The 57671-nt window shown below is 35.2% G+C and carries 59 protein-coding genes and 3 riboswitches (1 of these 62 running past the window's edge); of the genes, 24 read left to right on the forward strand and 35 right to left on the reverse strand.

All coding sequences use genetic code 11. The features are described 5' to 3' along the window. Nucleotides 1-59 precede the first annotated feature (59 nt). Nucleotides 60-167 (reverse strand): DUF3948 family protein, encoded by a 108-nt coding sequence (locus ACUXEY_RS23175; RefSeq protein WP_000664237.1) that lies wholly within the window; start codon nt 165-167, stop codon nt 60-62. A gap of 449 nt (nt 168-616) precedes the next feature. On the opposite strand from ACUXEY_RS23175, the gene ACUXEY_RS23180 reads away from it, so the two are divergent. Continuing rightward, nucleotides 617-1489: a Cof-type HAD-IIB family hydrolase gene (locus ACUXEY_RS23180; protein WP_429602894.1), complete on the forward strand. Its 873-nt coding sequence runs from the start codon at nt 617-619 to the stop codon at nt 1487-1489. A gap of 39 nt (nt 1490-1528) precedes the next feature. Here the strand turns inward: ACUXEY_RS23180 and ACUXEY_RS23185 are convergent, their stop codons facing one another. The 6 genes from ACUXEY_RS23185 to ACUXEY_RS23210 form a co-directional block, all read right to left on the reverse strand. After that, nucleotides 1529-2494 (reverse strand): ABC transporter ATP-binding protein, encoded by a 966-nt coding sequence (locus ACUXEY_RS23185; RefSeq protein WP_461301700.1) that lies wholly within the window; start codon nt 2492-2494, stop codon nt 1529-1531. After that, on the reverse strand, nt 2491-3471 hold the full coding sequence (locus ACUXEY_RS23190; protein WP_166705230.1) for an ABC transporter ATP-binding protein: 981 nt from the start codon (nt 3469-3471) through the stop codon (nt 2491-2493). Before ACUXEY_RS23190 ends, ACUXEY_RS23185 begins: the two co-directional genes overlap by 4 nt. A gap of 10 nt (nt 3472-3481) precedes the next feature. Next, nucleotides 3482-4405 (reverse strand): oligopeptide ABC transporter permease, encoded by a 924-nt coding sequence (gene opp4C / locus ACUXEY_RS23195; RefSeq protein WP_166705229.1) that lies wholly within the window; start codon nt 4403-4405, stop codon nt 3482-3484. A gap of 11 nt (nt 4406-4416) precedes the next feature. Then, nucleotides 4417-5373, reverse strand: coding sequence for an ABC transporter permease (locus ACUXEY_RS23200; protein WP_000860691.1), 957 nt, complete (start codon nt 5371-5373; stop codon nt 4417-4419). Nucleotides 5374-5481: 108 nt separating this feature from the next. Then, entirely contained in the window at nt 5482-7209 is a 1728-nt protein-coding gene (locus ACUXEY_RS23205) for an ABC transporter substrate-binding protein (RefSeq protein ID WP_000730676.1), read from the reverse strand. Between the two features lie 239 nt (nt 7210-7448). After that, nucleotides 7449-9152, reverse strand: coding sequence for an ABC transporter substrate-binding protein (locus ACUXEY_RS23210; protein ID WP_461301701.1), 1704 nt, complete (start codon nt 9150-9152; stop codon nt 7449-7451). Nucleotides 9153-9389: 237 nt separating this feature from the next. Between ACUXEY_RS23210 and ACUXEY_RS23215 the strand changes: the two genes are divergently transcribed. Next, nucleotides 9390-9587 (forward strand): hypothetical protein, encoded by a 198-nt coding sequence (locus ACUXEY_RS23215; RefSeq protein ID WP_000369249.1) that lies wholly within the window; start codon nt 9390-9392, stop codon nt 9585-9587. Between the two features lie 244 nt (nt 9588-9831). Here ACUXEY_RS23215 and abc-f read toward each other — a convergent pair whose 3' ends face one another. Next, entirely contained in the window at nt 9832-11712 is a 1881-nt protein-coding gene (gene abc-f / locus ACUXEY_RS23220; protein ID WP_461301702.1) for a ribosomal protection-like ABC-F family protein, read from the reverse strand. A gap of 124 nt (nt 11713-11836) precedes the next feature. Then, nucleotides 11837-11971: an RAxF-45 family protein gene (locus tag ACUXEY_RS23225; RefSeq protein ID WP_046956655.1), complete on the reverse strand. Its 135-nt coding sequence runs from the start codon at nt 11969-11971 to the stop codon at nt 11837-11839. Nucleotides 11972-12397: 426 nt separating this feature from the next. Here ACUXEY_RS23225 and ACUXEY_RS23230 point away from each other — a divergent pair, with 426 nt between their 5' ends. Both ACUXEY_RS23230 and ACUXEY_RS23235 read left to right on the forward strand, forming a co-directional pair. Then, a complete protein-coding gene (locus ACUXEY_RS23230) occupies nt 12398-12520 on the forward strand; it encodes a spore coat protein B (protein ID WP_166705225.1) in 123 nt (40 codons plus the stop codon). Between the two features lie 135 nt (nt 12521-12655). Then, nucleotides 12656-13450, forward strand: coding sequence for a DUF4931 domain-containing protein (locus ACUXEY_RS23235; RefSeq protein ID WP_461301703.1), 795 nt, complete (start codon nt 12656-12658; stop codon nt 13448-13450). An 11-nt stretch (nt 13451-13461) separates the two neighbouring features. Here the strand turns inward: ACUXEY_RS23235 and ACUXEY_RS23240 are convergent, their stop codons facing one another. Next, nucleotides 13462-13995 carry a transglycosylase SLT domain-containing protein gene (locus ACUXEY_RS23240; RefSeq protein ID WP_166705234.1) on the reverse strand — a complete coding sequence of 178 codons (534 nt, stop codon included), beginning with the start codon at nt 13993-13995 and terminating at the stop codon, nt 13462-13464. A 254-nt stretch (nt 13996-14249) separates the two neighbouring features. Between ACUXEY_RS23240 and ACUXEY_RS23245 the strand changes: the two genes are divergently transcribed. Continuing rightward, complete coding sequence (locus tag ACUXEY_RS23245; protein ID WP_461301704.1) at nt 14250-15899, forward strand: DUF2334 domain-containing protein; 1650 nt, start codon at nt 14250-14252, stop codon at nt 15897-15899. 140 nt (nt 15900-16039) lie between these two features. Here ACUXEY_RS23245 and ACUXEY_RS23250 read toward each other — a convergent pair whose 3' ends face one another. The 5 genes from ACUXEY_RS23250 to ACUXEY_RS23270 all read right to left on the reverse strand — a co-directional run bounded on the left by ACUXEY_RS23250 (nt 16040) and on the right by ACUXEY_RS23270 (nt 20453). Continuing rightward, nucleotides 16040-16804, reverse strand: a complete 765-nt coding sequence (locus ACUXEY_RS23250; RefSeq protein WP_461301705.1) for a TatD family hydrolase — start codon at nt 16802-16804, stop codon at nt 16040-16042. Nucleotides 16805-17549: 745 nt separating this feature from the next. Next, nucleotides 17550-17906 (reverse strand): YxeA family protein, encoded by a 357-nt coding sequence (locus tag ACUXEY_RS23255; RefSeq protein ID WP_429602886.1) that lies wholly within the window; start codon nt 17904-17906, stop codon nt 17550-17552. 138 nt (nt 17907-18044) lie between these two features. After that, nucleotides 18045-18881 (reverse strand): YitT family protein, encoded by an 837-nt coding sequence (locus ACUXEY_RS23260; protein ID WP_166705221.1) that lies wholly within the window; start codon nt 18879-18881, stop codon nt 18045-18047. Between the two features lie 117 nt (nt 18882-18998). Then, the gene (locus tag ACUXEY_RS23265; RefSeq protein ID WP_461301706.1) at nt 18999-19328 is read right to left on the reverse strand and encodes a PH domain-containing protein; all 330 of its coding nucleotides are present in this window, start codon (nt 19326-19328) and stop codon (nt 18999-19001) included. Nucleotides 19329-19475: 147 nt separating this feature from the next. Further along, on the reverse strand, nt 19476-20453 hold the full coding sequence (locus ACUXEY_RS23270; protein ID WP_144616133.1) for a LacI family DNA-binding transcriptional regulator: 978 nt from the start codon (nt 20451-20453) through the stop codon (nt 19476-19478). A gap of 305 nt (nt 20454-20758) precedes the next feature. On the opposite strand from ACUXEY_RS23270, the gene ACUXEY_RS23275 reads away from it, so the two are divergent. Next, nucleotides 20759-20854 (forward strand): DUF3948 family protein, encoded by a 96-nt coding sequence (locus ACUXEY_RS23275; RefSeq protein ID WP_461301707.1) that lies wholly within the window; start codon nt 20759-20761, stop codon nt 20852-20854. A 73-nt stretch (nt 20855-20927) separates the two neighbouring features. Here ACUXEY_RS23275 and ACUXEY_RS23280 read toward each other — a convergent pair whose 3' ends face one another. Then, the gene (locus ACUXEY_RS23280; RefSeq protein WP_144616131.1) at nt 20928-21533 is read right to left on the reverse strand and encodes a lysophospholipid acyltransferase family protein; all 606 of its coding nucleotides are present in this window, start codon (nt 21531-21533) and stop codon (nt 20928-20930) included. Nucleotides 21534-21869: 336 nt separating this feature from the next. Between ACUXEY_RS23280 and ACUXEY_RS23285 the strand changes: the two genes are divergently transcribed. Next, a complete protein-coding gene (locus ACUXEY_RS23285) occupies nt 21870-21965 on the forward strand; it encodes a DUF3948 family protein (protein WP_001059999.1) in 96 nt (31 codons plus the stop codon). A 60-nt stretch (nt 21966-22025) separates the two neighbouring features. Here ACUXEY_RS23285 and ACUXEY_RS23290 read toward each other — a convergent pair whose 3' ends face one another. Together ACUXEY_RS23290 and ACUXEY_RS23295 are read right to left on the reverse strand one after the other, a co-directional pair. Next, the gene (locus tag ACUXEY_RS23290; RefSeq protein ID WP_000894069.1) at nt 22026-22166 is read right to left on the reverse strand and encodes a YrzO family protein; all 141 of its coding nucleotides are present in this window, start codon (nt 22164-22166) and stop codon (nt 22026-22028) included. 21 nt (nt 22167-22187) lie between these two features. Next, on the reverse strand, nt 22188-23156 hold the full coding sequence (locus ACUXEY_RS23295; RefSeq protein WP_166705218.1) for a DMT family transporter: 969 nt from the start codon (nt 23154-23156) through the stop codon (nt 22188-22190). Nucleotides 23157-23283: 127 nt separating this feature from the next. On the opposite strand from ACUXEY_RS23295, the gene ACUXEY_RS23300 reads away from it, so the two are divergent. Together ACUXEY_RS23300 and ACUXEY_RS23305 are read left to right on the forward strand one after the other, a co-directional pair. After that, nucleotides 23284-24150 carry a LysR family transcriptional regulator gene (locus ACUXEY_RS23300; protein WP_163254643.1) on the forward strand — a complete coding sequence of 289 codons (867 nt, stop codon included), beginning with the start codon at nt 23284-23286 and terminating at the stop codon, nt 24148-24150. Nucleotides 24151-24405: 255 nt separating this feature from the next. Beyond that, nucleotides 24406-24507, forward strand: coding sequence for a DUF3948 family protein (locus ACUXEY_RS23305; RefSeq protein WP_001060017.1), 102 nt, complete (start codon nt 24406-24408; stop codon nt 24505-24507). 65 nt (nt 24508-24572) lie between these two features. Here the strand turns inward: ACUXEY_RS23305 and ACUXEY_RS23310 are convergent, their stop codons facing one another. After that, nucleotides 24573-25520 (reverse strand): substrate-binding domain-containing protein, encoded by a 948-nt coding sequence (locus tag ACUXEY_RS23310; RefSeq protein ID WP_461301708.1) that lies wholly within the window; start codon nt 25518-25520, stop codon nt 24573-24575. Nucleotides 25521-25654: 134 nt separating this feature from the next. On the opposite strand from ACUXEY_RS23310, the gene modA reads away from it, so the two are divergent. The 7 genes from modA to ACUXEY_RS23345 all read left to right on the forward strand — a co-directional run bounded on the left by modA (nt 25655) and on the right by ACUXEY_RS23345 (nt 34201). Continuing rightward, nucleotides 25655-26461: a molybdate ABC transporter substrate-binding protein gene (gene modA / locus ACUXEY_RS23315; RefSeq protein ID WP_461301709.1), complete on the forward strand. Its 807-nt coding sequence runs from the start codon at nt 25655-25657 to the stop codon at nt 26459-26461. Nucleotides 26462-26466: 5 nt separating this feature from the next. After that, the gene (modB, locus tag ACUXEY_RS23320) at nt 26467-27141 is read left to right on the forward strand and encodes a molybdate ABC transporter permease subunit (RefSeq protein ID WP_144616122.1); all 675 of its coding nucleotides are present in this window, start codon (nt 26467-26469) and stop codon (nt 27139-27141) included. Between the two features lie 300 nt (nt 27142-27441). After that, nucleotides 27442-28293 (forward strand): GRP family sugar transporter, encoded by an 852-nt coding sequence (locus ACUXEY_RS23325; RefSeq protein ID WP_000353549.1) that lies wholly within the window; start codon nt 27442-27444, stop codon nt 28291-28293. Nucleotides 28294-28505: 212 nt separating this feature from the next. After that, the gene (gene proC / locus ACUXEY_RS23330) at nt 28506-29309 is read left to right on the forward strand and encodes a pyrroline-5-carboxylate reductase (protein ID WP_461301710.1); all 804 of its coding nucleotides are present in this window, start codon (nt 28506-28508) and stop codon (nt 29307-29309) included. Nucleotide 29310: 1 nt separating this feature from the next. After that, nucleotides 29311-30144 carry an aldo/keto reductase gene (locus ACUXEY_RS23335; protein WP_461301711.1) on the forward strand — a complete coding sequence of 278 codons (834 nt, stop codon included), beginning with the start codon at nt 29311-29313 and terminating at the stop codon, nt 30142-30144. Nucleotides 30145-30296: 152 nt separating this feature from the next. Next, nucleotides 30297-30401, forward strand: a riboswitch (SAM riboswitch). Between the two features lie 132 nt (nt 30402-30533). Next, nucleotides 30534-32174 (forward strand): peptide ABC transporter substrate-binding protein, encoded by a 1641-nt coding sequence (locus tag ACUXEY_RS23340; protein ID WP_327957706.1) that lies wholly within the window; start codon nt 30534-30536, stop codon nt 32172-32174. Nucleotides 32175-32560: 386 nt separating this feature from the next. Further along, nucleotides 32561-34201 carry a peptide ABC transporter substrate-binding protein gene (locus ACUXEY_RS23345; protein WP_461301712.1) on the forward strand — a complete coding sequence of 547 codons (1641 nt, stop codon included), beginning with the start codon at nt 32561-32563 and terminating at the stop codon, nt 34199-34201. Between the two features lie 40 nt (nt 34202-34241). Here ACUXEY_RS23345 and ACUXEY_RS23350 read toward each other — a convergent pair whose 3' ends face one another. The 4 genes from ACUXEY_RS23350 to ACUXEY_RS23365 form a co-directional block, all read right to left on the reverse strand. Beyond that, on the reverse strand, nt 34242-35381 hold the full coding sequence (locus ACUXEY_RS23350; protein ID WP_461301713.1) for a YhgE/Pip domain-containing protein: 1140 nt from the start codon (nt 35379-35381) through the stop codon (nt 34242-34244). A gap of 59 nt (nt 35382-35440) precedes the next feature. Next, nucleotides 35441-36022, reverse strand: coding sequence for a TetR/AcrR family transcriptional regulator (locus ACUXEY_RS23355; RefSeq protein ID WP_429601085.1), 582 nt, complete (start codon nt 36020-36022; stop codon nt 35441-35443). Between the two features lie 66 nt (nt 36023-36088). Then, nucleotides 36089-36280: a hypothetical protein gene (locus tag ACUXEY_RS23360; RefSeq protein WP_166705211.1), complete on the reverse strand. Its 192-nt coding sequence runs from the start codon at nt 36278-36280 to the stop codon at nt 36089-36091. A gap of 11 nt (nt 36281-36291) precedes the next feature. Then, a complete protein-coding gene (locus ACUXEY_RS23365) occupies nt 36292-37191 on the reverse strand; it encodes a helix-turn-helix transcriptional regulator (protein WP_461301714.1) in 900 nt (299 codons plus the stop codon). 172 nt (nt 37192-37363) lie between these two features. Between ACUXEY_RS23365 and ACUXEY_RS23370 the strand changes: the two genes are divergently transcribed. Further along, on the forward strand, nt 37364-37831 hold the full coding sequence (locus ACUXEY_RS23370; protein ID WP_144616106.1) for a YusW family protein: 468 nt from the start codon (nt 37364-37366) through the stop codon (nt 37829-37831). A gap of 169 nt (nt 37832-38000) precedes the next feature. Here the strand turns inward: ACUXEY_RS23370 and ACUXEY_RS23375 are convergent, their stop codons facing one another. The 5 genes from ACUXEY_RS23375 to ACUXEY_RS23395 are packed head-to-tail and all read right to left on the reverse strand — an operon-like array spanning nt 38001 to nt 43302. Further along, a complete protein-coding gene (locus ACUXEY_RS23375) occupies nt 38001-39611 on the reverse strand; it encodes a peptide ABC transporter substrate-binding protein (protein WP_461301715.1) in 1611 nt (536 codons plus the stop codon). A gap of 14 nt (nt 39612-39625) precedes the next feature. After that, nucleotides 39626-40399 carry an ABC transporter ATP-binding protein gene (locus tag ACUXEY_RS23380; protein ID WP_461301716.1) on the reverse strand — a complete coding sequence of 258 codons (774 nt, stop codon included), beginning with the start codon at nt 40397-40399 and terminating at the stop codon, nt 39626-39628. Further along, nucleotides 40396-41406 (reverse strand): ABC transporter ATP-binding protein, encoded by a 1011-nt coding sequence (locus ACUXEY_RS23385; protein WP_461301717.1) that lies wholly within the window; start codon nt 41404-41406, stop codon nt 40396-40398. The genes ACUXEY_RS23380 and ACUXEY_RS23385 overlap by 4 nt, the downstream gene beginning before the upstream one ends. Beyond that, nucleotides 41363-42367, reverse strand: coding sequence for an ABC transporter permease (locus ACUXEY_RS23390; protein ID WP_461301718.1), 1005 nt, complete (start codon nt 42365-42367; stop codon nt 41363-41365). The genes ACUXEY_RS23385 and ACUXEY_RS23390 overlap by 44 nt, the downstream gene beginning before the upstream one ends. Before the next feature lie 17 nt (nt 42368-42384). Further along, nucleotides 42385-43302: an ABC transporter permease gene (locus ACUXEY_RS23395; protein ID WP_461301719.1), complete on the reverse strand. Its 918-nt coding sequence runs from the start codon at nt 43300-43302 to the stop codon at nt 42385-42387. Nucleotides 43303-43436: 134 nt separating this feature from the next. Further along, a riboswitch (SAM riboswitch) is annotated at nt 43437-43542 on the reverse strand. A 382-nt stretch (nt 43543-43924) separates the two neighbouring features. Between ACUXEY_RS23395 and ACUXEY_RS23400 the strand changes: the two genes are divergently transcribed. Further along, a complete protein-coding gene (locus ACUXEY_RS23400) occupies nt 43925-44077 on the forward strand; it encodes a DUF3951 domain-containing protein (protein ID WP_166705204.1) in 153 nt (50 codons plus the stop codon). A gap of 18 nt (nt 44078-44095) precedes the next feature. Here the strand turns inward: ACUXEY_RS23400 and ACUXEY_RS23405 are convergent, their stop codons facing one another. From ACUXEY_RS23405 to ACUXEY_RS23430, 6 genes are all read right to left on the reverse strand, one after another. Further along, a complete protein-coding gene (locus ACUXEY_RS23405; RefSeq protein ID WP_429601080.1) occupies nt 44096-44599 on the reverse strand; it encodes a hypothetical protein in 504 nt (167 codons plus the stop codon). Nucleotides 44600-44849: 250 nt separating this feature from the next. After that, complete coding sequence (locus ACUXEY_RS23410; protein WP_429607323.1) at nt 44850-46100, reverse strand: multidrug effflux MFS transporter; 1251 nt, start codon at nt 46098-46100, stop codon at nt 44850-44852. 127 nt (nt 46101-46227) lie between these two features. Then, on the reverse strand, nt 46228-47946 hold the full coding sequence (locus tag ACUXEY_RS23415) for a DUF3981 domain-containing protein (protein WP_461301728.1): 1719 nt from the start codon (nt 47944-47946) through the stop codon (nt 46228-46230). A 78-nt stretch (nt 47947-48024) separates the two neighbouring features. Next, nucleotides 48025-48558, reverse strand: a complete 534-nt coding sequence (locus tag ACUXEY_RS23420; RefSeq protein WP_078419377.1) for an MFS transporter — start codon at nt 48556-48558, stop codon at nt 48025-48027. Then, nucleotides 48555-49991, reverse strand: a complete 1437-nt coding sequence (locus ACUXEY_RS23425; RefSeq protein WP_461301720.1) for an FAD-binding protein — start codon at nt 49989-49991, stop codon at nt 48555-48557. The genes ACUXEY_RS23420 and ACUXEY_RS23425 overlap by 4 nt, the downstream gene beginning before the upstream one ends. A gap of 110 nt (nt 49992-50101) precedes the next feature. Next, a complete protein-coding gene (locus tag ACUXEY_RS23430; protein WP_429601077.1) occupies nt 50102-50866 on the reverse strand; it encodes a DUF6612 family protein in 765 nt (254 codons plus the stop codon). Nucleotides 50867-51011: 145 nt separating this feature from the next. Here ACUXEY_RS23430 and ACUXEY_RS23435 point away from each other — a divergent pair, with 145 nt between their 5' ends. From ACUXEY_RS23435 to ACUXEY_RS23450, 4 genes are all read left to right on the forward strand, one after another. Continuing rightward, nucleotides 51012-51920 carry an NAD(P)-dependent alcohol dehydrogenase gene (locus ACUXEY_RS23435; protein WP_166705199.1) on the forward strand — a complete coding sequence of 303 codons (909 nt, stop codon included), beginning with the start codon at nt 51012-51014 and terminating at the stop codon, nt 51918-51920. A gap of 80 nt (nt 51921-52000) precedes the next feature. Then, nucleotides 52001-52115, forward strand: a riboswitch (SAM riboswitch). An 85-nt stretch (nt 52116-52200) separates the two neighbouring features. Further along, nucleotides 52201-53013 (forward strand): MetQ/NlpA family ABC transporter substrate-binding protein, encoded by an 813-nt coding sequence (locus tag ACUXEY_RS23440; RefSeq protein ID WP_048528651.1) that lies wholly within the window; start codon nt 52201-52203, stop codon nt 53011-53013. Nucleotides 53014-53025: 12 nt separating this feature from the next. Next, nucleotides 53026-54066: a methionine ABC transporter ATP-binding protein gene (locus ACUXEY_RS23445; protein WP_461301721.1), complete on the forward strand. Its 1041-nt coding sequence runs from the start codon at nt 53026-53028 to the stop codon at nt 54064-54066. Continuing rightward, nucleotides 54041-54709, forward strand: a complete 669-nt coding sequence (locus ACUXEY_RS23450; protein ID WP_461301722.1) for a methionine ABC transporter permease — start codon at nt 54041-54043, stop codon at nt 54707-54709. The genes ACUXEY_RS23445 and ACUXEY_RS23450 overlap by 26 nt, the downstream gene beginning before the upstream one ends. 37 nt (nt 54710-54746) lie before the next feature. On the opposite strand, the gene ACUXEY_RS23455 is transcribed toward ACUXEY_RS23450, so the two are convergent. Continuing rightward, nucleotides 54747-55523 carry an SDR family oxidoreductase gene (locus ACUXEY_RS23455; RefSeq protein ID WP_429601074.1) on the reverse strand — a complete coding sequence of 259 codons (777 nt, stop codon included), beginning with the start codon at nt 55521-55523 and terminating at the stop codon, nt 54747-54749. Nucleotides 55524-55955: 432 nt separating this feature from the next. Here ACUXEY_RS23455 and ACUXEY_RS23460 point away from each other — a divergent pair, with 432 nt between their 5' ends. After that, nucleotides 55956-57257 carry a DUF5068 domain-containing protein gene (locus ACUXEY_RS23460; RefSeq protein ID WP_461301723.1) on the forward strand — a complete coding sequence of 434 codons (1302 nt, stop codon included), beginning with the start codon at nt 55956-55958 and terminating at the stop codon, nt 57255-57257. A 158-nt stretch (nt 57258-57415) separates the two neighbouring features. Beyond that, a protein-coding gene (locus ACUXEY_RS23465; RefSeq protein WP_000236336.1) for a DoxX family membrane protein crosses the window boundary here: on the forward strand, nt 57416-57671 show its 5' portion. The gene runs 251 nt beyond the window's last position; the window shows 256 of its 507 coding nt (coding positions 1-256); the start codon lies at nt 57416-57418; the stop codon falls past the right edge of the window.

Here is a 57671-nt window from a genome sequence, read left to right on the forward strand (position 1 = left end):
ATACTTGCTCTTTCATTTTGCATTCTCCTCTCTTTTTTTCTTTTGTTACAAAACTTCTATTATACTAATACGCTTGATAGAAATACGATTAATGCCGTTAATACTACTGCTCCACTTGCTGATCCTACGAAGTCACCTTTTGTTACTTGTAATACTTGCTCTTTCATTTTATGTATCCTCCTTTTAATAAGTTATCTATATGTAATTTCTAAGAAATGTTTATTTCATAGTTTTTATGTTGGCGTTACATTAAATTTAATAACGTAACGTTTGTAACATTAATGTAACATAACTATCGTTACGTTGCAATATAATTACGTAAAATTTATTACACTTTTTTTACGTTTTTTTATAAACACCCTTAAAACCAGGTTTTAATGCACTTTCTACTAAGTCTACGTTTGTAATGTTATTGTAATATTACAGTCATATAACGAAATATACCCATACTCCCTCCTACTTTTGTTACAAATTAAAGTGCATATTGGAATGAATACGTTGGAATCTATCAAATTTTCACTAACGATTTATTCGAGATAAAATACAATCTTTCCAAGATAAGTTTATATGTTTCCTCTATATAACTATGTATAATAAAAGCAAAGAGGTGGTCATTTTGAAATTAATCGCATTAGATATGGATGGTACACTACTATCATCTAATCTTGAAATCTCCAAAGAGAACTTACAAGCTATCCAAGCTGCAAAAGAGGCTGGTCATATAGTCATGATTTGTTCTGGTCGTGCAAAAGAGGATGCTTTAAAATTATTGGAAGAATATAAACTATCTCTTCCAGTTGGAGCGAGCAATGGGGCAATTGTTTATGTGGATGGAAAAGTAATTAACTCGCGTTGTTTACAAAACGATAAAGTATACAAGCTTGCAAAATTACTAGAATCTGAAGGTTTTCCTTATAAGCTATATACGAATAAAGGAGTTTATTCTCCATATACATGGCAAGATCAAGTCATGCAAGCTTTCGAAGAGAACAAGCATGCATTAGATGTTACACTTGAGGAGCTTGAGAGAATTACAGAAAAACAAAAGAAATCAAACTTAATTACTGATTTCCAAAAAATCGAAGATGTTGTAAATAATCCAGAATTAGAAATATCTAAATTCTTCATTTTGACATTTAATGCAGCGCATCGTGCACAGCTATTAAGTATGTTACAAGAAGACACTGATATTTCGGTTACAGCATCAGCTCCTACTAATGTAGAAATTATGGATAAGCTTGGTCATAAAGGAAACGGTCTACAAGAAATGGCTGCTTATTTCAATATACCAATTGAAGATACTATTGCAATCGGGGACAACTTTAATGATGTGCCAATGTTACAAGTAGCTGGCTTATCAGTTGCGATGGGAAATGCTGAAGAAGATGTAAAAAAACTATGTGATGTTGTAACATTAACAAACAATAAACATGGTGTTGCACATGCAATCGAGCAATTTGTATTGCAACAAACTTCATCTAGTAAATAAAAGAAAAGGACTCTTTCCATTTGAAAGGGTCCTTTTCTTTTATACGTGATGGCAAGCAACAAAATGCTCCTCACCAACATTACGGAATTCTGGTACCGTTTGTTTACAAATATCTGTCGCAAACGGGCAACGTGTATGAAAACGACAACCCGAAGGTGGATTTGCTGGACTTGGAATGTCACCCTCTAGTATGATTCTCTCTCGTTTCACTGTTGGATCTGGTATTGGCACTGCCGATAACAACGCTTTTGTATACGGATGAAGTGGATTCGTAAATAACTCATCACGCGATGCTGTCTCCACAATCGTTCCTAAATACATAATCCCGATTTTCGTACATAAATGTTCAACTACACTTAAATCATGTGAAATGAATAAATAAGATAGTCCCTTTTTCTCCTGTAATTCACTAAATAAATTAATGATTTGTGCTTGAATAGATACATCTAGTGCTGCCACAGGTTCGTCAGCTACAATAAATTCTGGGTTTAATACCATAGCTCTTGCGATAACGATACGTTGACGTTGTCCACCAGAAAATTCATGGGGGTACCGGTCAATATGATATGGGGCTAAGCCACATAACTCTAATACTTCTGTCACTTTTTCACGAACATTTTCTTTCGTCGCTAGTCCGTGAGCCAACATTGGCTCGCCAAGTGCTTCTCCAATTCTCATTCTCGGATTTAATGAGCTAAATGGATCTTGAAACACAAGCTGCATATTAGGACGATGTTTTCTCAATTCCTCTTTTGATAGAGAATGAACATCGTGTCCTTTAAACTTCACTTCCCCCTCTGTTTTTTGGACAAGACGTAAAATTGTTTTTCCTATCGTCGTCTTCCCACTTCCTGATTCACCAACAAGGCCAAATACTTCGCCTTTATTAATAGTAAAACTTACTCCATCAACTGCTTTTACATGTCCAACCGTTCTACTAAATATGCCGCCTTTAATCGGAAAATATGTTTTTAAGTTTTTCACTTCTAATAATGGTTCACTCATTGTTCCGCACGCTCCTCATATAACCAGCAAGCTACTTTATGATTCTCATCATGTACATTCAGATTTGGTGCTTCTTCTTTACATATTTCCATACAATGCTCACAACGACCGCTAAAGTAGCAAAATTCATCCAAACCGACTAAATTAGGAACTTGCCCTGGAATAGAATATAGTTTATCTATTCGTTTTCCCATCACTGGTTTTGATTTCAACAAGCCTTTCGTATATGGGTGTTTCGGATTTTGGAATATCTCTAGTACTGGTGCTTCTTCAATAACTTTCCCGCCATACATAACGACAACGTAATCAGCCATTTCTGCTACAACGCCTAAATCATGTGTAATTAATAAAATGGATGTTTTAAATTCCTCTTTTACTTGTCTTAATAAGTCCAATATTTGAGCTTGAATCGTAACATCAAGAGCCGTTGTCGGTTCATCCGCAATTAATAACTTCGGATTACAACTAAGTGCAACAGCAATCATAATACGTTGTAACATACCACCACTAAGTTCATGTGGATAAGAATGAACGATTTCATCCGCACGAGCTATGCCAACTTTACGAATTAATTCGATTGCTTTCTTGTATGCTTCATTTTTGCTAAGCAGTTCATGCTCCCTTAACGTCTCTACAATTTGTTCCCCTACAGTGAAGACTGGATTTAGCGATGTCATCGGTTCTTGGAAAATCATCGCAATATCATTACCTCGTAAACTACGAAGCTCTTTCTCCTTCATTCCTAAAAGACTTTTTCCTTCATATAAAATATCTCCACCTACTACACTGCCCGATTCAGCAATAAGTCCCATAATAGATAAAGCTGTTACACTTTTCCCGCAACCCGATTCGCCTACAACACAAACCGTTTCACCTTCTCGAACTGTAAAACTAACATGATTCACAGCCTTTACTATTCCTTCTTCTGTCTGAAAGTGTGTTTGTAAGTCTTTCAGCTCTACTACCGCTTTACTCATATTCCCTCACCTACCGTCTCATCTTTGGGTCTAACGCATCACGAAGTGCATCACCAAGTAAGTTAATTGATACAACTGTTATAAAGATTGCGAAACCAGGCGGAATCCATAACCACGGACGCTTTTGGAAATCAATTAATGAGTTCGCTGCGCTAATCATATTCCCCCATGATGGTGTAGGTGGGACGACGCCGAGACCTAAGTAGCTTAGTGCGGACTCACTTAAAATAGATCCAGCCACGCCCAAAGTTGCTACAACAATAAGCAACGGAAAGACGTTGGGAATTAAATGATGAATGATTTTCCGAGAATCTTTTAATCCTAATACATCTGCTGCTTGCATAAAGGCTTGCTCCCGCAATGTTAAAATTTGTCCTCTCACAAGGCGGGCAAGTCCTGGCCATCCTACTAAACTTAAAATAATCATTACAACATATAAACGGTACTCCGATGGTAATTTCCATTCTGATAAAATTGCTCCCATTATAATAAGTAGCGGTAATCCCGGAATGGACATTAACACATCCGCAACACGCATAATTAAATGATCCACAAGCCCTCGATAAAAACCAGCAATTGCTCCTAATAAAGCTCCTAGTATAACGGATAGTAGCATTGACGCTAAACCAATTGTTAATGAAATACGCCCTGCTTGCATAAGTCTAGTTAAAATATCCCGTCCCAACTGGTCTGTTCCAAGCCAATGTGATAGGTTGGGCGGTTTATTAATTTGTGTTACTTGTACTTTCCCATCAGCATACGGTGAAAAGATTGGACCGATAAAACTAAATAAAAACATAAATATTAAAACGTATAAGCCACACAGTGCCATCTTATTTTTCTTAATTTTTTTATACGCTTGGCGCCATGGTGATGATTCGTTTCTCTTTTTTCGTTCTTTCTTTTTCTCTATTATTGGTGTAATAGTCTCCATATCTTTCCCCCTTACTTCAATCGAATTCTTGGATCAACAAACGCATATACAATATCAGCTAAGAAATTAGCCATAATTGTTAAACAAGAAAGGAACATCGTAAAGGCCATTAATACCGTATAATCACGGAAGTTTAATGCCTCTAATTGAATACTCCCAATCCCTGGCCAGTTAAAAATCTGTTCAATAATAATAGCCCCTGAAAATAAACCCGGTAATTCAAAAGCGAGTAATGTAATTGCTGGCAAAATTGCATTTTTCAATGCATGTTTATAAATAACGGTTCTTTCTTTTAAACCTTTTGCACGAGCAGTACGAATATAATCTTGTCTAATAACATCCAACATGCCGGTTCTAAAATATCGTGTTAACGATCCTACACCAAGAAGCGTTAAAATAAATACAGGTAGAATCATATGACGTAATACTTCTAATATGTATGCTATCCCTGTTGAGTTACTCCCAATATCAATCATGCCACCAATAGGTAATAACTTTAAATCAACTGCTAATAATTTAATTAAAAATAGTCCGATAAAGAATGATGGAAATGACATTGCTGCAAAGACACCGATTGTTACCAATCTATCAAACCAAGAGTGCTGCTTTGTTGCAGAAATAACCCCAATAATAAGAGCAATAATCCAAGTGAAAAATAAAGCTGCAACAGCAACGATAAATGTATTCCAAATGAATTTATTAAGTAATGAAGTTACCGGTTCTTGATACTGTAAAGAAAATCCAAAATCACCATGCAAAGCATTCACTAACCAATGAAAATACCTTTCAATAATTGGTTTGTTTAAGCCGTATAATTCCCTTAATTCTTGGGCTCTCTCTGGTGTTAACTTTGGATTTGAATCGATATAATCCCCCGGCAAAAGTGCAAATAAGAAAAAAATAATAATAGATGTACCAAACAATGTAGGGATCATTTGAAGGAACCTACGAATGATATATGTTTTCACCTTTTGTCTCCCCAATCCTATTTACTTAAAAATAGAAGAACATTTTTTCAAAACAGCTACTATTCCATCGCTGTATGAAAAAACGCCTTCTATTATTTAGGTCAACCCTTATTGTTCAATAGATAACACTGGTAAGTTGGAACTGATGCTATCGTACTTTTCTGGATCAATTCCTTTTATACGCGCATTATGAGCATAAAGTAGTTTACGATAGTTTAATAAAATAACTGGTGGATCATCACTTAACTCTTTATACAGTTCTTTATAAATTGCTTTACGTTTTTCAATATCTGTCGTCCCTATACCTTTTACAATCAAATCATCTACTTTCGGGTTATTATAACCCGTATCACTTTTTGGATTAGTTGATAAGTACTCACTTACAACTTCACTTGGATCACTAATTCCTGGTGTTGAAACTGCCGCTAAATCGTAGTCACCTTTCCCTACCTTTGAAAGCATCGTATTAAAGTCCATCAACTCCGGATTTAGTTCAACACCAATTTCTTTGTAACTTTCTTTTGCAATTGGAATAAAGATATCATTTGTTTTACCTGTATTTGATGCGTAGTATGTTAATTTTAATTTTTGACCATCTTTTTCACGAACCCCGTCAGAACCTACTTTCCAACCAGCCTCATCCAATAATTTTTTAGCCTTTTCTACGTCGTGTGGATATTTATTAATACCTTCTTCTGTATATGCCCATGAAACTGGCGCAATTGGTACGTTAGCAACAGATCCATATCCTTGTAAAGCTGTATCCACATACTTCTTACGGTCTAATCCATAAGTAAGTGCTTGACGTACCTTCTTATCCTTCAAATACGATTTCTTATTATTTACATAGATATAAGCAATATCACTTGATGATTCAAGATTAATATTTGCAAACTCTAATCCTTTTAATTGGTCTATATTCTCAGGATTTGCTCTAAATCCACTATAGTCCAGTTCACCTGTTTGGAATAATTGGAATCCAGTATCACCTGATGTGATTTTGTAAATAAAGTTTTTAATTTTTGGTTTACCTGCATAATAATTTTCGTTAGCAACAAAGCGTACTTCTTGACCTGGAACATATTTTTCAAATTTATATGGACCCGCTGCAATTGGTTGCCCATATAATGCTTTTAAATAATCTAAACTTGTATTTTGTTTATAATCTTTTCCATAATAAGCTTTTGATAGCACTGGGCCACCTAAATTCGTTAGCGCCTGTGAATTAACTTTTTCAGTTGTAATTTTAATTGTCTGTGGATCAACAACTTGAATTCCTTCAATAGAAGTTGCTTTTCCTTCTTTATATTCTTTCCCGCCTTTAACAGCATACTGAGCAATATCCAATCCACCTTCATACGCTTTATCATGAAGTAGTGTTAATGTAAATGCTACGTCATCCGCTGTTAAAGGCGACCCATCACTAAATTTTAAATTTTTACGTAAATGGAATGTATATGTTAACTGGTCAGCAGAAATATCCCATTTTTCTGCAAGATCCGGAACAGGTTTACTTTGTTTGTCTGTTGTTACTAATGACGCAAAAATAACAGACGTTACATTTCCATCCCAACCATTATCTTGGAAATATGGAAGGAACACTCCCCCTGGCTTAGAAATAGCTGTAATAAAAGTATCTTTTCGTTGATTTGCTTTCTCTGGACTTTTCTTTTTATCTGTAGCTGGGATTGATTCAATCTTAGAGTCTTTTAAATCCTGTTTTTTTACCGGTTCTGTAGAAGCCGTATCCTCCTGTCCCCCACAAGCAGATAACACAAGCGAACTACTCAGTAATACCGAAAATACACCAGCCCATTTTTTTGTCTTTTTCTTCATTGTCCCCACCCTAACTTTTTAATAGTTATACCCTGTGAACTTATTACCTTATGTATGCCTCCCACAGCACATTTATAGCCAATCGGAAAAGTCGGTTTTAATCGTAAAAAAAATAGTTGTTTTTGAGGGGTAACAATCCTATTCCGACCTTTCCGGTAGACTTTATGGTTATTAGCTTATATCTTCAGTTATATTTTGTCAATTCTTTCTGAATAAATATTTTGATAATTCTTCCTAAATTATTGTTCTATCTTTAATTTAGGTAAACTTAATAAAATACCATTATAGTTATCTTCTTGTAATCCTTGAATTCGTGCATTATGTGCAGACACCACTTTGCTATTATTTAAGAAAATTACAGGCGGGTCTTCGCTTAACTCTTTATATAGCTTTTTATAGATTTCCTTTCGCTTTTTAATATCCAACGTTTCTAATGCTTGCTTAGCTAATTCATCTACTTTTGGATTAGAGTATCCATCATAATTTCGTTTACTTGTTGAAACAAACTCTTCAATCGTTCCACTCGGATCATCAATCATTGGCGTAGATACCATTGCTAAATCATAATCACCTTTTATCACTTTTGAAATCATCGTATTAAAGTCCATATATTCTGGGTTAAACTCTACACCGAGCTTTTTATAATCCTCTTTCATTACCGGGATCATTACATCATTTATTTTACTTGCAGAAGAAGCAAAATAACTTACCTTCAATTTTTGTCCATCTTTTTCACGAATTCCATCCGAACCTGCTTTCCATCCAGCCTCATCCAGTAATTTCTTCGCCTTCTCTAAATTATACTCATATTTATTAATGCCCTCTTCTGTATACGCCCATGAAACTGGCGTAATCGGTACATTGACGAGTGAAGCATACCCTTGGAAATACGTATCAATAACCTTTTGACGCTCTAATCCGTAAATAAATGCTTGGCGGACACGTTTATCTTTAAAGTATGGCTTCTTATAATTCATTTTAATGTAGCCATAAGAGCTTCCTGTATACACATTAATATTAGCAAAACCTAAATCTTTTAATTGTTCAATCGTCTCCACGTTTGTCGTAAAACCATCATAATCTACTTCTCCTGCTTGAAATTGTTGTAGCTTCGTATCACCTTTTGTAATTTTATAAATAAAGTGCTCAATCTTCGGTTTTCCTTCAAAATAATTTTCATTTGCTACAAATCGAACTTCTTGACCTGGAATGTATTTATCTAACTTATAAGCTCCTGCTCCCACCGGCTTCCCATACAACTCTTTTAAATACTCCAAGTGTCCTTGTTTATACTCTTTCCCGTAATAATCTTTAGATATAACTTCTCCACCGATTAATGATAGTGTTTGAGCATTTACCTTTTCAGTCGTAATCGTAATTGTTTTCGGATCAATGACTTGAATCCCCTCAATAGAATTTGCTTTTCCTTCTTTATATGCTTGCCCACCTTTTATTGCTGTTTGGCTTATATCAGTCGCACCACTATAAGTTGGATCATGTAATAACGTTAATGTAAATGCTACATCCTCTGCAGTTAACGGTGAACCATCACTAAACTTTAAATCATCTTTCAAATGGAATGTATATGTAAGCTGATCCTCCGAAATCGCCCACTTCTTCGCTAATATTGGAATTGGCTTTCCTTCCTTATCCAGTCCAACAAGGGGCGCAAATATAGCTTGCGTTATATTACCATCCCATCCATTCTCCATAAAGTGCGGAAGGAATATACCTCCAGGACTCGGCATTCCAACTACAAAAGTATCTTTTCTCTCTTTTACTTTCGTAGGACTTTTTGATTTATCGCTTGCCTTAATAAATTCATCTTTTACTTTTGGTACATTCCCGGCTTCATTTGTACTCGCTTCCTCTTGACCACATCCGGCTAGCAATACTGATACACTAAGAAATGTAGCAATTGCTCCTTTAAAAGCATTTTTCATTGCACGCTCACCTTTACCTTCCTAATTTTTAACGATGTAGAAACACAGCCTCCTTCCTGTAACTATCTTTATTTTTCCTATAAAAATAGTATGAATTAATTTCAAGATTATTCCTTTCCTTGAAACATGTCAATTGTTCTCTTTTATTTCGTATGAAAAAACTTAAAAATTCACTTCTATTCGTTCCGTATGAAACATAGAATACTAATAACCAATTACCAAAAAGGGGGCGAAAACATGGACAACCTATTCCAATACGTCCTGCACTACGTATTATTAACAATTATGATAGTGGGGGCGCTATTACTATTCCCATTCTTCCCAAAGTTCGTCCTCTTTTTAGCTTTTTTTATTATGCTCGGGATCGCTATTATCATTTCAACAAAAGAAGATACGACACAAAAAGAAAACAGAGTTCAGCGCGTAAAGCTGTAACTCTGTTTTTTTATTTCCAATCATGAATCGTAGTTTCACGCACTTATGTCTCGGGAAATAATTAATCAATCTAAAAATCGCCTAATACCATTTATATTTCACAATCTATGCAAATTACGGAACAAAGATTTATGAAATATGTGTTTCACGTGAAACACATATTTTCTTTTTCTCTTACAGTAAAATATATGTATAAAAAAGCGAATTCCTTCAGCAAAACTGACAGGAATTCGCTTTCTACTTTTTATTCCACAATATTCTCTAACTCATTATATAACTCCGCTCGTAACAACTCTTTCTTCGTTTTTTCTTCATACAATTGTTCAAGCATTTCAACATCAACTACATGTTCCATCTTACACTCAAGCATATATATATCTTCTTCTACATGCATTAACTCCGTTTCAATATCCTCAACATTGCTAACTTCTTTCTTTTTTACAGGAGCTGTTGCCATACTTTTTCTTCCTTGGCGTTGCTGCTTTATTACTTGTTTCTCGAGCTTTTCTTCCCACTTTTGACGAGCCCATGCGTAGTTCCCTGCAAACTCAAATAATTTATGCTCATCAATCCAATACGTCTTTTCAAATAACTTATTTAAAAAATAACGATCATGTGAAACAGCTAAAATCGTCCCATTATATTGCTCAAGAGCTTCCTCTAAAACTTCCCTTGATTCAATGTCGAGATGGTTTGTCGGCTCATCTAAAATTAAAAAATTGATATCTTGATACATAAGTTGCGCAAGTCTTAATCTCATTTTTTCTCCACCGCTCAGTTGCGTTACTTTCTTAAACACCGCTGGACCATAAAATAAAAACTTAGCTAATATATGTCTCGCTTCTCCTTCTGTTACAGCTACATATTCCCTGAAAGCCTCTAATACATTACTCTTCATATTTCCGTACGCATGCTGTGATAAATAACCGATTTTCACACTACTACCAATTCGAATTTCTCCAGCGTCTGGTTTTATTTCTTCTAATAATAACTTTAGTAGCGTTGTCTTTCCTGTACCATTACGGCCAACGATCGCCGCACGCTCTTGAAAACGAACATGTAAATTCGCTTCGTTAAATAAAGGATGACCAGCAAAACCTTTACTCACTTCTTTCATTAAAACAACGTCTTTCCCACTTCTCTCTTGCCCTTCAAACTGAAGCCCCATTTGTTTTCGTTCTAAAATAGGTTTCTTTAGTTTCTCTATACGTTCCAGTGCACGTTCCATACTTCTCGCTCTCTTATGCAATCCTTCATTCGGAGGATTCGCCTGATTTGCCCATTCACGTAGTCGCTTAATTGCTTCTTTCATTTTCTTTATTTTCTTTTGCTGTTCTTGATAAGCCTGAAACTCCTGAAGCAACCGTTCTTCCTTTTCGTCAACAAACTGAGAATAGTTCGTATGATACACGTGAATCTCTCCATCTTCTAAATCAAAAATCTTCGTTACAACTTCATCAAGGAAATAGCGATCATGTGAAATGACCATAACTGTTCCATTGTATTCTTTTAAAAATTGCTCTAGCCACTCTACGGCAAATAAGTCTAAATGATTGGTTGGTTCATCTAATAGAAGTAAATCTGGTTTCTGCAATAGCATGTATGCAAGACTTACCTTTGTTTGTTCACCACCACTTAACTCCAAAAATGATCGTGGAAATAGTTCTGTCACCTGTAGACCATTTGCTACCTTCATCAAGTTCGCTTCTATTTCATAACCACCAAGGAATGCAAACTTTTCTTGAATTATTCCGTACCTCTCCATTAATCTTTGTAAAGCAGACGATTCTTGTTCTTCCGACATATTTTTTTCTAAAGCACGCATTTCTCTTTCTAATTCCTTTTCTGTTTTAAAAGCGGAACTCAATACATCATATACAGTCATACCCTCATCAAATTTCGAAATTTGTGCCACATGACCAATACGTGTACCTTTCTTCATATGAATGGCTCCTGCATCCAAACTTTCCATTCCAGTTAGAAGCTGAAAGATTGTTGTCTTCCCACTACCGTTACGACCAACTAATCCAACACGTTCACCATTCTTTATTTCAAGCGATATATTTTCAAATATGATGTTTCCACCAAAAGATTTCGTTACATTATTTACACTACAAATTGTCATTTTCCGTACTCCTTTCAATATAAAAAACCATGGGAAAGAAACATTCCCCATGGTTTTCGACATAGAAAAAGGAAGCCAAATAGCTCCCTTTTCACACGTTTATTAAAAATGGGTGAAGAGATTTCTATCGTTCAATAGCTACTATGCAGTTGTTAAAAAAGGACAGACGTATCCCGTTAACAACTACATCATGAAAAATCGCACGACAAAAATAGATATAATCTAAAAATTTGGCACGTGCAGCTAAAGAACGTTTCATCTCATTCACCTCTTTCGTACGGAATTTAATACTTACTTCTTTATTATACTTTCCCATTTCATGTTTGAATAGTCATTTTTCTGAAAATAATGAAGATAGACTAAACATTTCAATAAGTGACATCAAATCTTACAAAACTGTTATGTTCACGTAATGGAAAGCGATAGTACGAAAAGATGCCTCCCTATACAATAAAGATGTAAACAAGAGAGACAACAAAAGGAGGAAACAATCATGATGAAAGAAATCGTAAAAGCAATCTTTGAGGTATTAGTGAACGGACAAGCAGTTGTAAAAGAATTAAACGAACTATAAAAAGGAGTGAGAGAATATGATGAACATGGTAAAAATGATTTTACACGCTCTAGTTGATGCAAAAGCAGTTAGCCAAGAATTAAACCAACAATAAAAAAGGGGTAACCGAATATGAAGAAAGCCATTATTGTAATCGCAAGTACAGCAATTGCCTTATGCACAATAAAAAATAGAAAAAAGAAGCACAATAAAAACGATTTATATTATCCATACACATTATTAAAGAAAAAATAAAAGACAAGGTACCCTATCTTAATGAGGATATCTTGTCTTTTATTTTTCCCATTCCTTTTAAAGGATTTCCTTCTCCTTGTCCCGAATGTATTAAGCGGGATTTTTTACACATATTTTAAAGGGGCATATATACAAATGGATACACAACAACTATACTTTTTAAACGATATCGGCAAACAAAAACCAGAAAGCATCCGGAATAGAAGCGCTGCATGTCCTTTTTGTGACAGAGAAAATTTAACGGATATTTTAGCAACTGAGGGCTCAATTATTTGGCTAAAAAACAAATTCCCTACATTAAAAGATACATTTCAAACGGTGCTAATCGAAACAGATAATTGTGAAGACCATATTGCGACATATACAGAAGAACATATGAGATCGCTAATTCGTTTCTCCATTAAACATTGGTTAGATTTACAGAAAAATAAAGAATTCACATCTGTGATTTTATACAAAAATCATGGTCCATTCTCAGGTGGAAGTTTGCATCATGCACACATGCAGATTATCGGAATGAAATATGTAGACTACCTCGATAACGTAGAACAGGAAAACTTCCAAGGCGTAATTGTCCAAAAAAACGAGCACATTGAACTCAATATTTCAGATCGTCCTATTATCGGTTTTACTGAATTTAATATCATCATTGAAGATGTTGAATGCATAGATGAACTGGCAAATTATATTCAGCAAACTGTACGTTACATACTGACAGATTTCCATAAAGGATGTAGTAGTTATAACTTATTCTTCTATCACACAAACGGAAAAATCATTTGTAAAGTTGTTCCTAGATTTGTCGTTTCACCGTTATATGTAGGATATAAAATACCACAAGTTTCCACAAAACTAGAAGAAGTTAAAATACAACTAGCACGGTATTTCATGCGAGAAAAGGATAAATTTATTCATAAAAAAACAGAGTAGGTATAAAAAACCTACTCTTTTATTACACCTTTATTTCGATAGTACACATCTTCTAATCCAATGTTATACTTCATGTTATTATCCGTCCACTCTGGCCCTAAATTCCCTGGCCATCCAGATGTATTTGCTATATATTTTAGTAATGCAAAATCCGTCAAACCTTTTTGCACCCCGCGCTTATATCCCTTCATTAAATGCGGCATTGCAATTTGCGCATTTATACGTGGATCTTTCAGCTCATCATCAGTTAAATGATCCGGTGCAAGTCCACCACCGCGATGCAATTGAAACAATCCGAATGAAGTTCCGTTATCTCCAACACTTCTTGGATTTAATCGACTTTCATGTTCGGCAATTGTAAGAGGTATCCATTCTGGAAGATTGACTTTCTTTGCTTCCTCTATAATAATTTGTTTCATCTGTTTTGCTTCTTCTGAGTCAACATAGCTCGTCTCATTTACTAATTTGCCCATTCCTTCAGACTTTCCTTGGAAATATAAGTACACCCCAAGAACAACTAAAAATCCTACAAAGAATTTCTTCACTACCTCTACCTCTTTCTCCGCTGAAATTTGTCCCCTTTCAGCCTTCTTCCCTTTACAATTACCCACATTCTATCATTCTCTTACCCTTTTATCATAGCAAATAACTATACATATTATCATCATGCTTTAGACCGATTTTGTGAAAAAACAGCTGGTAAATACGTGCAAAAATGTAACTTTCATAGACTGAAACGCATTTTTTGTATATAATTGTAAACTGAATTCTAAATATAAACTAGGAGAATAATAATAATATGAAAAAATGGTTGCTACTCTTATTTAGTTTACTACTATTAATTCCTGTCCCTATTTCCGCACAAAAAAACGAAAATCCAAAAGTACTTATTTTATACAGTTCGAACAATAATCAAATTACAAGTGATACCCAAATACTTAATACACAAGTAGGACATTTTACTAATGACATAACAATTAAAAACTTAAAACAGTTAGCTGAAATAACTGATAAATCTTCATATACACATATTATTTACATAGGTGAAAAACAAGAAGAACTTTCTACTGAAACAAAAGGATTTCTAGAAAGTTTCCCAGGGTCACTACTAGTTTTAGGTCAAAATATAGAACAATTATCCAATCGTTTTTCGTTTATCACACTTAAAAATGAAGATATAAACTCTGATACAATTGAATATCCAACACGTAAACTAAAGAATACATTCGAGGAAGAACGATCAATTAAACATCTTGATACAACTGGAACAATTCTTGCCCATGCTTTAAAGGGAAAGAATACTTATCCATTAATTGTGCAACAAAATAATTCTTATTACGTTGCAACGCCAAATCTCTTTGACTGGATGTCTCATTACGTCGGTGAAATGTTATTTTCTTACTTCGAACAAAAACCAATGACAAATAAAGTAGAAGCTTATTTACGTCTTGAGGACGTTCATCCAGCTGCAGATATAAATCAATTAAAAGAAATTGCTACATTACTAAAAGAGAAAAAGATTCCTTACATGATCACTGTTATCCCTGTATATAAAGATCCAGAGACAGGTAAAACACTACATTTAAAAGATAAACCCGAACTAGTCGATCTTTTACGCTCTATGCAAAATGATGGTGCAGCAATTATTTTGCACGGTTATACGCACCAATTTTATGATAGTGAAACTGGCGAAGGTTTTGAATTTTGGGACGTAAAAACAGACCAACCAATTCGACAACCGAAGCATGAAAAACCAAAAGCAAAAGATGATTTCCCTAATATAGAGGCTTATAATACATACGTAAAAAAAGGGGAAGAATTTGAAGAAAAATATACGACTGATCATATTGAAAAAGGCATTCAAGAACTTGTAGATGCCAAACTATATCCTGTCGCATTTGAAGCACCTCATTACACGATGTCTCAAAAAGGATATGAAATATTATCGAGGTACTTTTCAACTTATGTAGGACAACTACAATTAAGTGATACAACTTGGAAATCCATGCACTCTCCAGCATACAGAAGTACACCATCATTTTTACATGGCATGAAATTAATGCCTGAAACAGTTGGATTTATTGAAGAAGATAAGCCACATGCTATTGCTAAAATGAAAGCAAATGCTGTATCTGTTGCCAAATTATCCGATGGAGTTATTGGTGCATTCTATCATCCTTACTTAGGTGTAAAACCATTAAAAGAAGTACTAAAGGATCTAGAAAGTATTCCAAATATAGAATGGATTGATTTACAAAAAGAAACAAATGAAGTGAAAATGAAAGATATTCATATCACTACTAATAAAGACGGCATTCACGTTGAAAAACCAACAAGCGCAAGTGACGTAATGGATTATGTAAAACAATATGGATTCTTCCTTATACTCGGTTTCCTCGTTATTGTCTTTCTCTTATTATTAAGACGTGCAAAAAAATTAGAATCCTAATACAAAACCACCGAGCAAAATGCTTGGTGGTTTTTTTAACTTAAACCAAAACGTGGCATATTATTAATAACCCATTGATTATTTTCATAAACAAATTCAACTTCTATTTCTCTATAATAAGAAGGGCTAAAATAACACTTCTATCCTTTCAAATAAAATTGAATCGTATTTTCATATATCGTTTCTGCAACCTTATCAACAGCTACGTTTTTTATAACACTAATTTCCTTTAATACCTCTCGAATCATTCTCGGATGCGTCATAACATCTTCTTGAAATTCCCACGGTCCATCTGTTTCTACCATCATATATTCAAGTGGATAATACGAAACGATTTTTCTAATTTTCTCCTTATGTAAAACATCTGGCGTGATAGAAATGTAATAACCGTTCCTCATCATCCTTTTCATTGTTGCTTCACTTCCTTTAAACCAATGAAAATGTGCACGTGAAACTTTATATTTCTCCAGTAAATCACATACAATATCAGCATCTTCATACACTGCATGCAATATAATTGGTACATCATATTTACTAGCTAGTTCAACAAATCGTTGTAACACTGATATATATGAATTGATAGCAATGTACTCATCTTCTTTTCTTAAATAATACGGTAAGCCTACTTCACCAATCGCAACTATGTCCTCTACATGATCCTCAATTAATTTATAAATTTGCTCACATTCTTCTTTATGAATCAGTTGCTCTGGGTGAAAACCTATCGCTGGATGCACAAAAGGATATCGCTTTGCTAAAGATAAAGTTTCTTTACATGATTGATAATCCATAGATACCGCAATAAGCCCCTTTATCTCTTTACTATTTTCCACATCTTTAAGTAATCTGCCCTTCTCTTCATCTTTATATTGGTCAACATGTATATGACTATCAATCCATTTCATCTTTATGCCCCCATAAAAAAAACAAGAAAGGATCTCCCTTCTTGTTTTATCATCTATGTTATTTAACAATTAAGTTTGTTATGATATCAAATAATCCAATACATACTACGGCAACAGTAAAGTAGCTACAGAAATCTTTAATTGGAAACTTCACTACTTCTTCTTTACGCATCCCATTCTTCTCCCTTCTTACTATATCCCTAATTATTTTTATCTATTTGTATCTATTATGCAAAAAATATGACAAATTTACTATCGAATTAACTTACGTAAACCTTACAATGTTGTAAGGTTTATAAAAAGGGCCTCATCTCCATACAGATGAGGCTATTAAAAAGTAGTTGGTTTTTCATTCTTCATTCATATTACAAACAGAAAGTAATACAGTGAGACTTTCTAATTACACTATATGAAATTAACTATCTTTTAACCATCGAATTACATTACAGAAGACTTACATGTTTGTAAGCTATGTGTAATGTAATTCGATAGTTTCTCTTACTGACATCTCGTACAATAAAGTTAGCAAGTAAGCCAAATAAGAAGAACACTCACATAACCAAATTACATTGCTAGTAGCTACTCTTCTTATATCTTTCACTCATGCTACTACAATGTACCCCCTTCCCCTTTATATAATAAAAAAAGCCTTAGTCCCTATAGACTAAGGCTTTTTTATGCACCTTAAAAATACCCCTACCTCGTATTTTTATTTTCGACAAAAAATAGGTAGGGGTATAATTCGCTATCTCATCACTAAAAGTTTACTCTTTGCATTAATAGGAATATTTACTGCTTCAATTTCTTCAATTGCCTCGCCGTAACGTCCCTTTGCATACACCTTTAATGCTTCATCTCTCTTTAACATATGCTTAACAGTCTTCTTTATTTTTTGTTCTCTTCCACGTTCGTCAAATGCAATAAATTCATATTCATACCACTCATCACCAATATGCTGACCAATTGTATTCACAACCGTATAGTATTCTTTCGTCTTATAAAGTGGATTATATTTATCGATAACTGGTCCAAGTTTCGTAGGCAGTAACATTACTACTATCACTACCATCGCTATTATAGTAGTGATCATTTTTTTCTTCATAATAAACATTCCTCCTCAGCAGGATATATATACATCCATTTTAAAAAGAAGGAATAAAATCTACTATTGAATCTCATTACATTACACTTACATTTTTGTAAGAATAAAAAAAAGCGAACGAATTTACTCGTTCACCTTTTAGCTCGCTTTAAAACCACCACCAAGTACATCACGTACATCATGGATAACAACGAAAGCATCTTCATCTACTCGGCCGATAACTTGCTTTAACTTAACAAGCTCTTGTTTATTAATAACAACATATAAAACTTCTTTATTTTTACCAGTATATCCGCCGCGTCCTTCTAATACAGTGACACCGCGTGTCATGTTTTTCGTAATAGCCTCACGTATTAATTCTGGTTGATTTGAAATGATTGTAACAGCCGTTTTTGTATCCATTCCTTCTACAATGAAATCAATCACTTTTGCTCCGATGAATACTGCAACAAGTGTGTACATTGCTTTTTCTTGTCCTATTATAAATACAGAACCAGCAATTACAACAATATCAATAATAAGTACGCCTTTACCAACGCTCCACCCTAAATATTGATTTGCTAACTGAGCTAAAATTGCCGATCCCCCTGATGTACCTCCCGCTTTGAACATACAGCCTAATCCGACACCGACAAATACACCAGCAAATAGTGCCGCTAATAACGTATCACTATTTACATGATACTCAATATGTTCTGTAACATATAAAAACAAAGATGTTTCTACAATCCCTAAAATTGTATAAACCATCGTTTTCTTATCAAAAAATTTATAACCAATAGCTAGTAAGATTGCATTTATAGCAAAGTTTACAACCCCTGGCGACCAATCAAATAAATAGTACGTAACAACCGTTACACCAATAATTCCACCCTCTGATAAACGGTTTGGAATTGCAAAGTAATTAATACCAATTGCGAATAATAATGAACCAATTGTAATTAGTGTTATTTCCTTTATACGTTGATTAACCATAGTTCATACCTCCCCCCATTTGACATTGTATCACTATCTCCTAGAGGTTTAGAAGTTGTTTTTATTGCGCTTTTCCCCTCACAAAGAACAAGATATTATGTTTAAACAGAGGGGTGATTAATTATTCACATTCGCTCTAACTATACGGACAAATCGCTCCACATTCCCCTTCTGAATATACTTAGCTCGAATGGTTTCACAATTACAAGTAAATTCGAAATACGGACGAAAATCTATGCTATCTATATGCAAATATGAATAATCTTTAAATGTTGCAGGATAATAGGGAATTTTCCCGTAAAATAGGAGACGTCTAGTAGTGGCAACAAAAATTCCATGTTGATATGATAACGTAAAATTATCCTTCTCAAATATCCCTACTACAAAAGCCAAAACCTTTTCATCATCCTCTATATACTTTTTCATACTCCATAAAAGTTCATTCATGCATATCCCTCCAAATACTATTTTCGAAAAGAATCCATGGATTATTACAGACCGGTGTAACTCCTTTATAAAGTATGAAACGCGTTTCCTGTCAAAGTTATTTCAAAAAAATAATCCGTTATGCAATTTACACATAACGGATTAAAACTAAACGGTAGAGCGTTCCACAAGTTCATATGGAATTTCCACCTTTTCTCGTTTAGAACTTTCATCACTTATTTGCCTATAAAACATTTCAAAGGCCTTTTTACCTATTTCCTTTAAATTTTGATCAATAGTTGTAAGTTGTAACACTTGCGAAATAGGTTGATTATCAAAGCCAATAATCGCTAAATCCTCAGGAACTTGAATACCTAATTTTTCAGCTTCTTTCATAGCTCCAATCGCAACTTCATCTCCCGCTACGATTAATGCTTCAGGAAGATGCTGCATCTCCTTTAATTTATGAGCCACTTTCACACCGTCTTCTAATGTAAAACACTCTGTGAAAATCCATTCTTCATTCACTTCTTCATCTATAGATTGCAATTGCTGCTTATACACATCAAAACGCTTTTGACTACTCGGTCCTAACTTCCTTCCCGTGCAATAGCCAATTTTTTTATAACCTTTCTCAATCAAATAATCCATCCCTAATTGAAAAGCGGCCGAATGATTCGTATATACACTTGAAATATTTGAAATATCATTATCTTCACAAGCAACAATTGTCCCATAAGAAGCATACGGCTCTATCGTTTCCCATTCATTCGCACGAGAACAAATGATAAGGCCATCCAACTGTTTTGTTTTTAACATATGTAAACTTTTCATTTCTTCTTTTTTATTATAATTCGTTTGGCAAAGTAGCACTCTGTAATTATGAGCTAGCGCTACCTCCATCATCCCGCCCACCATCGCATCAAAACACGGATGATTAATATACGGTAAAATTACACCAACGATATTCGTTTTCCCTTTTGATAAATGAACGGCATTTGCGTTTTGTGAGTAATTCAACTTCTCAACTATCTCTATAACCGCTTTCCTTTTTTCTTCACTTACATATGGATGATCGTTCAATACTCTCGAAACAGTCGTAACTGAAACTCCCGCCATCTTTGCAATATCTTTAATATTAGCCATACACTCACCTCTACTCTTAAATTAATAAATTCCATGAACATATGTCAAACCTTCTCATCATTACACCTTCATTCGTTTTTCTTACAAAAGTGTAATTTTCCTGTAAGCTAATTCGATAGTTACTTCTTACGATATTACATACAATTAAGTCAGAAACAGGGCAACAATTATTCGAAAAGGAGCGGATTCATATGATGAACAAAATGAAATCAAACAATTTTTTAAATACAATGGGCATGGTATTTTCCGCTCTTATCGATGCAAAAGCTGTTGCTTCTACATTAAACAAGTAAGGAGAATGTATGATGAATAACATCACTTTCAACGAATTAGATTTTTTAGGATTAGCTAGCGGCTCGATTCTTCTTACTGCTTTTATTTACGCCGCTACGCTTGTATAAATTTTGTGTCCCCTTTCCCCTTTATTATAAATAGTAATAGAAAAGACGACCGTCTATGCCCGGTCGTCTTTTTTTACTTTTGATTTGATTGCAAAGTTTCCTTTAGCTGCTCAAACTTCTCATTTAATTGATCTGTCATCATTTTCATAGCTGTTTTTCGATCTATTTGTTCTTCAGCATCAATTTGAATTGGATCTCCGAAAATCAATTGCGCCTTTTTGCCTTTTATTAATTCTTTTATACTTGAAGGGCCAATATAAGCTGCCGGTACTAACGGAACGTTAGAACGCAGCGCAATCGTAACAGCCCCAGCTTTTAATGAAACGTCTTCTGTTGATCGCGTTCCACTTGGAAAAATCCCTACTACTTTACCTTCTTTTAATAGGCGTGATGGAATTTTAAGTGTACTCGGTCCTGGATTCGCACGATCTACAGGGAATGCATTCACATTTTTAAAGAACCAATTTTTGAACTTCCCTTCAAATAATTCTTTTTTCGCCATGTAATGAATTTGAGTCGGGTACATCCCTGTAGCTAACATTAATACATCCATAAAACTTGTATGCGTGCAAGCAACAACATACGGGCCACCTTCTGGTAACTTTTCTCTTCCTTGCACTTCTACTTTCCCAGCTGTTTTAAATATATATTTCAACAAAAATGTAATTGGTTTATACATTTGTTTCGTTCCTTTCTGAACATCCGAATTATAATCATTTTCTTACAACAATTATAACACTAAGTTTTAGGAGTTGGTAATAATTTTAAGTATTAATTGTTACATTTCAATTCTTACAAAAGTGTAATTTTCTTGTAAGCTAATTCGATAGTTACTTCTTACGATATTACATACAATTAAGTCAGAAAGAAACAACAACTATTCGAAAAGGAGCGGATTCATATGATGAACAAAATGAAATCAAACAATTTTTTAGATACAGTGGGCATGGTATTTTCCGCTCTAATCGATGCAAAAGCTGTTGCTTCTACATTAAACAAGTAAGGAGAGTTCATTATGAACAATATCACTTTTAACAAATTAGATTTTTTAGGATTAGCTAGCGGCTCAATTCTTCTTACTGCTTTTATTTACGCTGCTACGCTTGTATAACTTTGTGTCCCCTTTCCCCTTTATATAGAAAAAGACGACCGTCTATGCCCGGTCGTCTTTTTAAATGTTTCTTTCTTTTAACTCTTTTAAAAGCTGTATCATTTCAGCTTGTTGTTTTATCTTCTTACGACCATTTCGGTTAATTGCTGCAAGCTCACAAGCAACTCCGACAGCAAAGAAAAACAATAAACTTTCTAACATATGAAATCCTCCAATTGCCAATTAAACAGCTTGGCGTAATTGCTCTTCTTGCAAAACCTTCTTATTTATATTTTCTTCTTTTCTCTGACAAACGTTATTGCGAATAAGTGCTGCAATAACAAGTAAAGTTCCTACAATATCAAACATCGTTATTTGATATCCTTGCATCATCATAATTATTAAAGTCGTAATAGGCACAAAGTTAATAAATAAAATCCCATTAATAGATGATAAAATCTTCACACCGTAATTCCAAGCGAGTAATGCTACGATTCCCGGTAATGTCATCATAAACAATAAATCATATTTCACGATAGAAATCGTTCCCATGTTCGGGACCGATACATATCCAAGCGATGTAATAATTACAGTTATAATCCCTGTGACAGTCGTACCGAATACACACGTCAACGTAGAATAACGTAATGTTGACCAGTCGCTACACGTTTGACCACCCATCGTATAAATAACCCAACCTACAACTCCAACAAATATACATGCTAGTGAAAACATGTTATCTTTCAACGTTAAAAAGAAACTCATATCACCTTTTGTAATAACAAATATAGCTCCTACAAAAGCGATAATCATGCTCGTTATCATATACTTTTTCGGTTTTACATGCTTATATCCCCATAGAATACAAATAGAAATCATCGGCATAAGTGCTTCCATAATGGAGGCTACCATCACACCTGATTTTCCCATTAACATTTGGCCTAAAAATATAAGTACATTATATACAGTAAACGCCATCGTCCCGAAAAAGACGAGTAACTTTCCTCTTCCCTCTAAACGAAATGCCTGCTTTCCTTCTTTCGCTAACAACAATACAATCAGTACGATCGCTACCGCTCCATAGCGAATAAGCGAAAAATAAAATGGATCTATGTATTCTAACGCATGATCAGCAACCGGAAACATTGCTCCCCATGACATACTTGCAATTAAACACGCTAAAGCCCCTATTATCATTTGACCTTTTTTCACCAAAATCCCCCACTTTTTTCTATTTGCACAAAGAGAATTGTAAAAGAAAAAATATATCACGTAAAATGATTCAAAATGATGTTAATTATCATTTATAATGATAGTTAACATCAAGGAGGAGCATAAAATGGAATTAAGAGACTTACAAATCTTCCAAAGCGTTGCCGACCAAGGCAGTGTAAGCGGCGCAGCAAAGGAATTAAACTACGTACAATCAAATGTCACCGCACGTATTAAACAACTAGAAAACGAACTAAAAACACCGCTCTTTTATCGTCATAAACGAGGTATGACTTTAACAGCCGAAGGAAGAAAAATGCTCGTTTATGTTAATAAAATTTTGCAAGATGTGGATGAGCTAAAACAAGTATTTTTAGATAGCGAAACACCCTCTGGCATATTAAAAATCGGTACTGTCGAAACAGTAAGTACATTACCTACCATTTTATCTTCTTACTATAAACGCTATCCGAATGTCGATTTATCATTACAAGCAGGTCTAACAGAAGAATTAATTAGAGAAGTACTTGATCACCAATTAGATGGTGCCTTTATATCAGGCCCTATTAAACATCCACTAATTGAACAATACGATGTTAGTACAGAAAAATTAATGCTGATAACACAAAATAAAGCTTTTCATATAGAAGAATTTACAACAACGCCTCTACTCGTTTTTAACCAAGGATGCGGATACCGTTCCAAACTAGAACGATGGCTGAAAGATGAAGGTTTGCTACCAAAAAGAATTATGGAATTTAATATATTAGAGACAATATTAAATAGTGTCGCACTTGGCCTTGGAATTACGCTCGTACCACAGTCTGCTGTCCACCATCTTTCTAAAGCTGGTAAGGTGCATTGTCATGCAATCCCTGAAAAATATGGTAGTATTTCAACGGTTTTCATACGCCGTAAAGATAGCTATATGACGAATTCAATGCGTAGCTTTTTAAAAACAATTGAAGAGCATCATCATATCAATATGCTTTAAAAGACATTCTTACATGAATGTCTTTTTTTCTTACAAAAGTGTAAGCCTCCCGTAAGCTAATTCGATAGTTGCAGGCGATCATATTTCCTATAATTAAGGTATAAAGCAGGGCAACAACAATTCGAAAAGGAGCGGATACGCATGATAAACAAAATGAAATCAAACAAATTTTTAAATACAATGGGCATGGTGCTATCCGCACTTGTCGATGCAAAAGCTGTTGCAACTACATTAAACAAATAAGGAGAGATTATAATGAACAACATTACATTTAACAAATCAGACTTTATCGGACTTGCAAGTGGAGCTACTCTTCTTACAGCTTTCATTTACACACTTGCTCAAGGTCTTATTTAATACTTTGTTTCCCCAAACCCCTTTATATATAGAAAAAGCTGCTTGTCTTATAGACAAGCAGCTTTTTAGTTTGTTTCATATATAATCTGACCTGTTTTCGTCATATCATATCCACCAATCGCTTTTAATTCATTATGAAATTCTTCCGATTGCAGAATATCTTTCACGACTTCGATCAGCTCTTCATTTTCTTTATTCTTCAAAATCACTAAATCATACTGTTCTTTCATGATTGGAACAAAGTCTACATTTACAATTTGTGAAAACTTTTCTGATCCTACTCCCACATCAGCTTTTCCATTCGCGACTTGTGTGGCAACACCAAGATGATTCGATTCTTCCCATTCATATCCACTAATACGTTCTTTATTTAACTTTTGAATGCGTAGCTGTTCATCCACTAATACTCTAATGCCAGAGCCTTTTTCTCGATTTACAAATCTTATAGATGATTGAGATAAATCATCCCATGTTTTTATATTTTTAGGATTCCCCTTTTGCACATAAAACCCAACGTTCCTTGCTAATAAATTAATCATAGTACATGGTTGTCCAACTAAAATACGTTTTACGTAAGGAACATTATATGTACCCGTTTCGCCATCAAACAAATGCAAGCTAACGATACTTCCTTCTCCTTGATACATCTTTACTAAACTTGTTAAACTACCTTGATATGCCCTTAATATATTTGAACTTGGCAGGCAATTTTCTATACGTTTCGCCAGCATATCTAACGTTAGTTCTTGTCCGCTAATAATACATGTATTCAAGCCTCTACTATCTTCGCTCTTTACAGGAGTACCTTGTATTCTCCCTGTTTTCATTTGCTTTATATATTGTTCTAAATCCGTTGCATCAATGCGCATCTGTCTACCAATTCTATAAGAAGGCAGTTCTCCTTTTTTAATTAGATCGTATACAGTTAATTTTGATACTTTTAATCGCTTCGCTACTTCTTCCGTTGTGTAGGAATGATGATCCATAGACGATTCCTCACTTTCTTCCTTCATTGTAACAAAGAAAAGAATATTTCTCCTATATTAAAAAAACAACTACATCGTTCAAATTATATTCAATTATAACTAGTTATAACTAGCTATAATTAGTTATAATTAATTATGTCAAAATGAAAGGGGATTTTTTTATGAACAAGTTTACATTACGATCCATCGGGGCACTTATTCTTTCTTTTCTTCTTATATTTAGCGTTGCATGTACAAGCGGAGACAAGAAAGAGAAATCAACTGCTAAAGAAGGAAAAACAGTTGAGCTTACTATATCAGCTGCTGCAAGCTTACAAGATGCACTAAAAGAAATTGAAACAAAATATAAAGAAACAGAACCTAATATTAAGCTTTCTTTTAACTTCGGTGCTTCTGGTGCACTTCAACAACAAATTGAACAAGGTGCACCTGCTGATTTATTCTTCTCAGCAGCCGAAGATAAATTCCAAACTCTTGTTAAAAAAGGATTCATTAATGAAAAAGAAGGGAAAAATCTTCTTGGAAATGAACTCGTTCTAGTTGTCCCAAAAGATAGTTCTCTTAAAAAAATTCAAGATTTAAAAGATGAAAAAATTAAGAAAATCGCACTTGGTACACCTGAATCTGTACCTGCGGGAAAATATGCAAAGGCCTCTCTCACACACGAAAATCTATGGAATGACATTCAAAATAAAATCGTATTTACAAAAGATGTTCGCCAAGTGTTAACATATGTAGAAACAGGTAATGTCGATGCTGGTATTGTATACAAAACAGATGCTCTTATTTCAAACAAAGTAAAGATTGGCGAGACAGCGGCAGCTACTTCTCATGAGCCTATCCACTATCCATTAGGTGTTATAAAGGAATCTAAGCATAAGAAAGAGGCGACCTCATTTTATGAGTATTTGCAATCAAAAGATGCACAATCTATCTTTAAAAAATATGGGTTTACAGTCCTATCATAATTGCCATGAGCTTTGATGCTATTTTGTCACCAATCTTTCTATCTTTACGAGTAGCTGCATGTGCCACCATTATCGTTACCATTTTAGGGACGATTATCGGACGGACTTTAGCACGCTCCTCATGGCGATATAAAGTTATATTAGAAACAATTTTCTTATTACCAATGGTGCTTCCACCAACTGTAATTGGCTTTTTTCTCATTATCATTTTTGGAAATAATAGTCCCATTGGAATGTGGATAGAATCCTTGTTTCAGCAGTCTATTATGTTCACATCTACTGCTGCGATCATTGCTTCTACAGTTGTTGCATTTCCGCTTATGTACCAATCAGCAAAAACAGGATTTTCTATCGCGAATGTACAAATTGAAGAAAGTGCTCGTGACCTTGGTGCAAGTGAATATCAAGTTTTTCTACACGTCACACTTCCACTTGCATTTCCTGCCTTACTAAGCGGAATGATTTTGAGCTTTGTTCGTGCGCTCGGTGAGTTTGGTGCTACACTTATGTTTGCTGGGAACATTCCTGGTAAAACACAGACTATCCCAACTGCAATTTATATGGCGATTGATGCAAGTAATATGCAACTCGCTTGGACACTTGTAGTTATCACTATCAGTATGTCACTCCTATTTCTGCTATGTATCCAGCTTATCAATAAAAAAATTACCAACTCTTAAAGCAGCTTTTTTCGAAGCTGCTTATTTATTTCTTAGGAAATAAAATATACCTTCGGGAAATAACTGAATTTTACCTCTTATTAAAATATACATTTTATTTGAATTCACTTTCTAAAATAGGCAATTTCCTGTTATTATATGGAGGTGTTTCAAAAAATGAAGAAATGAAAACGCATTTATATCGTAAATTCTTCATCCTGTTTTAGCGATCGGTAATCTTCTACTCTATTAGTGGGGCATTACCGATCGTTAGAACGATATGTAATTATATTGGTATAGGAAATCGAAGGGAGTCTTGTAATGGACATTTTATTAGCGCTTCTTCCTGCAATTGCATGGGGAAACATCTTATTAGTAAGCGTAAAAATGGGCGGTGGTGCATATAGCCAAACGGTAGGTATGACAATCGGTGCTCTATTCTTCGCAACAATTATGTATGTATTTACTCAACCAGCTTTAACAATGACAGTCTTGATTGTTGGTTTTATTTCAGGTTTATTCTGGGCTTTAGGACAAGTAAACCAATTAAAAACAGTTGAAAAACTAGGTGTTTCAACTACTGTAACAATTTCTACTGGTATGCAACTTGTTGCAACTTCTATCTTTGGAGTTATCGCTTTCCGTGAGTGGACTACTACAACAACGATTGTTCTGGGAACGATTGCAATCCTATTAATCGTAGTTGGTGTTGTATTCACATCATTAGATGACAAAGAAAATGCACAGCCACCAGGACAATTGAAAAAAGGACTTCTTACTTTAATTGTTTCTACTTTCGGCTACCTTGTATATGTAATTATTATTCGTTGGTATAATATCGATGGTTGGTCTGCTATTTTACCACAAGCAGTTGGTATGTTTGTTGGTGCGGTTGTACTGACATCTAAACATAAACCATTTAACAAATATGCAATCCGTAATGCTTTATCTGGTTTACTATGGGGAACTGGAAACTTATTCTTACTTCTTTCATTACCACGTGTCGGAGTAGCAACAAGCTTCCCATTATCTCAAACTGGAATCGTTATCTCAACATTCGGTGCGATTGTCTTCTTAGGTGAAAAGAAAACAAAACGTCAATTGATCTTTATTGCACTAGGTAGTGTTTTAATTATCGGCGGCGCTGTATTGTTAGGTATGACAAAAGCATAAACTTATAGTCTATTAATCCCTGAAGCGGTTATGCTTCAGGGGTTTTTTATTACAACTATTTTTTAAGTATAATAATTTTTATAACCTTATTTGTATTAACCCTCCTCCCTCCATTTTCATCCTTTTCACGATAAGCCTTATCCTTTTACAAAATTCTCTTAGAAATGGTATCGTTTTTTATAACATATCTTCACTAGAAAGGAATAAAGGATATGCTAACTAAACATCGAATTTTATTTATTGGTGCTGGTCGTATGGCAGAAGCTATATTTTCCGGATTACTTAAAACAAGCAAAGAATACATCGAAGAAATTATCGTTTCTAACCGAAGCAACGTAGAAAAGCTAAAGCAATTACAAGGGCGATATGATGTGTCTACTACAACAGATTGGAAGCAGCATGTTACATCTGTTGATACGATTGTTTTAGCAATGCCACCTTCTGCACATGAAGAATTATTAGCAGAATTATCTCCGTTACTATCGAATCAACTTGTCGTAACGGTAGCTGCTGGCATTGGTCCATCTTATTTAAAAGAAAGACTTCCCGGGGGGACACCTGTTGCTTGGATTATGCCAAATACAGCTGCTGAAATTGGCAAGTCTATCTCCTTATATACAATGGGACAATCAGTAAACGAAATGCATCAGGAAACCTTGCAACTGCTTTTAAGAGGGATTGGTACTTCGCAACTTTGCACTGAGGAAGAAGTTCATCAGCTTACTGCCGTTACTGGAAGTGCACCAGCTTTCCTTTATTACTTTGCTGAAAGCTTAATTGAAGCAACAAAAAATTATGGAGTCGATGAAGCAACTGCCAAACACCTTGTCATTCAAATGATTTCTGGCTCTGCTTCTATGCTTGAACAAACGCAAGATCCAGCTAACCTCCGCGAACAAGTAACAACACCAGGTGGTTCCACAGCTGAGGGTCTCAAAGCTTTATATGAATATAATTTTTCAGAGGCAATTCAAAAAGCAGTAGAAGCAACAAACAAAAAAGCTAGGGGGAAATAATATGAATTTAACAAGTTTAAAAGACTATACAACATTACATAACGGTGTAAAAATGCCTTGGTTCGGTTTAGGTGTTTTTAAAGTAGAAGATGGTTCAGAAGTAATTGAATCTGTAAAATCAGCAATTAAAAATGGCTACCGAAGCATTGATACTGCAGCAATTTATCAAAACGAAGAAGGCGTTGGACAAGCAATCCGTGAATCCAGTGTTTCACGTGAAGAATTATTTATTACATCAAAAGTATGGAATAGTGATCAAGGATATGAAACAACACTTCAAGCATTTGAAACTACATTAGAGAAATTAGGTCTAGAATATTTAGATTTATATTTAGTACATTGGCCTGTAAAAGGGAAATATACTGAATCGTGGAAAGCGTTAGAAAAGCTTTATAAAGATGGCCGTGTTCGTGCAATTGGCGTGAGTAATTTCCATATTCACCACTTACAAGACGTATTTGAAATTGCTGAAATTAAGCCAATGGTCAACCAAGTGGAATACCACCCACGTTTAGCACAAGAAGAATTACATGCTTTCTGTAAAGAACATAACATCCAGCTTGAAGCTTGGTCACCATTAATGCAAGGACAGCTACTAGATAACCCAACATTACAAGACATTGCGACAAAATATAATAAATCAACTGCACAAATTATTTTACGCTGGGATCTACAAAACGAAGTTGTAACAATCCCTAAATCTATTAAAGAACATCGCATTATTGAAAATGCAAATATATTCGATTTTGAATTAAGTGCGGATGACATGAAAGCAATTCAAGCTCTAAATGAAGATCGTCGCGTTGGTCCAGATCCAGATAACTTTAACTTCTAATAAAAAAACCACTGCCATATGCAGTGGTTTTTTCGTCAAAGAAAACTGAAAATTTAAACTATATTTCATTCGGTTGACACTTCATTATCCAAGGTGTAAGATTTTGAATTATCAAAGAAACGCAAAAATTAATAAAGTTTATTCGTTTACTCATTGTATCAAGAGAGGTGGAGGGACTGGCCCTTTGAAACCTCGGCAACAGGTTCGTTTTGAATACTGTGCCACTTCCTGCAAGCTTTATGCTTGAAAGATAGAATGAGGGACTTCGTTTATATACGGGTGCATAACTTGTACGTAAAAATCCCTCTTTCTCAATATGAAAAGAGGGATTTTTTATTTTTCATTTCCCTCATCATCATCCAAACTTAATTATTTAGGAGGAAAATCAAATGAAAAAGAAGTTTGTACCCGGTATTGCGTCAGTTGTAGGAGTAAGTATTTTATTAACTGGTTGCGGTAGTTATAAAAACGAAGCAAGCGGAGCAAATGCAAAAGACGAGGCGCCTAGTAAGCAGGTTTTAAACTTATCTTCACCTACTGAAATACGAACAATGGATACAGCTCGTGCTACAGATACTGATTCTGGTCAAGTAATGAGAAACGTATTTGAAGGTTTGTATAATCTTGGTGAAGGTAACAAACCTGTCCCTGGTGTTGCAAAATCTCATGAAGTAAGTGGCGATAAAAAGAAATACACATTCCACCTGCGAGATTCAAAATGGTCAAACGGCACTCCTGTTACAGCGAAAGACTTTGTCTTCGCTTGGCAAAGAGCTGTTGATCCAGCAACAGCCTCTGAATATGCATTTCTATTCTTTGATATTAAAAATGCAACAAAAATTAACAACAAAGAACTTCCAGCCGATCAACTTGGTGTAAAAGCAATTGATGACCATACGTTTGAGGTAGAATTAGAACGCCCTGTTCCGTACTTTATTAGCTTAACAGCGTTCCCAACATTTCTACCAATTAACGAGGAATTCTTTAAAGCACAAGGTGATAAGTACGCTTTAGAAGACAATACAATCTTGTACAACGGAGCTTTTACACTAAGCGATTGGAAGCACGAGCAAAGCTTTAAATTCAAGAAAAATCCTACCTATTGGGATAAAGATACTGTCAAACTGGAAGAAATCAATTTTAACGTCGTAAAAGAAAAATCTACAGAAGTAAATTTATTCGAGTCAAAACAATTAGACCGTATAAAACTAACATCTGACTTCGTTGATAAATATAAAAAAGATGCCAACTTTAAAGAACGGCCGAACGTAGGGGTACAGTTTCTACGTATGAATCAACAAAATAAAGTACTTCAAAACGTTTCTGCACGCCAAGCAATCGATCAAACAATCGATCGAAAATCCTTTGTAAATACGTTATTAAATGACGGCTCTACACCAACCTCTAGTCTCGTGCCGAAAAACTTCGCAAAAGGACCTGACGGAACAGACTTCCGTACTGCAAACGGTGATTTAACAAAGGTTGATACAAAATCTGCACAAGAATTATGGAAAAAGGCGAAACAAGAACTTGGATCTGAAAAAATAACGTTAGAACTATTAACAAGTGACGGTGACCTTGAGAAGAAAACTGGTGAATTCTTAAAAGGACAACTAGAAAAGAATTTAGATGGCTTAACAGTAAAAATAAAGCCGCAACCACGTAAACAACAAGTTTCACTTTTATTAAAAGGTGACTACGAAATTGGAATTGACGGCTGGAGCCCTGACTTTGCGGATCCAATTACATTCCTTGAGCTATTTACAACGAATAACCCTTACAACTTAGATCATTACTCTAATAAGGAGTTTGATGAAACAATAGCAAAAGTGAAAACAACTTTAGCTGGTGATGAAAAAGCTCGCTGGGAAGCATTACTAGCATCCGAGAAAATATTATTTAAAGACTCTGTTATCGCTCCTCTTTACCAAAAAGGCGAATCTTATTTAGAACGTTCTTATGTGAAAGGAATTGTGCAAGTGGACTTTGCAGGGCAATTAAACTTCAAATGGGCAAAAATTGAAAAATAAAAGGCAAGCTGAATTGAAGTTTTTCTATCTACAGCAATTATTTTATTGGAAAAATGTATTAAAAGCGGATTCTCAATAAGAGAAAATCCGCTTTTTTAGTATATTATTTTAAAAAATTAATACTCAACTTTTTATTATTGACATATAGTTATTTCCAGTGTTAATATTCTAAATAATCAAAGAAACGAAATATTTAACCATCAAAATATAATGTCTTCTACGCTGAAACATATAACGATAGATTATAGTTCAGCATGTATATACATATAGAACACCTGATTACCTACATGCACATATCTATAATAGGTTTTCTCTTCTTCTATAGTTACACTTCAAGACACGGACATTATGACGTTACGAACAACACATTTAGGGAGGAACGAACAATGAAGAAAAAAGTTGTACCTGTTGTTGCATCTGTGTTAGGGGCAAGTCTATTACTAACTGCTTGCGGAGGAAATAAAGATAACGCAAGTGGAGCGAAAGCAAATGATAAAGCACCTGATAAACAGGCAATTAACTTATCATTTGCTTCAGAAATTCCAACAATGGATGTTGCAAAAGCGACGGACGGGGAATCCATGAACGTAATGCGAAATGTGTTTGAAGGTTTATATGCAATGGGAGAAGATAATAAACCGATTCCTGGTGTTGCTGAGTCAGTTGACGTTAGTCCCGATAAAACAAAATATACATTCCACCTGCGTGATTCAAAATGGTCAAACGGTACTCCTGTTACAGCAAAGGACTTCGTCTTCGCTTGGCAACGTGCCGTAAGTCCTGATACAGCAGCTGAATATGCATTCTTATTCTTCGATATACAGAATGCGAAACAAATAAGCCAGAAACAATTGCCAATTGATCAACTAGGGGTCAAAGCTCTTGATGATAAAACGTTAGAAGTACAACTAGACCGTCCTGTTCCCTACTTCTTAAACTTAACGACATTCTCAACATTCTTACCAATTAATGAAGATTACTTAAAATCTCAAGGCGATAAATATGGTTTAGAAACAAATCATTTAATTTACAACGGGGCTTTCACATTAGATAACTGGAAACACGAGCAAAGCTTCCAATTGAAGAAAAACCCTAACTATTGGGATGCTAAAACAGTAAAATTAGAAGAAATCAACTTCAATGTCGTTAAAGATAAGTCTACAGAAGTTAACTTATATGATTCAGGACAAATTGATCGTGTTGCTTTAACTGCGGAGTTTGTTGATAAATATAAGGGCGATTCAAACTTCAAAGAACGTGCTGAAGTTGGTATTCAATTCTTACGACTAAATCAAAAAAATGAAACATTAAAAAATCAACATGCACGCCTTGCTATTAACGGGGCAATGAATAAAAAAGCATACGTAGAAACAATTTTAAATAACGGTGCCGTTCCAGCTGAAGGAATGGTTCCTACGAAATTCGCAAAGAGTCCTGAAGGCAACGACTTCCGTAAAGAAAACGGAAACCTAGTCAAAGATGATGTGAAAACAGCGAAAGAAAACTGGAAAAAAGCGAAACAAGAACTTGGTACTGACAAAGTAACAATCGAACTATTAACAAGTGATAATGCTTTAGCTAAAAAGACTGGTGAATATTTAAAGGGTGAACTAGAAAAGAACCTAGATGGATTAACAGTAAATCTAAAACCGCAACCACGTAAACAACAGTTGAAACTGCTATTAAGTGGTGACTATGAAATCGGAATTGATGGCTGGGGCCCTGACTTCTCTGACCCAATTACATTCTTAGATTTATTTACAACAGATAGTGCTTATAACTTCGATAAATACTCTAACAAAGAGTACGATGAACTAATCCATAAAGTGAAAACAGATTTAGCTGGCGATGAAAAAGCACGCTTTGAAGCAATGAAGCAAGCTGAAAAAATCCTATTACAAGATGGTGCTGTCGCTCCTTTATACCAACAAGGTCGTTCTTACCTACAACGCTCTTTCATTAAAGGGCTTGTAACAACTGACTTCGGCGGTGAATTTAACTACAAGTGGACAGAAGTTGCAAAATAATAAAATAAAAAGGTATCCAATCACAGGATACCTTTTTATTTTATACTTCTTTAACTACATGACTTCTTCTCTTTACTATTCCTTTTATAGATACAGTAATTACCGCTACCAATTGCGTAACTAATATAATGACTAATAATGAAATAATATTTTTCTCTAGACTAACTCCCCCAAATATTATTGTATAATAGCCATTTGCTGCATATGTTGCGGGAAATACTTCACCGATTGTTTGATATGTTTTAGAAAGCATTTCATGCGGTACAATTACACCCGAACTTACGAGTTGTAACGATAGTGAAATTATATTAAAGATCATACCTGCATTTCCGAAAACAGCTATGAACATTTGTGTTAATGAAAGAAAGGCGAAGAAGACTATCGCTTGAAACATCCATATACTCCATACTGCTTCATGTATTTCAATTTGAAATCCTCTCATCAAACCAATTGTAATACATGCAAGTAAAATTGATACTGTACTGTTAATAACCTGTCTTGATACAAAATTACTCCAACCGTTCTTTACTTCCTTTGCAACTTTTGATAGTTCCATACTCATGATCATGGCTCCTACAAATGAAGCTAATACCATCATTAGTGGTACCATGTTAACCGAAAATCCTTTTGCATCATTTACTCTATGCACTGTAAAACTAATTGAATCTTCGTTTAACCCTTTTATTACTTCTACATTTTCAGGCCCTACAGCTTGTAATTTCCCCACAATCGCTTGTTTTTTATAACTTGTTATCTCTTTATTTACATTGTCTCGAATTTGTTTTGCGGCTCCTTCCATCAGTTGCTTTGCCATCATGGCATTCGCTTGATTAATGTGAAAGTTTAAATTTGATTTTCCTGTTTCATTTATATCCTTTGAAAAAGAAGCAGGAATTTCAATAATCATATCGTATACATGGTCATTCATTGCTTTATTTGCTTTTTCCACAGACTGTTCTGCTTTCACCTGAAATGGTAAACTTCTCTGTAAGCCTTCTGCTATTTTACTACCTATATTTCCATCTTCATTCACAATAGCAATACGCATTTGGTCTGCCCTTTCATTCACTCCATCATATGCCGTTAACCAAACACAAAAGAAAACAAGTTGGAACGATAGCGCTACTACCATTCCAATATACGTACCTGGTCTTTTTAAAAACTGTTTTAATGTATCCATCTTCCCGCTCTCCCGTCCAGCAAGCAAGCACTTACTTGCATTTTGTTTTTAAATAAATACTAGGGTCTTAAAGCCCTAGCATATAAAACTATATTATTCTCAATAAATTTCTCATCATCGATTTCCATAAGTCGGTTTTCAAAACGTAATTTAGATAAGAAGTAACCAAAATTAATCCATATAAAATTCATTACTTGCGCTTCAATATTTGTATGAATAATCTTTCCCTGTTCCTGCATTTCAGCAAAATATATGATTAATTCTTCTTTTAACCCTTTTGGAATTTTGGAGATTTCCTCATCTAATTCAGGAAATTCCCTCGCCTCACGTATACCGATAGAAATAATGTCTTTTATGCTATCTAAAAATTTATGATAATGCCTCGCTAAGTTCTTTAAATCCGTTTCTAATTCCCATACAATTTCTGTTTGTAAAAAATGTTTTAAATGCGGGACATATGAAAATTCAGCAACCGCCGCTTCAATAACACCCTTCTTACTTTTAAAATTGCGAAATATCGTTACTTCATTAACACCAGCACGCATTGCAATTTCCTTCGTTGTTGCCGCCGTATATCCCTTTTCTTTCACTAATTCAATTGCTGCTTGAATAATTTTTTCTGCTGTCTTTGAGCGCGCCATAAAAAACCTCTCTCCCTAATGCAAGTGATCACTTACATTTAGATTATATACCTTTTCTAATTATTGTCAATAATCCTCTTCTCCCTCTTTTTGCACAGAACCAAAACTCATCATAAATATAAACACAAACATCAAATATGTTCTCCATGTCAAAGAAGGTATATGCCCTGACCAAAGATAGCTAATTAAATAATTAATTCCCATAATACAAGACGATATTACTAAACTAATACTTATTAGTTTTGCATATTTGAGCATGTCTTTTCTCCTTATTTTTCTATCTCTTCAAATTGCAGATTTACCGGTTCTTCTAGTAGTGTTTCATAAAAGTTTTCAGCCAAATCTGTTGAAGGAATTTTTTCATCCACTTCATCAAATCGAATACTATCTAGCCACACACAACCTTCTCCTGATAATAAAACGCCAAATGCAATACCAAGCGCTCCTTCTTTTATATCTAATACAACCGAGTAAGATTGCCAGTTATTCGTATTTTTAATTGGGCGATTTTGCATATTATCCATAGCGAGCGGTTCCGTATCGGTTCCGTCTACTCGCATCCACAACCCTGCCCAATCTCTTACGTTCTCACTCTTAACAAATGCTGTAAAACGTAATCTTTTACCTACATATTTATCGGCTCGGAAGATTTGCATTAATGTTGAAAATCCTCCATGCGTAACATTCTCTTTTGCTTTTATGTATGCAGATACTTTTCCTTGATGGACAACTTCATAATCTAACCCCATCTCATATTCAGCAGGATGACTTCCACTTAATACCCACCCTTTCGGTATACCTTTTTGCATTGAAACACCCTCTCTTTCTATATAAAATGACTGGAAGTACTTTCGATATTTCTTCGGTGGCAATTGAAACATTTTTTTAAAAGCTCTCGTAAATGCCTCTTGTGAGGAAAAACCGTATTGCACTGCAATATCAATAACAGTCCTCTCCGTTGACACTAAGACTTGCGCAGCATGAGTTAACCTTCTCTTTCGAATATAATCCGTTACACTCATCCCAATATACCTTTGAAAAATACGATGAAAATGGTACATCGATACCGCACTGTGAGATGCCACTCTTTCTGTTGTAAGCTCCTCATGTAAGTGAACCTCTATATATTCAATTGCTTTTTTTATCATTTCTTTATATTCTTCATGCATTTTAGTACCTCCTCACAACCTTAATTTACCATATACATACAAATTGTTTTTGATTTAAATTGCGGATTGAACTTTGTGAATACAAGTTAATAATTTATTTGCAACACATACATAATTACATGTTTTTTGGAAAAACTTGTATAGAACCAATTTACATAAGGAGGAAATTATAATGAGAATTTTACTATCAGTTTTATTAGCGCTTATGCTAGTACCTGTATTAACAGGATGTAAAGCTCCTGCAAAAGAAGATACAACTTCTAATAAAAAGACTACAGAAGAGGCAAAGAATGAAGCCCCTGCTGATTTAAAACTAAACTTCAATGAATTTAGTTTAGATGCAGACTATCAAGATACGAAGAAAGACTATGAGGCTGATTATAAGAATGTAGCAGCAGATAAAAAAATGGAAGCAAAACTTGAAGACCACAAATCAAATGCAAACTTTACAGGTGACGAGGCTATTACAAAATTAAGCCCACTTCTACAAGAATTAAAATTTGATAAAGATACACCTGACCAAGAAGTAATTGATCAAGTAGTAAACGTGTTCAAACTTGATAAAGACTACCAAAAGTTTGATTTAGAAGTTGTCTTCTCTGATGGAACGAAAAAAGAATATAAAAGAGAAATAAAGTGAAACTTTAATCAGTGGGGGTTTTCTTCATCCCCCACTGATTATCAGCCTTCACCAATCGGACTTTTATGGGCAGTTGACCCCCCACCTATATTCTTTGCTTTCGCTGAATTTTGAGGTGGGGGTCTTACTGCCCATTAAAGCGGGATAAAATAAAGAAGTAGGCGGTTGCCTACTTCTTTATTTTTGCATATCTTAAATCTGGTTTAGATCCAACATAATATTGAAGTCCAGATACCGTTTGTTTCTGTAAATAAGAATCCGACGGGAATATAATTGGGATTAATGGTGAATCTGTAAACATAATATCTTCTGCTTTATGCAGTAAGTCAAAACGCTTATCTTCATTTTGTTCCACTTCTGCTTCTTTCACTAAAGCATCAAATTCTTTATTATGCCATTTTGCATAGTTGTTTGGACCATCACCTGCATATAAATCTAATTTAGTAATTGGGTCTAATAAAGAACCGCCCCATCCCATATAAGCTAATTGGAAATCACTTTGCTTATATGTATCGATGTAACTCTTCCACTCTTTATTTTCTAATTTAATATCTACGCCAAGGTTTTTCTTAAACATTTCCTGCATTGCTTCTGCTACTTTTTTATGCTGTGTATCCGTTGTGAATTTTAATGTTACCTCAGGTAATGTAGACCAACCTTGTTCTTTCATACCTTCTTCTAGTAATTTTTTCGCTTCTGCTGTATCAAATTTAACGTAATCACCTTTTTCTTTACGGAAATCACGACCACCTTGTGTTTTCGCTCCTTCCGGAACGAATGCATATGCTTCTTGCGCATTATTCTTATACAGTTTTTCAACGATAAACTTACGATCAACTGCTAATGAAAATGCTTTACGTACTTTCGCATTTGTAAATGGCTCTTTTTCTACATTAAACGAGTAAATGTAAGATGAGAAGCCCGCAACACGTTTATATTCTTTATTCCCTTTTTCTTTCTCAATCATCTCTTGTGGTAAGCCACTTAATAAATCTAGTTCTTTTGATTTATACAATTGATACGCTGTTTTAGAATCTGGAATAATACGAAACTCAATTTCTTTTAACGTTACCTTTTTATCATAGTATTCTTTATTTTTTTGTACTGTAATAGCTTGGTTATGCTTCCATTCTTTCAACGTGAATGGTCCATTTGTAATTAACTCTTTTGGATCTGTTTTTAATTTGTTGTTATCATCAATTGATTTTTTAGATAGTGGAATAAACAATGAACTCGCTAATTTTTGTTTAATAGAAGCAACTGGGTGCTCAAGTGTTACCTTTAATGTTTGAGGATCAACAACTTGAATACCAACTTGGCCTTCTTCACCTTTTCCAGTATTATATGCCTCTGCACCTTTAATAAAATACATTTCTGTTGCATTCATAGAACCTGTTTTCGGATTTAATAATCGCTTCCATGCAAATTCAAAATCATTTGCTGTAATAGGAGCACCATCTGACCATTTAATATCTTTCTTTAAATGGATTGTATATTCAGTTCCATCCGCATTTACTTCTTCTTTTTCTGCTAACTCATTTTGGTATTTCCCATCGCTATCTTGCGTATATAAGCTTGAGAATAAATGTCCAATTACATAACCTGATGTGCTATCCGTTGCAATAGCGGAATCGAGTGTATATGGATCGCTACCAATATTCGTTACTAATCGATCCCCTTCTCCCTTACCAGCACTCGCCTTTTGTGCCTCTTTTTTACCACAAGCGACAGAAGTAATTGCTAATACGGTCATAATGACAAATAATAAAAACTTCTTCATCCCTACATTCTCCTTTAACCCGAAATTTTTGGTGTTGACGCTAATAATGTTTTTGTATAAGAATGTTGTGGATTCCGGAACACTTCATCCGTATTTCCAAATTCAACAAGTTCTCCTTTATATAAGACAGCCACTTTTTCACATAAGTAGTGAACCATCGGCAAATCGTGCGCGATAAATAAATATGTATAACCTTGCTCCTTTTGAATTTTCTGCAATAAATGTACAACTTGAATTTGCAATGAAACGTCTAATGCCGAAATTGGTTCATCAAGAATTAATACCTCAGGCTCACATAATAACGCCCTTGCAATAGCGATCCGTTGACGTTGTCCTCCGCTAAATTCGTGCGGGTAACGATCAATATATCGTCTATCTAATCCAACACGTTCTAGCGCATCACCTGCGACTTTATCTTTCAGCCTTTTATCGCCTAAACCGAATGACATATAGCCTTCTGTTACGCTATCGCGTACTTTCCAGCGCGGATTTAATGCAGCTGTTGAATCTTGAAAAATGAACTGTACTTTCTGCAAGAAATCTCGTTTATGAGCTGACTTCAACTTGTGGACAACTTGACCGTTATAATCAATTTGACCAGACGTTGGGCTCTCGATCCCAGCTATGAGCTTACCAAGTGTTGTTTTTCCTGAACCACTTTCTCCAATAATGCCAAGTGTTGTTCCTTTCGGAATAGAAAGTGATATTTCTTTTAGCGCTGCAATTTCTTTCTTTTTACTTCCATACGTTTTCGTTACTTGCTTTACAGTAATTAAATCTGTTGTCATGAGGCATTCACCTTCTCTTTTGATTTCGCTTGGTTATGCTCTAGAACATGCTGCCAACAATGTGAACTGTGTTCTCCAGAATATGTTGTTCTCTCTGGGAAACGATGAATGCATTCTTGTATTGCTACTGGGCATCTATTTACAAATGGGCACCCAAAGCTGTTCAATGTTTCAATTGATGGTGTTGTTCCCTCAATTGCCCTAAGTACCTTTTCAGCATCATCCATATTCGGAATAGCTTGCAATAAACTTTTCGTATACGGGTGCTTCGGTGAACCTATTACTTCTTGTATCGTCCCTTTTTCAACAACACGTCCCCCGTACATCACAACTACTCGATCTGCTACTTCACGTACAAGTGCCAAATCATGTGTAATTAATAAAATGCTCGTGTTTTGTTTTTCTTTTCTCGCCTTGAGCAACTCCATAATTTGCTTTTGAATCGTTACATCTAATGCAGTTGTAGGCTCATCTGCAATAACGAGCTTTGGGTGACAAGCAAATGCAATTGCTAAACAAATACGTTGTCTCATCCCTCCACTTAATTGATGTGGATACTGTTCAAAACGTTTCTCTGCTTCATGTATCCCTAAATCATTTAATAAGTTAATTGCAATTTCTTTTGCTTCTCTTTTCGATTTTTTCTCGTGTTGCAAAATTACTTCTGTAATTTGTCTTCCTACCTTCATCGTCGGATTTAAAGAAGACAGAGGGTCTTGAAAGATAAAAGAAATATCTTTCCCTCGAATTTGATTCCACTCTGATTCTTGTAAATTCGTTAATCCTTGAGATTGGAAAGAGATACTTCCATCATCGATGTGAATAGACTCTTGATTTAGTCCAATAATAGATTGTGCTGTAACACTTTTTCCTGAACCACTCTCTCCTACAAGTGCAACGATTTCACCTTCGTTAATAGAAAAGGAAACATGTTTCACAATCGCTTGCTTACTATTCTCTTTTTCAACGGCTAACGTTACGTTTTCTAAAGATAAAAGCTGTCCCATGTTTTTTCTCCTTTCGATTCCTTTTTACGATTTTTGGATCAATTGCATCTTGCAAACCATCACCAATTGCATTAAATGCAAACATAATGAGCGCAATCATGATTGCTGGGAAGAATAATTGCCACCATTCTCCGCTCAGTAATGTCCCGAGTGCATCGTTCGTCATCGTTCCCCAGCTCGCTGCCGGTGATTGTACTCCAAGTCCGATAAAGCTTAAAAATGATTCTGAGAAAATAGCTGCCGGAATTGTAAATGATAAATTTACGATAATAATGCCTGTTAAATTCGGAATGATGTGTCCGTATATAATCTTCATATGCGATGTACCTAATCGCTCTGCTGCAATAACAAATTCTCTTTGCTTTAAGGATAATACTTGTGCCCTAACGAGACGTGCCATGCCAATCCATCCTGTTAATGCAAGGGCAATAATAATTGTAAAAAGCCCTGGTTTCATAACGATTAATAATAAAATAACAATTAATAAATATGGGATACCGTATAACACTTCAATCCCTCGTACAATCCACTCATCAATTAACGTTCCAAGGCGACTACGTCCTCTCACATATCCACTAAAGCCACCGATTAGTACACCAATTCCTATATCAAGAGCCGCTGCCACTAATCCAACTGTTAGTGAAATTTTCCCTCCAGCCCAGGTGCGCGCCCATATGTCTCTTCCTAGATCATCTGTTCCGAACCAATGCTCACTACTAGGGGGTAAGTTTGTTGCTTCTTTTACTTGTTCACTCGCAGTAAATGACGTTAAACTTTCGCCAATCAGTGAAAAAACAATAATTAGTAATAGCGTCACTGCCCCTAAAACTGCTATAGGGTTTGATATAAACTTGCGAAACACTTCCTTCTTTCGGCTAATCGTTTGCTGCTCTTTATTTATCGTTAATTCTTTTTTCTCTTCATTCGTTAATAACTGTTTATTGATTTCATAAACTCCCATTTAAATGTCCCCCCTCCTTACGTAATAGAACGAATACGTGGATCAACAATACGGTGAATAATATCTGTAACGAAAATACAAGAAATTAATAATGCACTATAGAAAATCGTCGTTCCCATAATGACCGGATAATCCCGGTTAAAAATACTATCTACAAAATATTTTCCTAGACCAGGAATGGAAAATATTTTTTCAATAACGAAAGTCCCTGTTAAAAGTCCAGCCATTAACGGCCCAACAAATGTAAGAACTGGAACAATTGCATTTCGAAGGGCATGCCTTATAATAATCTTCTTAATTGGTATACCTTTCGCTCTTGCTAATTTAATATAATCACTCTGCAATACTTCAATCATATTAGAGCGAACAAATCTCGTAATCACTGCAATTGGTCCTAATGCTAATGCGAAGGATGGCAATACCGTATGTTCGAATGTGCCCCAAGACGCTACTGGTAACAATTCAAACTGTATAGCAAATACTTGTATAAATAGTGGCGCTAAAATAAAACTTGGAATAGATATACCGAGAATCGCAAGTAAGCTCACACTATAATCAATTACTTTCCCATGATATAGGGCTGCAAATGTACCTGCTGCAATTCCGACTAATAATGAAATAATAAGTGCTTGTAAACCAATAATTGCTGACGGACCAAATCCTGTCGTTATAATTTCTGATACACCTTGACCTGTAGATTGAACAGATTCACCAAAATCAAAATGAACTACGCCATCTAAATAAGCGACATATTGATTCCATAACGGTTCATCGAGGTGATACTTCGCCCTCATATTCTGTATTACTTCCTCTGGAAAGATTTTCGCATCTGATGAAAATGGATCCCCAGGAATGATATGCATAATCAAAAATGTTACTGTCGTAATGACCCATAGCGTGAAAACCATAACCGATAGTTTTTTAATAACATACACTTCGATAACCCCCTAAACAAATGAATTTACTTTGTTTTATTGACATATTTGTTCCTATTACTTTTCCGCTTCTTAAAATACAAAAAGCCTTGATCTTAAAAAATAAGATCAAGGCTTAATAAACGAAGGCCCATCACTTATCTTTCAAGACTTGCTTGCTGGAATTAGCACGGTGTTCCTACTACAGAACCCGCTGCTGAGGTGTCATAGGGCCAGTCCCTCTACCTCTCTGGATAAGTAAATTGCTATATTATTATTTGGTTCAAATTGTATATTTCGAATTATAATTCTGAAAAAATGAAAAGTCAATCAAATTGGATATATTTAGAAAAATCAGTTTTTAATGTCGTTTATCGAAATTACGGTTTTCACTTATAATAAAAAGAAATACTGTTAAAGGAGTTATAAGATGGATCCCTTACTTCTTGCTACTATAGGATTACCCTTAACAATCGTTATACTTGTCATCATCGGGGTCTATAAAGTGAAACTTTAATCAGTGGGGGATGTTCATCCCCCACTGATTATTAGTTGAACCAATCGGGCTTTTACGGGCAGTTGATCCCCTACCTAACTTCTTTGCTTTCACTGAATTTTGAGGTGGGGAGCTTACTGCCCGTTAATGCGAGATAAACTCTTTATTAAAAAGAAACGTATCACTTCTTTTTATACTCCATGCGATAATATTACCGGTCAAACCATTTCTGAATTTCACGAAGAACAGAAGGCATTAGTATCCGAGGATGAAGACGGAGATGGTAAGAAGAAAAAATAACCTTGCGCATACGCAAGGTTATTTTTTCGTTTCTGCTTGAAAACGTTTATAGTATGTCGATGCTGTTGAAAAATTAATTTCTATATCACGAATCAAAGATGAATCTTCTTCTTTAGCTAACTTCTGTAATTTTTTCATCGCTTGTTCTGCTTCATTTAAGAAGCCAACATACATTTCATGTTCTTGTTCTTTCGACTTCGGCACACGAATTTCTTTACGTATGTGATCTATATCTTCTAACATGCCCGTTGTTACCTTCTGCACGTCTTCTTTATATGTAGCATTCGTTATTTCCTTACCGCCCTTTTCTTTTGCCACTTCCCATAACTGTAATGCTTTATTAATTTCTTTATTCATTTTCATATCGTATTTTTCATGTACTGCACGGTATTCTTTCATCTCTTCTGTTTGCTCAGTAGATTGCTCTACCTTTTCTTTCGGTTCTTTCGTATCTTTATTTCCATTACATCCCGCTAGAAGGATCATACTTCCCATTACAGCAATACCCAAAACCTTCTTCATCTCTTCTTCTCCTTTTATCTACAGCTACTACTCATTATAGTTTCTTATATCTTCACTTGTTATTATACCGAGAACATCCTACTTTTTACACTTAAGACGATAGCTTAATATACATGCCTACATTTTTGTCACAGTATCGTCACTTTATGCAAATAACTTTTGCATCACCTTACGAAGCTGTATGCGTTATTTCAAAGAAATGAAAAAAGAGCTGATTCAAAACGTATTTGAATCAGCTCTTTTTTATAATTTAAGCCTCTAAATTTTGTCTTTGTTGCATTTCAAACTGCTTTTCACTTCTTCTGGCCATAAATAGATAACATAATACAGCACCAATTTCACAAAGAGCGATTACAACCCCCATCGGTAATGCGGTGTTACTTCCCCCAATACCTACTAACGGTGCAACAAGTGCTCCTGAGATGAACTGTAATAATCCTAATAAGGCCGATGCTGTTCCTGCAGCTTGTTTCTGATTTCTCATCGCTAACGAGAACCCAGTCGTTGAGACAACCCCGACACTTGATACGACAAGGAATAATGAGCATAAAACACCAATTAAACCTATTCCGAGCACGATTGTCAGTAATAAAGATAGGCCACCAACAGCTGCGATAATAATACCAGCAACAAATAATGTCTTCTCATTCACTTTCCCTGCTAAACGACCTGTTACCTGACTAGCAATGATAATACCGATACCGTTGATTGCAAAGAATAAACTAAATTGCTGTGGCGACGCTCCGTATATGTTCTGCAACACAAATGGTGAGCCTGAAATGTACGCAAACATTGCCGCCGTTACTAGCCCTTGTGACAATGCATATCCCATAAACAGACGATCCTTTAACAGCTTTCCGTACGTCGCCAATGTTCCTGACAATCCACCCGTTTCTCTCTCTTCGGGAGGTAATGTTTCACGTAATACGAAAGTAGCTGATATTAACATGAATACACTAATTGCTCCAAGAACGATGAAGACACCGCGCCATGTTGTAAATTGTAACAATTGTCCTCCAATAATCGGTGCCAAAATAGGCGCTGCTCCGTTTACTAACATAAGCAGTGAGAAAAACTTCGTCATTTCAGAACCTGAATACATGTCACGTACCATCGCACGTGATATAACAATCCCAGCCGATCCTGAAGCCCCTTGTAAGAAGCGCAATAACACTAAACTCCAAATAGAAGGTGCAATAGCACAAAGTAAAGAAGAAGCAACATAAATAATAAGAGCAATAATAAGAGGTTTGCGCCTTCCATAAATATCACTAATTGAACCGACAAATAATTGCCCTACTGAAAGCCCAAGTAAACAAGCTGTTAATGTTAGTTGCGCTAGGGATGCACCTGTCTGTAAATCATCCGTTAATTTCGGTAACGAAGGCAAATACATATCGATAGATAACGGCCCAATTGCCGTAAGTGTCCCTAGTACAAGAATCATCCATAACCTATTTGTCTTTACAGGTTTATATATTTCTTGATTAACTCCATTCACTTTTTCTGTTCACCCTTTCCTATACATAATGAATCGTAACAATTATAGTTACAACATAAACATACGTCAAGTATAGCGCATTTTCCTGTTTTATACTGTAAAAAAAAGCGATAGAATTTCTATCGCTTTACTTTTTCAAATTGCTATTTGCAAATTTAGATACGGAAGACATCGCCTCTCCTGTATCTAAATATGTGATTTGAATTGGATCTCCCACTTCTGTAAACATAGCATATGGGAATTTTTTCACAGGTATCATAAATACTTTTTGTTCATTCTCTAACAGTACGTACACAATTGTATTTTCACCTGATTTTTCTTTATATACACGTTTTACAACGCCTTCTTTTTGTGCCTCTTTACCACTTGAAGTCGGTCTAAATGAATCTCCACTTCCGCTCAGCGCATTTTTATAATTCTCAAGCGCTTCTTTTTGCGTCGAACCTGTTGCAAATATTTTCGCGTTAGAAGCATAGATAACTGTATGAGCACGTACTAAACCTCCGTCATCAATAACAGGTACAATCCAAGAAGGTTTACCGTACACGTTATAAATAACCGGCATCGTTCCATGCCATTTCTCTCTCTTAAAGGAATTATCCACTACTTCCGAAGCAGCTGAACCGTCCATAATTCCCTTTACTTCTTTTCCGTTATAGTAATACAACTTACCTGTACGCGCATCAATAAGCGAGTAACCTAACGCAGAATCTACTCCTTCTTTCGGGGAGGTGAAATCAGTAAAGTAATATAACGTTCCATCCTTACCGAAGATTGGTGTAACTCCTTCTTTCGTTCCCCACTCAGTCGGGATCTTCATATCAGTTTGTGAGAATTTTGTATTCCAAAATCCGTGAATATATTTACCGAAATACGTATTTAATGTAGATGCAGTCTCGTGATTTAATACGCCATCAACAAATTTAGGTGCCTTTCCTTTGTCGTATCTTTTCACTTCACCTGTTTGTGCGTCTACTACTACAACGCCCTCTACTTCAAATCCAGATCTTCCTGAAATAAATTCACCATACGTCATTGTATAATAAGGTTTCCCTTTATCATCTACTTCAAATTTAGGTTTCCCTTTAAAGATTAGATTTGGTTCTGCTTTCCTTACAACACGCTCTAAATTATTCCCGAAAAACATGCTTGGCACATATTTCATTTTATAACCAAGGTGCAGTTTCGCTTCCGCATCCGGGTTCGTACCTGACATCGTTACGTATCCTGGAATTGTCTCTGCTTTACGTGCTTTAAAAAATCCTGAAACTTCAATTGGTGCTACATATAAAGCCTCGCCATTTACCATTTGTGGCGTTAATTCTCCTAGTTCAAAATAAGCTACTTTCGGAATATCTCCAAATACTTTTTTCATCTTATTTTCCGCTGTCTTTGGCGGCACTGTAAACGGCTGATCATTTTCAGTAAATGGCTCTGAAATATCTTTCTCTACCTTTACAACAGAATCATATTTTTTTTGCGTGATTACTATATCGTGCAAATAACCAAAATAGCCGTAACTTGCTAGTAAAACAAACATTAGAAGCCCTTTTAACGTACCTTCTAATTTCCCTATTTGATTTTGTGAAAATAAAACAAGCCCAATTAAAACTGCTACTGCAACGGCATAATGAGTAAGAATCGAATCTGCTCGATCATCAATTAGCCAAAGATATTCATAGATTGCAATACCTATCCAAAATAAAACAGGAATAACTAAAATGGATGATTTCTTACCCTTTACAACCTTCTCATCCCCTTTCTTATCCACTGCTCGAAGTTTACTACCGCTTCTTGTCCATGGAATCAAAAACAAAGTGAGAATAGCTAAAATTAAAAATTTCATCAAAGGCAATGTCCCCTTTTCTTTTATTTTCCCTTTTAGTATAACAAATAAAGGGTATTCAGGTAAAAATGGGGATGATTATATTTTTTTACTACTTAATACAACTCCGCTTACCACATATAAGATAGATGCAATATAAAAAATCGTACCAATCGTAAAGAAATCTACTAAATATCCTGTTGCAATAATTGCTACTGCTCCTCCAATCGATGTCCACACATGATATTTCCCAATCTCATAACCAGCATTTTCTTGCACAACCTTTCGTGCTAACGACGTCTTCTCTGTATTACGCTGCACAGCACCTAAAACCCCCATTACAATTTGAAGAATATACACATGCCAGACTTCCGTGGCAATCGGGAAACAAAGCATTAATACTGCCATGGACCAAGCATATATAATTAATAATTTCCGATCACCTACTCTATCGGACACCTTTCCTACTACCGGATACACAAGTGCTGAAGTTAAAGCGAATAAGCCATACGCCCAGCCAAATTGCGAGAAGCTATTCCCAACGTTGCGAAGCAATAGTATATAAAAAGGAAATACCATACTTCCCGCCATCATAATTATGCTTTGTGACGCTACAAATCTTCTATATGTCATTTCGTATACTCCCTATAAAATAAATTCACAAATCTCTCTTTTGGATCCGCTTCTTTTTTCTTCTGAAGAAATTCTTCTATACGAGGATATGCCCTTTTTAACTGCTCCTTCGTTGGGTAAGAATAATACGGTAAATAATAACTACCATTATGCTTTAAAGTAACATCAATCATCTTCTGAATGACCACTTTTGTTTTCTTTATTTCATCCTCTGAGCGTCCTTGATTAATTAAAAGAACCAGTGCAAACATATCATCTTTCGCATAAGATAGTACCGCATTTTCATTCTTTTCTACATAACGAATGGTAATGTTAAGAAGATTTAATTCCTCTTCACTCAAAACATTTCGCAAGTCATCTATATATACTGCAAAACTGTCTATCGGTACGAAATACTCCTGTAAAACCTCGGTTAAATTTGGGTTATCATATTCCATAAAGGCACTATCCGATCTCATTACATTATTTCGCGTTTCGTACTTACCATTTGTACGTTCAAAATAACTTCTTTGTATATCCCAAAATGTACCTTTTCCCCAATCACTATAGCGTGATAAACCGAGTAAAAACTTTGGCGCAGCTATAATATTTTCTTCTTTTAATTTACTGTACTCTCTCAACTTCTGCTGATCTTTTGCTAATACATAATCTGTCACATACATTTCTTTTAAAAATGAATGTGGGGCAACAGAAATACGTGCTAAATGCATACGTATATCCTCATCCCTCCGCACTTTATTCTTAAAATATGAAGAGTATTCCTTATAATCTAGTACCTTCGTATGCGTTTCATACAATTCATCGTTTGTTAACTTTAGCGTCACATCTAAAATCACGCCAAACAATCCGTATCCCCCAATTACATACGGAAACAAATCAGCATTCTCTTCTCTACTTACATTACGCACCGTACCATCTGCCGTTAACAATCTAAATGACTCTACTGTATCAATTAATGCTTCATGACGAATGTCACGTCCATGTACATTTACACTTAATGAACCACCAACAGTAAAAATATTTTGCGACTGCATTACTTGAACCGCAAGACCATACGGATTGATTTTCTTTTGAATGTCATTCCATGTGACACCGCTTTGTACCCTAATCCTCTTCTTCTCCGGATTAAACTCTAATATTTCATTATATCCTTTCATATCAAGCATCGTACCGTTCGGATAATACGTCTGTCCGCCTTGGCTATGTTGCATACCTGCGATAGAAATTTTCTCCCCAGAAACATTTGCATCTTGCACAACCTGTTTTAATGAAATTTCATCTTCAGCACTTTCAACACGTTTTATTTTCGTCGGGAGTAACTTTCCTACATCGCTCATAATCGGATGATTTAATTGCTCTTTATATGTATTTACAGATGTCGCAAGCAACACTGTATAAGCCATCATAACCACCGCTATCTTTCTTTTTTTCAAATGACACTCTCCTCTTCTACATCTTTTCCTCTTCATATTGTACCTATTTTCCTATGAAGAAAGTATACAAAAAAGAGGGCACCTTATTTTAGGTCCCCTCATCAAAACTGTTACTTTGCTGCTGGCAATTGTATTGGGTCAAACTTTTCGTACGACGTATACTTTGCGTTCGTAATAATGTGTGCTTTATCCTTGCCATTACTACTCATAATCATGTCTATCTTTGCTGATTCATATTTAAAATCTTTTGTAATGATATATTCTGCATCCACTTCTTCTATTTTCGCATTTTGTGCTTGTAACATTTTCTTCTGCGTTTCATCCATGCTAGTTAACATACTTTCTGTTTCTTTCCCTTTTAATGTAAATTTCAGTTTATATTTATCTCCGCTTTTCTCCATCTTCATTTTATCTAAAACTACTTCCGGTACTTCTAATTTATCTATAATATCTTGAGTCGCTTTCATTCCACCAGCGTTTAATTGCTCCTCTGGTACGGTTATAACTTCTCCTGTATTAGGATTTTTCACCTCACCAGCAACTTTACCATCCACAGTATACACTACAACATCTGTACCGGAAATATTCATTTCAGAACGAGAATTCTTTGTCTTTGGCTCTAATTGCATCTTAGCCTTTAATATATCCATCTCTGTTCCCTCAGCTTTTACCCCTACACCATATGTCATCGTTACATGCTCTTCATTTTTAAAAGCTTCGTTCGTTTTCTTGAAAACATCCTTCGCTGCTAATTCCTTTTCTTTTTGAACTGATTCTTTTTTCGGTTCATCCATCTTTGCTGTTTTCTCATTACTACACCCTGCCCCTAGACTGATTGCAAGTACTAAACTTGAAACAAAAATAATTTTTTTCATAATGTCGCCCCCTTTCCAAAAATAATATCACCTCTTTTCCTATGAAATCTATATAATTTTTAATCTATATTCTCTATATAGCGACATGTTTAATGAAGATTTTAAATATGATATAAATAACAACAACTCATTTCAGGAGGTCATTATGAAAGCAATTATTTGCACAAAGTATGGACCACCTAACGTTCTTCAGCTTCAAAATATAGAGAAACCTACGCCTAAAAAGAACGAAGTATTAGTTAAAATTCACGCAACAAGTGTATCGACTGGAGATTGTAGAATACGCGGTTTTAATAGTCCCCTCTTATTTTGGATTCCTATGCGGATCATATTAGGTTTCAGAAAACCGAGAAACCCTATACTTGGTGTAGAATTAGCTGGAGAAATTGAGGAAATTGGAACAGATGTAACTCAATTTAAAAAAGGTGATCCTATTTTTGCATTAACAGAACTAAACCTCGGCGGTTACGCCGAGTACACATGCGTACATGAAAGTGGATTAATAACATTAAAACCTACCAATGTGACGTATGAAGAAGCGGCAGTTATTCCTTTTGGTGGAACTTCAGCATTGCATTTCCTGAGAAAGGGCCTTATAAAAAAAGGGCAACAAGTGCTCATATATGGTGCCTCAGGATCGGTAGGAACAGCTGCTGTACAACTTGCTAAATATTTCGGTGCGACCGTTACGGCTGTTTGTAGTAATTCAAATTTTGAACTCGTTCAATCTTTAGGAGCTGATAAAGTAATTGATTATACGAAAGAAGATTTTACTAAGAGGCGCGAGCGCTACGATATTATATTTGATGCAGTTGGGAAGTATAAAAAATCCCTTTGTACAAATACATTAACACCCAATGGAAAATATGTATCTGTTAATGGAATGATGGCAAAGGTAAGTAAAGAGGATATGATTCTACTAAAAGAACTAACTGAAACAGAACATTTAAAACCTGTTATTGATAGAACTTACCGATTAGAAGAAATTTCTGAAGCGCATATGTATGTGGAAAAGGGACATAAAAAAGGTAACGTTTCGATTACCTTAAAATAAAATATATTCAGAAAATAACATTGACAATTCTTTTTGTAAGATTTACTATTAGTACCATATTAAAAAACTACATACACATACTCTTATCAAGAGTGGCGGAGGGACTGGCCCGATGATGCCCGGCAACCGAGCTTATGACGTATAAGCTAAGGTGCTAATTCCTGCAAAACGAGTTTTCGTTTTGGAAGATAAGAGAGGATCCTATTTTGTCTATTCGGCACCTCTCTTATTTTTGAGAGGTGCTTTTTATTTTGGAACGTATATGAAGGGGGAACTATAGATGAAAAAAGTATTATTGAGCATTGTAAGTGGAGCGGTATTATTGTTAGGTGCATGTGGTGCTAATTCCGATAAAGAGGTAAAAACGTTAGATGAGAAAAAGATTACTGTCGGCGTAACGGGTGGACCGCATGAACAAATTTTTGAAAAGGTGAAAGAAGTGGCAGCGAAAGACGGACTCGAAATTGATGTAAAAGTATTTAATGATTATGTAGCACCAAACGTATCTTTAGATGAAAAAAGCCTCGATGTAAATAGCTATCAAACGAAATCATATTTAGACGTATTTAAAGCTGAACGCAATATGAAATTAACTGAAGTATTTTCAACAGTAACATTCCCTATGGGCGTATATTCTAAAAGCTTAAAAGATGTAAAAGACTTAAAAGAGGGCGATGCGATTGCTGTGCCAAATGATCCAACGAATGAACTTCGAGCTTTAAAGCTATTTGAAAAAGCAGGTGTTTTAAAAGTGGATCCAAAGGCTACAGAAAAAGCGACTGCGAAAGATGTAATTGAAAATCCGAAAAATTTAAAGATTGTTGAATTAGAGGCATCTCAATTACCGACACAACTAAGTGAAGTGAAAGCAGCTGCAATTAATACAAACTTTGCATTAGGTGCAAAATTAAGCCCTGCGAAAGATTCTATCTTCCGTGAAGGAAAAGATTCACCATATGTGAACTGGGTCGTTGTTCGTACTGAAAATAAAGATGATGCCGTTGTAAATAAATTAAAGAAAGCTTATCAATCTAAAGAAGTAAAAGAATTTATCGAGAAAAAATTTGATGGTTCTGTTTTACCGTCTTGGTAGGAGCTGACGATAATGATTGAATTAAAAAATGTATCCAAAGTATTTACAACAAAAAAGGGGAATGTGGAAGCTCTTAAACCTACTTCCCTCCAAGTAAAAAGGGGCGAAGTATTTGGAATCATTGGATATAGCGGCGCTGGTAAAAGTACATTAATTCGATGTGTAAATTTATTAGAAAAACCAACGACAGGAAATATCATTGTCAACGATCAAGACTTAACAACTTTATCAGCAAAGGAACTTGCAAAAGCGCGACAAAAAATCGGGATGATTTTTCAAGGATTCAATTTACTTAAAACTGTTACCGTTTATGAAAATATTGCATTACCGTTACGCCTTGCTGGCATTCCAAAAACGGAGATCGAAAAAAGAGTAGAAAAATATTTACGCATTGTCGACCTTTTCAACCGAAAAGATGCCTATCCGAGTGAACTTTCTGGTGGTCAGAAACAACGTGTTGCCATTGCACGTGCACTATCCCATGAACCAGAAGTGTTATTAAGCGACGAAGCAACGAGCGCTTTAGACCCAGAAACAACGGAATCTATTCTTGATCTATTATTAAAGATTAATGAAGAAATTGGGATCACAATTTTATTAATTACACATGAAATGAATGTCATCCAGCGTATATGTGACCGAGTTGCTGTCATGGAACATGGAGCAGTAGTTGAAAGCGGGACTGTGAAGGATATATTCACAAACCCACAACATGCAACAACGAAAAAATTCGTAAATAGTGCATTTGCAGCGAAGATTCCTGAAGACGTACAGAAAGAGCTACAAAGAACCGGAGAAATCGTAACACTTTCATTTATAGGAACTTCTCCTGGCGAACCAGCGTTAGCTATCGCTACAAAACGTTTTCAAGTGTATCCGAATATTTTATCCGGTAATATTACACAGTTAAAACATGAAGCATATGGGAAACTGATCATTCATATGCAAGGTGAAAAAACTGAAGTAGACCGTGCTTTATCATTTTTACAAGAGCAAGGGATCATCGTAGAAGGAGGTAGAACAGATTATGGGAAACAAGTCCTTTTTGGATGAATGGGGTAAAGTCATATGGGAAGCAACCATTCAAACATTTCAAATGACATCTATTTCACTATTCATCTCTATCCTTATTGCACTACCACTTGGCGTCACACTTGTTTTAATGAGACCTGGTGGGCAGCACGAAAATAAAATCATTTATCCAATTCTGGATACAATTATTAATATCATTCGCTCTCTTCCGTTTATCATTCTACTATTCTTTATTTTACCTTTTACAAAGTTTCTAATGGGAACATCGATTGGTGTGCAAGGTGTCATCGTACCACTTGTCGTATTCACGGCCCCTTATATTGCAAGGTTAATGGAAACGGCTTTATTAGAAGTGGATCGTGGTGTTATTGAAGCTTATCAAGCGATGGGCATTTCTACTATAAAAATCATTTGGCACGTTATGGTGAAAGAAGCTCGTCCCTCCCTTGTACTTGGGTTAACAATCGCAACAATCGGCTTAATTGGCGCAACAGCAATGGCTGGACTTGTAGGTGCTGGCGGTCTTGGTGATTTAGCATATCGATTTGGGCATTTACGATACGAACCGGAAGTAATGTATGCAACCGTCTTTATTTTAATTATCCTCGTTCAAGGGTTACAGTCTTTAGGTAACGGTGTTGCACGAAGATTGAAAAAGGATTAAAAAAGAAGGTATCTCACCCTAGTGAGATACCTTCTTTTTATCTTTTAAACCCACCTTCAGAATGAATAACTTGTCCCGTAATCCATTCTGCTTCTTCACTTACTAAAAACTTAATGAGTCTTGCTGCATCCTTCGGCTCACCAATTCTACCAAAAGGAAACATCGGCTTTAATCCTTGCTTTATCTCCTCAGTCATCCACCCTGTACTAGTTGGGCCTGGATTAATTGCATTCACTGTTATTCCTAGGTGAGCTACCTCAGCTGACAACGTACTCGTAAGGGCGTCAATTGCTCCCTTCGTTGTTGCATACGCTAGTTCTCCTGCCATAGGTCCTTGAAATTGTCCCGACGTCATGTTCACAATTCTACCACCAGATTTCTTATCAAACCCTCGGGCAAATTGACTACTTAACAATGTAGTCGCGCGAATATTTACCATGTAGTGCTTATCTAATTCTTCAGCAGTCAAATTAGAGAAGTCATTATTCGTAGAATATGCTGCATTATTAATTAATATATGAGGGTAGCCCAGTTGTTCAGTAACTTTATTTATAAGCTCTTTCGGCGCATCATTCTGAGTTAAATCTAACTCCATACTTGATACTTTAACACCGTTTTTTAGTAACTCTTCTTTTAATTGTATTTGTTCACTTTGCTCAACGCCCCAAGGCATCTCTTTATCGTACGCTGTCCAATACGTAAAAAATATATCGTATCCTGCTTCAGCTAATTCTTTACAAATCGCTGCACCTATACCATCTAGACGACTTACCCCTGTCACAACTGCTATTTTATTTTTCAAGTGATTCATCATATACTCCTCCAATTTAAAGGACGCATACTTTATATAAGAGATATGAATTTCCCTATACATTATCCTTACAAAAGGGATGTACAAGCCAAATATGCAGTCCTTGAATGATTTACAGATAACTAAATAAACCCTCACTTATGAGAGAAAAATTTATCTATCTAGTTTCTAATCATTACAAGCTCATCCACATATTAAGTCCTTGTCCCCTTTCCATATATCTCTATTTCTATCATACCAATATGATGAAATATTTCAAATGATAAAAAAATAAAAGTCAATATTCCATGCCGACCTTCTACTAATTTTAATATATTACAATAACTAAATAATTAAAATAATTCGAAAAACACTGGTAAATACTGGCTCTATTTTTTATAATAAAATGTGGGGCTAATGTGAGAGTCTAGTTTTACACAAATAGGGGGAAGAAACATGTCAAAAAAATTACTTTCTTTATTTTCTACAGTAATCGTAGCAGCGTTTGTAATAACCGGCTGTGGTCAAAGCGATACGACAAATAAAGAACAAAAAGAAAATACAACAAAAGAAAGCAAAGCAGAAAAAACGGATACAAAGAAAGAAAATAAACCGGAAGAAAAAAAATCCGAAGATAAAAAAATTGAAGAGAAAAAGCCTGAAAATACAGCTACTAGCTCAAGCGATTACTCTAAGCTGATTTCCTATATGGAAAAAGAAACAGGTGGTAAAACAAAAGTCCTTTTTGAAAATAAGGAACCACAAGTTTATAAAGCTGAGGATGTTTCAGTATCAATGAACAGTTATACAGTAGTTGAATTAAATGGATTCCATACAAACTTCGATATTCCGTTTAATCGTCAAACAGAGGGCGGAGTTATTCTTGTGAACTACAGCGTAAAAAATAGTTCAGCTAAAGATATTTATTATATGCCAGCATTGGACATGTCATTTACTGGTGCGCAGAAAACATATAGTAACTATAAAGACTTAATTCCAAAAGAAGACCAGCTCCCAACTAAGCTAGCTCCAACGAATGATTACTTAGTAAAAGCAGGAGAAACTATTTCTGGTTATATCGCTTATCCATTCGGAAAAGATGATTTAGCGAAAATTTCAAGTCTCTCAACAGTCTCAGTCACAGTCCCAACTGCACAAGCGAATAAAGGAAAATTCGATGCTCCAATCGGAAGTCCTGGAAGCTTTTCATTAAGTTTAAACAAACAAGGTGCTGAAAAGGTTGCAACAAATAACACTTTCTACCAAGATAAAGCTACAGCTAATAACATGGGCGATAAAAAAATGTTAAAAGAGAAATCAAGCATTAATAACAGCCAAGAATTAGGCGCTGTTAACATTACATTAGACGGATATCAATTTACTCAATTCACACCAAATTCCGTCGAAGCTCCACGCTTTGCAAATTTCAAAAATGGAATTGTTCTATTAACAGTGAAATTCAAACTTGATAACAAAGATACTCAAGATGTTTCACTATCTCCTATAAGCTCTACATTGAGAGTGAATGATGGTACACAATATACGATTAATGAAGGTATGCTACTAAATTACGACTATAACGCTGCAGTTAAAACTGGAACATCTGGAGAGTTACTACAAGTCTATATATTAGATCAAGAGCAGTATGAAAAGATTTGGAAAGACAAAAGCTTTGAGATTGAGTTAGGACCTATGAGAAATAAAGAAGCAAAAGATATTTCACAAGGTAAAAAAGCTAAATTTGCATTACCTAAATAAATTACTAAATATATAATAGAAAGGGCATATAACATATGATTGTTATATGCCCTTTTTATTTGTATAAAAACACCATTTTTGTTCACACTTTATCCATTGTGAATCTTTTCACAATGGATATATAATAAACATGTAAATAAAATATTGGAGGGATTTCAATGGTTATCAATTTTTTAAGGACTGATAAACGTGCTGCTTTCATATTATTATTTTTACGATTTTACATAGGATATGCATGGCTCGCTGCTGGGATAGGTAAAGTTTTCGGACAATCTTTTGATGCAAGTGGTTTTCTAAAGGGCGCTATCGCTCAAGCGTCAGGTGACCACCCTGCCGTACAAAGTTGGTGGGCAGATTTCCTTCAACACTTTGTTCTTCCAAACGCAGACCTATTTAGCTTTTTAGTTCAATGGG

Source organism: Bacillus sp. F9_6S_D1_P_5 (assembly GCF_054823925.1).

What these genes read in the sequence shown, in the direction of transcription:
- ACUXEY_RS23175 (WP_000664237.1), bottom strand. Translation starts at nt 167, where the DNA reads ATGAAAGAGCAAGTATTACAAGTAACAAAAGGTGACTTCGTAGGATCA.
- ACUXEY_RS23185 (WP_461301700.1), bottom strand. Translation starts at nt 2,494, where the DNA reads ATGAGTGAACCATTATTAGAAGTGAAAAACTTAAAAACATATTTTCCG.
- ACUXEY_RS23190 (WP_166705230.1), bottom strand. Translation starts at nt 3,471, where the DNA reads ATGAGTAAAGCGGTAGTAGAGCTGAAAGACTTACAAACACACTTTCAG.
- opp4C (WP_166705229.1), bottom strand. Translation starts at nt 4,405, where the DNA reads ATGGAGACTATTACACCAATAATAGAGAAAAAGAAAGAACGAAAAAAG.
- ACUXEY_RS23205 (WP_000730676.1), bottom strand. Translation starts at nt 7,209, where the DNA reads ATGAAGAAAAAGACAAAAAAATGGGCTGGTGTATTTTCGGTATTACTG.
- ACUXEY_RS23210 (WP_461301701.1), bottom strand. Translation starts at nt 9,152, where the DNA reads ATGAAAAATGCTTTTAAAGGAGCAATTGCTACATTTCTTAGTGTATCA.
- ACUXEY_RS23215 (WP_000369249.1), top strand. Translation starts at nt 9,390, where the DNA reads ATGGACAACCTATTCCAATACGTCCTGCACTACGTATTATTAACAATT.
- abc-f (WP_461301702.1), bottom strand. Translation starts at nt 11,712, where the DNA reads ATGACAATTTGTAGTGTAAATAATGTAACGAAATCTTTTGGTGGAAAC.
- ACUXEY_RS23225 (WP_046956655.1), bottom strand. Translation starts at nt 11,971, where the DNA reads ATGAAACGTTCTTTAGCTGCACGTGCCAAATTTTTAGATTATATCTAT.
- ACUXEY_RS23230 (WP_166705225.1), top strand. Translation starts at nt 12,398, where the DNA reads ATGAAGAAAGCCATTATTGTAATCGCAAGTACAGCAATTGCCTTATGC.
- ACUXEY_RS23235 (WP_461301703.1), top strand. Translation starts at nt 12,656, where the DNA reads ATGGATACACAACAACTATACTTTTTAAACGATATCGGCAAACAAAAA.
- ACUXEY_RS23245 (WP_461301704.1), top strand. Translation starts at nt 14,250, where the DNA reads ATGAAAAAATGGTTGCTACTCTTATTTAGTTTACTACTATTAATTCCT.
- ACUXEY_RS23250 (WP_461301705.1), bottom strand. Translation starts at nt 16,804, where the DNA reads ATGAAATGGATTGATAGTCATATACATGTTGACCAATATAAAGATGAA.
- ACUXEY_RS23255 (WP_429602886.1), bottom strand. Translation starts at nt 17,906, where the DNA reads ATGAAGAAAAAAATGATCACTACTATAATAGCGATGGTAGTGATAGTA.
- ACUXEY_RS23260 (WP_166705221.1), bottom strand. Translation starts at nt 18,881, where the DNA reads ATGGTTAATCAACGTATAAAGGAAATAACACTAATTACAATTGGTTCA.
- ACUXEY_RS23265 (WP_461301706.1), bottom strand. Translation starts at nt 19,328, where the DNA reads ATGAATGAACTTTTATGGAGTATGAAAAAGTATATAGAGGATGATGAA.
- ACUXEY_RS23270 (WP_144616133.1), bottom strand. Translation starts at nt 20,453, where the DNA reads ATGGCTAATATTAAAGATATTGCAAAGATGGCGGGAGTTTCAGTTACG.
- ACUXEY_RS23275 (WP_461301707.1), top strand. Translation starts at nt 20,759, where the DNA reads ATGAATAACATCACTTTCAACGAATTAGATTTTTTAGGATTAGCTAGC.
- ACUXEY_RS23280 (WP_144616131.1), bottom strand. Translation starts at nt 21,533, where the DNA reads ATGTATAAACCAATTACATTTTTGTTGAAATATATATTTAAAACAGCT.
- ACUXEY_RS23285 (WP_001059999.1), top strand. Translation starts at nt 21,870, where the DNA reads ATGAACAATATCACTTTTAACAAATTAGATTTTTTAGGATTAGCTAGC.
- ACUXEY_RS23290 (WP_000894069.1), bottom strand. Translation starts at nt 22,166, where the DNA reads ATGTTAGAAAGTTTATTGTTTTTCTTTGCTGTCGGAGTTGCTTGTGAG.
- ACUXEY_RS23300 (WP_163254643.1), top strand. Translation starts at nt 23,284, where the DNA reads ATGGAATTAAGAGACTTACAAATCTTCCAAAGCGTTGCCGACCAAGGC.
- ACUXEY_RS23305 (WP_001060017.1), top strand. Translation starts at nt 24,406, where the DNA reads ATGAACAACATTACATTTAACAAATCAGACTTTATCGGACTTGCAAGT.
- ACUXEY_RS23310 (WP_461301708.1), bottom strand. Translation starts at nt 25,520, where the DNA reads ATGAAGGAAGAAAGTGAGGAATCGTCTATGGATCATCATTCCTACACA.
- modA (WP_461301709.1), top strand. Translation starts at nt 25,655, where the DNA reads ATGAACAAGTTTACATTACGATCCATCGGGGCACTTATTCTTTCTTTT.
- modB (WP_144616122.1), top strand. Translation starts at nt 26,467, where the DNA reads ATGAGCTTTGATGCTATTTTGTCACCAATCTTTCTATCTTTACGAGTA.
- ACUXEY_RS23325 (WP_000353549.1), top strand. Translation starts at nt 27,442, where the DNA reads ATGGACATTTTATTAGCGCTTCTTCCTGCAATTGCATGGGGAAACATC.
- proC (WP_461301710.1), top strand. Translation starts at nt 28,506, where the DNA reads ATGCTAACTAAACATCGAATTTTATTTATTGGTGCTGGTCGTATGGCA.
- ACUXEY_RS23335 (WP_461301711.1), top strand. Translation starts at nt 29,311, where the DNA reads ATGAATTTAACAAGTTTAAAAGACTATACAACATTACATAACGGTGTA.
- ACUXEY_RS23340 (WP_327957706.1), top strand. Translation starts at nt 30,534, where the DNA reads ATGAAAAAGAAGTTTGTACCCGGTATTGCGTCAGTTGTAGGAGTAAGT.
- ACUXEY_RS23345 (WP_461301712.1), top strand. Translation starts at nt 32,561, where the DNA reads ATGAAGAAAAAAGTTGTACCTGTTGTTGCATCTGTGTTAGGGGCAAGT.
- ACUXEY_RS23350 (WP_461301713.1), bottom strand. Translation starts at nt 35,381, where the DNA reads ATGGATACATTAAAACAGTTTTTAAAAAGACCAGGTACGTATATTGGA.
- ACUXEY_RS23355 (WP_429601085.1), bottom strand. Translation starts at nt 36,022, where the DNA reads ATGGCGCGCTCAAAGACAGCAGAAAAAATTATTCAAGCAGCAATTGAA.
- ACUXEY_RS23360 (WP_166705211.1), bottom strand. Translation starts at nt 36,280, where the DNA reads ATGCTCAAATATGCAAAACTAATAAGTATTAGTTTAGTAATATCGTCT.
- ACUXEY_RS23365 (WP_461301714.1), bottom strand. Translation starts at nt 37,191, where the DNA reads ATGCATGAAGAATATAAAGAAATGATAAAAAAAGCAATTGAATATATA.
- ACUXEY_RS23370 (WP_144616106.1), top strand. Translation starts at nt 37,364, where the DNA reads ATGAGAATTTTACTATCAGTTTTATTAGCGCTTATGCTAGTACCTGTA.
- ACUXEY_RS23375 (WP_461301715.1), bottom strand. Translation starts at nt 39,611, where the DNA reads ATGAAGAAGTTTTTATTATTTGTCATTATGACCGTATTAGCAATTACT.
- ACUXEY_RS23380 (WP_461301716.1), bottom strand. Translation starts at nt 40,399, where the DNA reads ATGACAACAGATTTAATTACTGTAAAGCAAGTAACGAAAACGTATGGA.
- ACUXEY_RS23385 (WP_461301717.1), bottom strand. Translation starts at nt 41,406, where the DNA reads ATGGGACAGCTTTTATCTTTAGAAAACGTAACGTTAGCCGTTGAAAAA.
- ACUXEY_RS23390 (WP_461301718.1), bottom strand. Translation starts at nt 42,367, where the DNA reads ATGGGAGTTTATGAAATCAATAAACAGTTATTAACGAATGAAGAGAAA.
- ACUXEY_RS23400 (WP_166705204.1), top strand. Translation starts at nt 43,925, where the DNA reads ATGCGAGATAAACTCTTTATTAAAAAGAAACGTATCACTTCTTTTTAT.
- ACUXEY_RS23405 (WP_429601080.1), bottom strand. Translation starts at nt 44,599, where the DNA reads ATGAAGAAGGTTTTGGGTATTGCTGTAATGGGAAGTATGATCCTTCTA.
- ACUXEY_RS23415 (WP_461301728.1), bottom strand. Translation starts at nt 47,946, where the DNA reads ATGAAATTTTTAATTTTAGCTATTCTCACTTTGTTTTTGATTCCATGG.
- ACUXEY_RS23420 (WP_078419377.1), bottom strand. Translation starts at nt 48,558, where the DNA reads ATGACATATAGAAGATTTGTAGCGTCACAAAGCATAATTATGATGGCG.
- ACUXEY_RS23430 (WP_429601077.1), bottom strand. Translation starts at nt 50,866, where the DNA reads ATGAAAAAAATTATTTTTGTTTCAAGTTTAGTACTTGCAATCAGTCTA.
- ACUXEY_RS23435 (WP_166705199.1), top strand. Translation starts at nt 51,012, where the DNA reads ATGAAAGCAATTATTTGCACAAAGTATGGACCACCTAACGTTCTTCAG.
- ACUXEY_RS23440 (WP_048528651.1), top strand. Translation starts at nt 52,201, where the DNA reads ATGAAAAAAGTATTATTGAGCATTGTAAGTGGAGCGGTATTATTGTTA.
- ACUXEY_RS23445 (WP_461301721.1), top strand. Translation starts at nt 53,026, where the DNA reads ATGATTGAATTAAAAAATGTATCCAAAGTATTTACAACAAAAAAGGGG.
- ACUXEY_RS23450 (WP_461301722.1), top strand. Translation starts at nt 54,041, where the DNA reads ATGGGAAACAAGTCCTTTTTGGATGAATGGGGTAAAGTCATATGGGAA.
- ACUXEY_RS23455 (WP_429601074.1), bottom strand. Translation starts at nt 55,523, where the DNA reads ATGATGAATCACTTGAAAAATAAAATAGCAGTTGTGACAGGGGTAAGT.
- ACUXEY_RS23460 (WP_461301723.1), top strand. Translation starts at nt 55,956, where the DNA reads ATGTCAAAAAAATTACTTTCTTTATTTTCTACAGTAATCGTAGCAGCG.